Raw genomic sequence first — 56,327 nt, 5'->3', positions numbered from 1 at the left:
TGGTTCACGCCCGGATGATCGGCCGGGTTCTTCATGAACCTGATCCACGCAAAGGCGAGCACGAGGCCGCCCACGCCCATCACGATATACACGTGATGCCAGCCATACGCGTGCGTGAGCCACGCCATGAGCGGCGTGAACACCACGGCCGCGAAATACTGCGCCGAATTGAAGATGGCCGAGGCCGTGCCGCGCTCCTTCGCCGGGAACCAGCTCGCCACCACTTTCGCATTGGCGGGGAAGGCGGGCGCTTCGGCCGCGCCCATCGCGAAGCGCAGGGCGAAGAGGCCTGCGATCGCGGCGCCCGCGCTGCCGAGCAGGCCAATCGAGCTTTGCAGCAGCGTGAAGAGCGACCACAGGAAGATGCTGCCCGCGTACACGCGGCGCGCGCCGAAGCGGTCGAGCACCCAGCCCGCGGGCACCTGCGCGAGCACATACGCCCAGCTGAACGCCGAGAAGATGTAGCCCATGTGGATGGCGTCGAGACCGAACTCGGCGCGCATGGCCGAACCCGTGACCGAGAGCGTGGCGCGGTCAGCGTAGTTGAGCGTGGTGATGATGAAGATCAGCGAGAGGATCAGGTAGCGCACCCTGGTGCGCCTGGCGACATCGGACTGCGTGGCGGTGCGGCTCAACGACATGTGGATCGACCTCTATCGTGCGCGGGACCCGGGCCGCGCAACGTGAGCGAGGCGGCGGCCCGAATCTGCTGTCTCCTGACGGCGCGCCTCATGCGCGCCGCATCTACTTATGCAGGAACGCGCTGAACTTACGTCAAGCGCGTTCCGGGTGCGGACCTGCTCCGCGGCCTGTTCAGCCAGTTGTCAGCAAGTTGTTTGACATGAAGGCTGGTTGTCAGAGCCAATCGTACATTGCCCAGGAAGCCGAGGCAACCGAACTGTGTGCCTCTTCAGTGGGTCTCAGGGTAAACTCGAATTTCAGGATAAGCGCGTGATGATGGGATGATATGCCCAAGTTGTTGGACAACATGGCGGGCACACCCTCAAGACTCCGGCGTTTGAGCCGTAAAGAAGAACACCATGGAAACCGGGGATTGAAGCAACATGCGCAACACGACGGTACGAGCCAGCCTCCTTGCAGTGCTGGTGATCTTTGGCGTGATGATCCTGATCGGCGGCTTCGCGGGCGTGTTTTCGCTGCGGGAGTCGAACGCCAGCGCCCAGCGCCTGCACGAAATCGCGCGCCAGACCATTCTGGTCAACGACGCCTACAAAGACACCACGCGCACGCGCTCGGCGCTCGTGCGCGGCTATAGCGCGCTCAAGGAACGCAACGACACGGCCACGCGCGACTCCGCGCTGACCAGCGCTGCCAAAAGCTTCGAGCTTTCGGTGAGCGAAACGCAGGCCTTCGCCAACGCCCCGGCGTTCGACGGCATGGACGCGGACCTCAAGCGTCAGTTGCTCGACTCCGCCGCACAGCTTTCCAACACGCTCACGCGCGCGACCGCCGCGCTGCGCAACGGCGACACAGCGGCCTATGTGGCGGTCAACGACACCGACATCACCGCAGCGGGCGCGGCCTATTCCGTGAACGTGGAGAAGTTCCAGAAGCTCGCCAACGCGCTTGCCGAGGCAACGCTCGAAGACGGCAACGCGCGTTACGCGTGGATCGTGAGTCTCGTGGGCGTCGGTGTGGCGATCGCGCTGGCGCTCGTCGTCGTGACGCATTTCGCGTTGCAGCGCATCGTGTCGCGCCCGCTCGCCGAAGCGGCGGCGGTGCTCGACCGCATCGCGTCGAACGATCTCACGGTGCGCGTGCCCGAAGCGGGCCGCAACGAAATTGGCCTGCTGTTCGCGGCAATGCGCCGGATGCAGGCAGGGCTTTCGCGCACCGTGGCCGGCGTGCGCGACAGTTGCGACGCGATCCACACGGCCGCGCGTGAAATCGCGGCGGGCAACCTCGATCTGTCGAGCCGCACGGAAGAGCAATCCGCCTCGCTCGAAGAAACGGCTGCGAGCATGGAGGAACTCACCTCCACCGTGAAGCAGAACTCGTCGAACGCATCCGAGGCCAGCACGCTCGCAACGGGCGCGGCCGATCTTGCGCAGCGCGGCGGCGACGTGGTGGGGCGCGCCGTGCAGACCATGCAGGACATCAGCGCCAGTTCGCAGAAGATTGCCGAGATCACCGGGCTGATCGACAGCATCGCGTTCCAGACCAATATTCTCGCGCTCAACGCCGCCGTGGAATCGGCGCGCGCGGGCGAGCAGGGGCGCGGCTTCGCCGTGGTCGCGGGCGAGGTGCGCACGCTCGCGCAACGCAGCGCGGGCGCCGCCCGCGAGATCAAGGAACTGATCGGCGCCTCGATGGAAGACGTGCGCAATGGCAACGCGCTCGTCGCGCAGGCAGGCGAGACGATGAACGAGATCGTGAACTCGGTGCGCAACGTCGCCACCATCATGGCCGAGATCACCACGGCCACCGCCGAGCAGAGCACGGGTATCCAGCAGGTCGGCATGGCGGTGAGCCAGATGGATCAGGTCACGCAGCAAAACGCCGCGCTCGTGGAGCAGGCGGCCGCCGCGGCGAGCGCGCTGGAGCACCAGGCGCAATCGATGAAGGAAGCGGTTTCGGTGTTTCGCGTTGGCGCGCTTGCGTGAAGGCAGGCGAGTGCGAAGCTGATTAATAGAACTAACAAACGGAAAAAGAGTTGATGAAGAAGAACGCAATCTTGCGCGGCGTGGTGGGTGCTGTTTTCGGGCTCGCGGCATCGGTGGCCGTGCACGCGGCTAACTACGTGTACGTGTCGAATGCCGATAGCCAGGACATTTCGGTGTTTCGCCTCAATGCACAAAGCGGCGCGCTGGCCGCGGTCGAAACCGTGCCGGTGGGCGGCACGGTCATGCCGATGGCGTTCTCGCCCGATCATCATCGCCTGTATGCGGCGCTGCGCTCGAAGCCGTATCGCGTGGTGAGCTTCGCGGTGAATCCGCTCGATGGCCGCCTCGTCGAACTCGGCCGCTCGCCGCTCGCGGAGAGCATGGCCTATGTGTCCACCGACGGCACGGGCCGTTATCTGCTTTCCGCTTCGTACGGCGGCAATCTGCTGGCGGTGAACCGCATCGCCGAAAACGGCGTGGCGGGCGACGTGCTGCAAACCGTGAAGACGGGCCCGATGGCGCACATCATTCGCACCTCGCCGGACAACCGTTATGCGTTCGCCTCGGTGCTCGGCGCCGACGCATGGCTGCGCCTGAAGTTCGACGCCGCGACGGGCGCGCTCACCGAAGACGCGCAGCCCGCCTACTCGCTGCCCAAGGATTCCGGCCCGCGCCACTTCCAGTTTTCGCCGGACCAGCGTTTCGTCTATCTGATCGATGAGCTCGACGGCAAACTGCACGTGCTCGCGTTCAACGCGGCGAACAATACGGTCAAGCCGATCCAGACGATCTCGATCCTGCCCGCCGACTTTTCCGGCGACAAGCCGTGGGGCGCCGACGTGCACCTCACGCCCGACGGCCGCCACCTGTATATCTCGGAGCGCACGTCGAGCACGCTGGGCGCGTATCGCGTGAACAAGGAAACGGGCAAGCTCACGCGCATTGGCACGTATGCCACGGAAAAGCAGCCGCGCGGCTTCAATATCGATCCTTCGGGCCAATACCTCTTTGCCGTGGGCCAGCTCTCGCCCACGCTGAGCGCTTACCGTATCGATGCGAAGAGCGGCGCGCTGCACGAGCTTGGCAAGTACCCGGTGGGCAAGGGCGCGAACTGGGTCGAAGTGGTGGACTTCGACGGTTCGAACGAGTAAGGCATAAGGGGCGGCTTCGGCCGCCTTATTGTTGATGGTTCTCAGTCGCGAAGGTCATTGCCTTCGCTTCGCGCGTGTCTGCGTGCGCTGCGTCGAGACCTTCGATCGAGCGCAGCCGCGCGGGCGCGGAGAACGCGATGATCGCGAGTTGCATGGCGAATCCGCACGCCGCGCCCACGAGGCAACTGGCCATGCCAAGCCGCGTGCTCAGGAACGCGCCGAGCAGGGCGCCAAGCGGGCGCGCGCCGAATGTCGCCGTCATGATGACCGACGAGACGCGCGCGATCAGATCGCGCGGCGTGACGACTTGGCGCAACGCCGTCGTCGAGATGGTCCAGACGATCGGCCCGAAGCCAAACAGAAAGAAAGCCAGAAACACGGTGGCGCGCGAATGCGTGAGCGCGGTGCTTGCCATGAGCAGCGAGGCAAGCGCGGCGCTCAGCGGGCCGAGCAGAATTTGCCGTCCGAAGACGAGACGCTTTGCGATGAGCTTGTAGAGAAACGCGCCGCCCACCATGCCGAAGCCGTACACGCCAAGCGCAACACCCACGGCCGATGGCGCGAACGCGAGCCGGTGTATCGCGTACCAGGCGAACACGGCGAGCAACAGATACCACGACGTATTGAAGACGAAGGCCGTCGCCACGATCGGCCGCAGATGCGTGCTGCGCGCGATGAACCGCACGCCGTCGAATAACTCGTGTGTGAGCGCGCGTCGCGAACGCGGGCGCGGCGCCTCGGTGGGCAGGCGCACGAGAAACCATGCGCTGGCGAGCGACAGCGCGAACGCCGCGAGAAACGCGAACACGCCCGACGCCCAGCCCGCAAAGATACCGCCCACGGCTGGCCCCGCCGTATAGGCGATGCTGCGCGCGATCTCGAGCCGCCGGTTGGCGGTGAGCAGGTCGCCCGTTTCGACCATGGCTGCGACGAGCGAGGGCGCGCTCACGCTGAACACGACGGTGCCCGTCGCGATGGCGAAGCCCAGTGTGCCGAGCGTGTAGAGCGAAAGCACGCGCGCATGGAACAACGCGAACAGCACGAAAAGGGCGGCGGCGCGCAGCAGTTCGCTTGCGATCATGAGCGGCTTGCGCCGGCTGCGATCGGCAACGAGGCCGGCGGGCAGCGAGAGCAGCAGGAACGGCAGCGTATTGATGGCCTGCAGCGAGGCGCTTTGCTGTGCGGAAGCGCCTAGCGCCACCACGGCGACGATGGGGATGACCGCAATGGCCATCTGCTCGCTGAATTGCGCTGCGAGACTCGCATGCGAAAGATTGACGACGACGTGCTGTGAGGTGGCGTTTTCCGGCGTGCTGCCCATCGTAGATGTCCCGAAGATCGATCCGTTATCGGCTGGATGCGGTGGTTTGAACTTCGGGATCGAGTCTACGTAGGGCGGTTGGCTGGGGATATCCGGATCTTGTGCTGAAATTCGATGCGCGCAGGTCACTCCGCCTCAATGCGGTCCGCGTCACGCGCATTGCTGTTCATCTGCGCATGCTTTGCAGATTCGCCGCGCGACATATCCACATCGCGAACCGCACGGCTGCCCGCAAAGCACACCGCGAGCGTAGCGAGCACCAGCACGCCAAGCGCTAGCTGCAACCCGACGAGCCCCGCGCCAAAGCCGATGATCGGCGGCCCCACGAGAAAGCCCGCGTACCCGGCGGTGGCCGCCATCGAAACACCGGTAACGGGCGGATCGGTGGTGCGCCCGGCGGCGCTGAAAATCACCGGCACCACATTGGCGAGCCCAATGCCGACGCAGATGAACCCCACAACCGCCGTAGCGAGCGCAGGCGCGGCGAGCACAGCCGCGAGTCCCGCAGCCGAGAGCAGGCCGCCCAGCGCGACCACGCGCACCGCGCCGAGGCGCCGCACGAACGCGTCGCCCACCATGCGGCAGGCCGCCATGGCGAACGCGAACGCTGTATAGCCAATGCCCGCGCTATCGGCATGAGCGGGCAAGGCAGAACGCAGGTACACGGCGCTCCAGTCGGCGATAGCGCCCTCGGTCACCATGCAAAGGAACGCCAGCGCGGCGAGCTTCACGACGCTCCCCTGCGGCAGCGCGAAGCCGCTGCCGGACGCAGCCTTGGGGCGCGTGCCCACGTCGCGCAGCGAGAACAGCGCCGCGCCGACGATCAGCACGGCGATGGGAATAGCGGGCAGCGCGAGACCGCTTAGGACGCCGAAGCCTGCCTTCTGCAGCACCGTGCCCACTGCCGCGCCCGCCAGACCGCCCGCGCTCCACGCAGCATGGAACGACGACATGATCGGTGCGCTCCACACTTTTTCGATAGCGCTGGCGTGGCCGTTCATGGAAACGTCGAGTGCGCCATTGAGCGCGCCGAGCAGCAGCAACGCGGCGCACAGCAGCGGCGCATTGGGCGCGAGCGCGGGTAGCGGGAACGCGGCGACGAACAGCACGCCGAGCAGGGCGGTCGCGCGGCCGCTGCCGAACTTCGGCGCGAGCCGCCCCGCAAGCGGCATGGCGACGATCGCGCCCAGCGCGAACGCGAAGAGCGCGACGCCGAGCAGCGAGTCGCCAAGGAACAACTTGTCCTTCACGCGCGGCACCTCGACGGCCCACGCGCCAATGCCGAAGCCGTTCGCCAAAAAGACGGCGGTGGTGGCGTAACGTTCGCGCAGCGGTCTCATCGCGCCACCGTCACGTCGCCGCATGCGGCTTTTAGCTGCTTCAGATGGAGTTTCGGCACATCGGCATCGACGACCAGATAGTCGAGCGAAGCACAGGGCGCGATGACGAACGGCGCCGACGTCATCAGCTTTTCGGTGGTGACCGCCGCCGCGATCTGGCCGCTTGCCGCGACCATGGCGCGCTTCATTTCGGCATCCTCTGCATCGAATGCGGCGACGCCTTCCTGAGGGTCGAGCGCGCATGCGCCGAGAAAGCAGAGATCGGCCTTGATTCTCTGAACTTGCACGAGGGCCGCCGCTCCCAGCGCGCCCGCGGCCTGCGCGCTCACGCGCCCGCCGATCAGGATGACCTCGATGCCCGGGCGCTCGAGCAGGCGCACGCAGGCCTGCGGCGAAGTCGTGATGACCGTGAGGCCGGCATTTTCGGGCAGCGCCGCCGCGATCTCGACGTTGGTCGAGCCTGCGTCGAGCAGAATCACCTGGTTGGGCTTGACGAGCGCGGCGGCGGCGCGCGCAAGGCGCGCCTTGGCCGGCAACTGCTCGCGCATGCGCATGAAGGCGGGCTTGTTGGAGGGTGAGGTGAGCAGCGCCCCGCCGTACACGCGCTTGCAGTGTCCCGCCTCGGCCAGATCGCGCAAATGGCGCCGGATCGTGTGCTCAGAGGTGTCGAGTTGCGCGGCGAGTTCGGCGGCCAGCACGCGGCCCTCGGCGCGCAGTTTTTCGAGGATCAGGCGCTCGCGCTCGTCGGGGAGCAGGCTTTCAATGGCCGCCTGGCGAGTTCGTTGCATAGGGTTCGGCTCCCGTTTGTGTGTCGGCTTGCTCGCTTTTGCCCTTTTTAATCGAGCAAAAACGAGCATAAAATATCGTAAACGGACAAGACGTGCAACAGGCGGCGCAGTGTGCGCGGTGCGGCTGTTTCAGGGGAGCGAATAGCGCGAATACGTTTCGATTGGCACGAGCGCCTGCGCAGGGGGCGTGCCGCCCGCCACCGCCTGGCGCATCTGTTCGACGGCTGTGCGCAGCAGCAAACGCAAATCTTGCGAGAGCAGATAGTCGATCACGTCTGCGCGCAACAGCGGCTCCGTCACGGCGTTCACCTCATGCGTGACATAGAGCGTGCGGCCCGCAAGTCCGCGCTCGCGCAGCGCCGCCGCGAGTCCTTCGTTGCCGCCCGCCACGTTATAGATGCCGTCGAGCGCGCCGTGCATTTCCATGCAGCGCCGCGTGGCGTCGTAGGTCGCCGCGCCCGAGTCGGCGCCCTTGATCACTTCGACGACATTCACGTGGGGAAAGCGCTGGCGCAACAGCGAGCGAAAGCCGATCTCGCGGTCTTCGTGACAGGTGTACGAGAACGTCGCGACCACAACGGCCACGGAAGGCGAGGGCCGCCCTTCCAGGTGGCGGCCAACGAGGAACGCAGCCGACTGGCCCGCGGCGCGGTTGTTCACGCCCACGTAGGTGTGGCGCGCGTCGGCATCCACGTCGGTGATGAGCGTCACCACGCCAAGGCCCCGCGCCATACATGCGCGCAACGCCGACGTAATGGGCGGCGTGTTCGTGCAGATGATGCCGATGGCGTCCGCCCCTTGCCCGGCTTCACGCACACGCAGCGCGACGTCCTCGTCGCTGGCGCCTACGCAGTTGACCACGTCGAGCGTGACACCCGCAGCGGCGAACTCGGCTTCGAGGCTCGCGGCCGTGCGCGTGAGCTCTGCGGTGAACGCGTCGCCGGCCTGCAGGAGCAGGCGCACGCGCAGCGCGTCGGGCCCTGCACGCGAGGCCACGGGCAACGCCCGATCGTCACCCGCGCCCAGTTGCCTGAGTGCCGCTTCCACAGCGCTGCGCGTACGCGGGTGCACGCCGGGCCGGTCGTTGAGCGCCCGGTCGATGGTCGCGCGGCTCAGTTGCGTGAGTTCCATCAACTGCTTCAGCGTGGGGCGGGTTTTCATCGGATCTCGGCGGCGGGTGAGCATGACCGCATTTTGCCTCAAAATGAGTCATTAGATGCGATATTTTAATTATATCTCCACGTGGAGAACGTTTTCACGCGCTGGCGTTTTAGGTGAATACCCTTTAATGCTCAAAATGAGTCATTTTAACCTTTGACGATGGCTCATTTAGAGCCTGTAATTCGCCTCAGCGATGACCGAATTCAAAGCGGCTCATCAGCGTTCAACGTCATGCACGGGAGTTCGATTCATGTCCGCACAGCAAGGCTCGCCACAGGTCATCACGATGGACGACTGGTACCGTTGTCCGCTGGACCGCAAGGTACTCAAGGAGGTCACGCGGCGCAACGACAGGGTTGCCCTGATGTATTTCGGCGGCTTCATGGCGCTCGTGCTCGCCACCGGCGCGCTCGCCTGGTTTTCCTTGGGTACGCTCTGGTGCATTCCGGCCTTGCTGCTTTACGGCACGTTCTACGCGTTCGCCGAGGCGATGGAACACGAGTTGCGTCATCGCACGCCGTTCAGGAGCGAGTGGCTCAACGAGAGTGTGCACTGGGTCATCTGCTTCATGACGTGGCGCGAGCAGATCTATAGCCGCTGGTCGCATGCGCAGCATCACACCTATACGCACCTCACGGCCACGGTGCCCGCCGACGCTGAAATTGCCGTCAAGCGCCCGCCCAATTACCTCAAGCTCGCCACCGATTTCCTGCGTATTTCGCACGGCATCCATCATCTCGGCAACATCGTGTTGCACAGCCTCGGCATCGTCACGAGGAGCGCGAAGGCCGTGGTGCCCGTGGTCGAATATCGGGCGATGCGCCGCAATTCGCGGGTCATGCTCGCGCTCTACGTGGGCGTTGGCGTGTGGGCTTTTGTTGCGCATAGCGGGCTGCCGGTGGTGTTCCTGCTTTTGCCTCGCGCATACGGCGCCTGGTTGCACGAACTGCTGGCCATTACGCAGCACACCGGGCTGCGCGAGAACGAACTCGATCACCGCTTTTCCACCCGCACGCTGCGGCTGAACCCCGTGCTGCAGTTCCTCTACTGGAACATGAACTATCACGTCGAACACCATATGTTCCCCAACGTGCCGTTTCATGCGCTGCCTAAATTGCGCAAGGCGATCGAGGCTGACTTGCCGCCCGCCTATGACGGTGTGTTCGATGCTTGGGCCGAGATCCTGCACGTATTGCGCATGCAGCGCCACGATCCGGACTACATGATCACGCCGCAGGTGCCCGGCAAGACGGCGGGCGTGATGCGTGAGGACGCGGTTTCAAAGGCTTTTGCCGCCGATACGCAATGACGCTTCGGTTACCCGCTAACAGATGGTGGAGACGACGATGAACATTCTTCAATGGCACGAAGTGTGCGCGAGCGACGAACTCGAAGAAGAGGACGTGATGGAGTTCGAGCACGAAGGCGAGCTTTACGCGATCTATCACACGCCCACGGGTTACTACGCTTCCGCAGGGGTCTGCACGCACGAAACGGCGCGTCTCGCGCAAGGTCTCGTGTTCGGCGACATCATCGAATGTCCGATGCATATGGGGCGCTTCCATATTCCCTCGGGCGCGGCCAAGGGAGCGCCGGTCTGCGTGAATCTCGCAACACATCCGGTGAAGGTCGAGGGCGGCACGATTTATCTCGGACTCGCCGCAGAATGATTCGGCATACGAATCGATGATTCAGCACGATAACGACGAAACTTAGGAGACAGCCGTGAATGTTCCTTTCCTGAAGGTGTTGCCGCTGGCGGCTACGTTGTTTGCACTCGCGCTGAGCCCTGCGGCGCACGCGGACCCCGTCGCCCATTTCGACTTCATTTCGCACGCGCCCGATTCGGATGCATGGTGGAACACCGTCAAGAACGGCATCAAGCAGGCCGATGAAGACTTCAATGTTCAGACCGACTACCGTAATCCGCCCAATGGCGATATTGCCGATATGGTGCAGCTCGTGAATCAGGCGGCGGCGCGCAATTACGACGGCGTGGTCACGACCATAGCGGATTTCGATCTGCTCAAGGGCGCCGTGTCGCGCCTGAAGTCGAAGAACATTCCCTTTATCACCGCGAATACGGGCACGGAGCAGCAGAGCGCCGAGCTTGGCGCGCTCATGCACGTGGGCCAGCCCGAATATCTCGCAGGCAAGGAAGCGGGGCTGCGCGCGAAAGCAGACGGCGTGAAGACCTTCCTGTGCGTGAACCACTACGCGACGAACCCGCTCTCGTTCGAACGCTGCCGAGGCTTTGCCGACGCGATCGGCGCAAACATGAAAACTTCGGTGCTCGATGCAGGCACGGACCCCACAGGCATAGAATCGAAGGTGAGCGCGTATCTGCGCAACCACCCGAACACGCAGGCCGTGCTCACGCTCGGCCCGACCTCGGCCGATCCGACGATACGCGCGGTGAAGAGTCTCGGCCTTGCGGGCAAGATCTGGTTTGCGACCTTCGATATCGACACGGACGTCGCAAAGGGCATCAAGGACGGCACGATCAAGTTCTGCACCGATCAGCAGCCGTATTTGCAGGGTTATATCCCGGTTGCGCTGCTGGCGATCATGCACCAGAACCACAGCAACGACGTGCTGCAGGCGCGCACCGTGCTCGAGCAGAACCCGAAATTCCAGCAGCGCCTGAAGGACTATGGGCTCAAGCCCGTGTATGAGGCGCGCAATATCAGCTCCGGGCCGGGCTTCATCACGCCGCAGAATATCCAGCAGGTGTCTGCGCTCGCGGGGCAGTATCGTTGAGCGCGCAAGGAGTCGAGATGAGTGCGGACGATGCCATGGTGGTGATCGGCGGCGGGCAGTGCGGCGCACGTGCCGTGCAAGTTTTGCGCGAAGGCGGCTGGGAAGGCGCGATTACGCTGATCGCCGATGAAGCCGCACAACCGTACGAGCGGCCGCCGCTTTCGAAGGCGGTGCTGGTGGGCGAGCGCACGCCGGAGCAGGGCGCGATACATCGCGAGACGTTTTATCGCGAGCAGCGCGTCGATCTGCGCAGCGGCTGCGCCGCGCGCGCGATCGACTGCGCCGCGCAGACGGTTACGCTCGCGCATGGCGAAACGCTTTCCTACCATCGCCTGCTGATCGCGACCGGCGCGGAGCCTCGCCGCATGAGCGTGCCCGGCGCAGACCTCGCGGGCGTGCATGTGTTGCGCAATGCCGGGGAGGCGCTCGCAATCGCAGCCGAGCTTGGGTCCGGACGGCGCATTGCGGTGATTGGCGCGGGCTTCATCGGACTTGAAGTCGCGGCCTCGGCCAGACAGCGCGGTTGCGAAGTCACCGTGTTTGAAGCGGCGCCGCGCGCGTTGATGCGCGCGGTGCCCGCGGAAGTGGCGCAGTGCCTCGTGGACCTGCATCGCGAACGAGGCGTGGACGTGCGTTTTGACGTGCAGGTGCGGCGCTTCGAGGGCGAAGGGCGCGTCAATGGCGTCGTGCTCGGCGATGGCACGGTCGTGCCTTGCGACGCAGCCGTGGTCGGCATTGGCGTGGCGCCGCGCGTGGCGCTGGCGCAGGAAGCAGGCCTCGCGATCGACAACGGCATTGCCGTCGATCCCATGCTGAGTACGAGCGACCCGCATATCTACGCAGCGGGCGACGTGTGCTCGTTCGTGCATCCGCTGTACGGGCGTCGCATTCGCCTTGAATGCTGGCGCAACGCAGAAGATCAGGCGCGCGTGGCAGCGCTCAACATGCTCGGCCACGACGAGGCATACAGCGCCGTGCCGTGGTTCTGGTCCGATCAATACGACACGACGATCCAGATTGCAGGCTTGCCCGGGTTCGGCTCGACCCGGGCTGTGCGTGAAACGGGGCCGGCATCGAAGGTCTTTTTCGCGTTCGACGACGCGGGCTGGCTGGTGGGCGCGAGCGGCGTAGGGCAAACGGGAGAAATCGCCCGTGACGTGCGCATTGCGCAGGAACTCATTGCACGCCGTGTGCGGATCGACCCCGAGCGTCTTGCCGACAGCACGACCAAACTCAAATCGCTGCTCGCTGCAGTCGTGCACGGAACGACGTAATCGATCTACTCGGCCGGCGGCTCCACCCGCCGGCTTTTTTCCACTGCGGTCCGAGTGGGGCGATAGGGCCTTCACGGCCTATCGCTTTCTTTTATTCTGCGTCGGCGCTGTAGACGCTTAGGCCTTCTATGGGATCCATCGGCGCCTCCCACGGTCTTGCTTCGATCGCGCGCATGGCGGCTTCGTAGCCAGCGCGTCGGCGCGCGGCAATACCGGCCGGCGTGAAGTCGATGTCCTTCAACTGGTCGTCGCCATCGAGCCGCGGCGCCGCGAGCTTGATGAGCCGCATGGTCGTTTCGCAGCCCCAGGCAGCCAACTGCCGAACGTCGGCGGTGTTGCGCTCGGCTTCGGGCACGCGCTTCGCCAGTTCGCGAATCACATGGCGCAAGCGGTGAATCTGCTGCTGGCGCGCGATATGGCTTTCGGTGCGGCTTGCGTACTGAATGTCTTTCTGCCGCTCCGCAATCTGCCAGATGCTTTCCGGTTCCGGGCCCGCCGGATTCCACACTTGCACCGAGAAAATGACCGAGCTGCTGCGCGGCTTGTCGTCGAGCACGACCTCGACCGGCGTGTTCGAATAGATGCCGCCGTCCCAGTACGGCTCGCCGTCGATGCGCACCGCAGGGAACGCGGGCGGCAGCGCGCCCGAACTCATGATGTGTTCGACATTCAGGTGCTGGTCGCGCGAATCGAAATAGTGCATCGCGCCCGTTCGTGCGTTCACCGCGCCGACCGTGAGGCGCGGGTGCCCCGAGTTGAGCCGTTCGAAGTCGACGAGAGAGACGAGCGTGTCGCGCAGCGGTGCGATCTCGTAGTACGACGCGCGATCGACGCCCAGGCGCGCGAGCGGCCCGAACCACGACGCCGGGTTGGGTTGAAAGAACCCGGCAATGCCGCCGCCGATGATCATTAGTTTTGCAAACGTCCTGTCCCAGCCAGGCCCCAAACCGGGCCACGCTGCCACGTCAAGGCGCGTGCGGTCGGTGACGCGTTGCCAGAATTCGTCCAGACGCTCGAAGCGGCGCTCCGGCGCGTTTCCGGCGATCAACGCCGCGTTGATCGCGCCAATGGACGTGCCGATCACCCAGTCCACCTGGATGCCGGCTTTGTGCATCGCCTCATAGACGCCGAGTTGATAGGCGCCCAACGCGCCGCCACCCTGCAACACGAGTACGACTTGCCCGGGCAATGCCAGGCGTGCCGGCCGCTTCGCTGTCATCGATCGCCTCGCTGTTTTGGCGCTGTTCTGCTCTACCGACGCGCGATGTCGTGACCAGCATTCTTCATACGCGTCGCGAGTTTCTCCGCACCATTGTAGTGTGGCGTTAGGAAAAGGCACGCGCTGCGCGGCAACGGCACGAAAGGCACTCGGCCGCCGCGTTTCAACCTGCCGAGGCGATTTGCCCTTCGAATGTCACGCAGTTTCGGCCGCCGCGCTTGGCGGTGTACAGCGCGGAATCCGCGAGTCCGTAAGCGGTGTCGAAATCGGTGCCGGCCGGATTGTCGCTCACGCCGAAACTTGCCGTGATGGGGCGGCACACCGGCGCGGCGAACGCGTGACTCGCAATGGCCGCGCGCATGCGTTCCGCGAGTTGCAGGGCATCAGCAATATCGAAGCCCGGCAGGACGACGGTGAATTCCTCGCCGCCCACGCGGCCGATAATGCCGGTTTCGCCGAGAATGCGCCGCAGGCAGTTCACGATGCCCGAGATCACGCTGTCGCCGGCCGGATGGCCAAAGTCGTCGTTGACCTTCTTGAAGTCGTCGATGTCGAGCAGGATCATCACGGCCCGGTTCGCGCGCAGCGCCTTCACCGTGCGTTCGATCACAGCGCTGCGATTCAATACGCCGGTCAGCGCGTCGTGCGTCGCGCGATATTGCAGTTGCTGCGTGAGCGCCTGCATTTCGCGCTCGGCGCGATCGCTACGCCCGATCAGGCGGCGCGTTTCGCGCATCAGGCGTTCGTAATGCTGGATCAGTTCGACTAGCGCTTCGCGATGACTTTGCGCGGGCGAATCCGCGACCTCGGCAATCGCCCGGGCCCGCTCCAGTGCCTCGCTTTCGCTGCGGAACAGGTCGAGATAATGATCCTTCAATGCGTCCCGCAAGGCAGTCGTTTCCACGCGCGTCGTCCTCAAAGCATTCTCAGGTCGCAACCGGGCAGTCATTGAACTTGATTGCCGTGAAGTCGGTTTGCAGTTCCTCGCCGAATTCGAGGATCGTTTCGTCTTCTTCGTCGCGATACCAGTTCACCTGCACCGCGTTGCCTGCCGCCGCCGCGCGATCCAGCGCATCGAACACGCTGAACAGCATTTTCGTGCTCGAACTGTTGAAGTAGGTGAGCGTCACCTCGACCGTGATCGCGGCGCTTTCGCAACCTTTGAGCCACAGGTTGAGCCGCTCGATGATCGGCGTATAGAACGCGGCCGCGTGCTCGGGATACGACTCGCCCCGCAGTGACAGCACGTTTTCGTCGAAGCGGAAATCGATTTCCGGCGACGTTGCCGTGGCGGCGATAAAAAGGTTATCCATTTTGTACGCGTGCCCTGGTCAGATGATGGTCTTGAGGCAAAACAGTGTGGTGTCCGTATCGTCTTCGCGTGGATGAAACGCGAATTCGAGCGGCGCACTGGCGTCGCGCGCCATCGTCAGAAAACCCAGTCCCGCGCCTTTGCTGTCGGCAGGCGTTTCGGCGCGCAGCGACATCTTGTAGGCCTGCTTGATCTCTTCGATCGACATGTTGCGCAGCGGCTCCAGCTTCTCGCGCAAATCATCCACGGCTGCCGTGGCGATGGGGTTCACGCACACCATGAGGTGGCGCTCGCCTTCAGCGGAAATGCACATCGCGCCTTCGCGAATCGCTCCGCCCTGGCCTCGATCTTCGGAGAGCGCGTCGCACGAGTAGTGCACGATATTGTGCGAAAGCTCGATGAACGACGAAAAGATCCTTCTGCGTGTGGACGTGCTCAGTCCTGCCACTTCCAGTTGCAGCTTCACGACTTCGCTCATCGCCGCGACGATGCTGTGCGAAAAATACCCCTTGTGATAGAAGAGCAAATTGCGCTTCTGTGCGATTTCGAAGAAGCAGCAGTTTTGATCCAGAATTGCAGACATATTGGTGAACTACCTCAGACTCGTGCGAAGAAAAGCGTGACGTCGTCGCGGCGCGCCTGTGAACCTTGCCAATCGGCGAAAGTCTCGAGCAGGCGCGCGCAGATGAAAGAAGAAGCGTGCTCGCGTTCGGCGAGAACCCGGTCGAGCGTCCGGCGTTTTCCGAAGGCGATGTTACGCGGGCCGCCAATCTGGTCGGTCAGGCCATCCGTGGAAACGAACAGCAGGCTGCCGCGCGGCGCGGCAACGGTGTGCTGTGTCCAGGTGTAGTCGGCGAGGCTGTCCACATAGCCCACGCCCATGCGGTCGCCTGCGACGCTTTCAAATTCGGCGGCGTCCGGTCGCAGCACATGCAGCGCGACGCGCGCACCGGCAAAGTGCAGCACCTGGCTGGCGGCGTCGAACCAGAAGAAGGCGGCGTCCAGGCCGTCGTTGGACTGCGGTGCGTCGCCTGCGCCGTTGATTTGCCCGAGCAGTCCCTTCACGTTGCGATTGACGGCCGCGAGCAACGCGCAGGGGTTGCGCGGTCCGATCTGTTCGAGCGCCTGCGAAAGCGAAGCCGAAGCGAGCAAGGTCATGAATGCGCCGGGCACGCCGTGGCCCGTGCAATCGGCCACGGCGCCGAACCAGCCGTCGGCGAACGCCGCGAAATGGTAGAAGTCGCCGCCCACGACATCGCGCGGCTCCCAGAGGAGCGCGGCATCGGGCAGCATGGTTGCGAGCGTTTCGCGCGAGGCGCGCAGCATGGCTTGCTGGATCACGCTCGCATACTCGATGCTCTGCATGATCTGACGATTCTTTTCGGCCTGCATTTCCGCCACGACGGAGAGCAGGCGCAAGCCATTGCCCACGCCAACGAAGCGGCCTTCGCGCGTCACGATGAAACCGTCCACGAGCGCCTTTTCGCCGACTTCAACGGTTTTGAACGTGAGCGCTTCGATGCTCATGCCCACATCGACGATCAAGGGCTCCTTGTCCATGAACGCGATGCAGCTCTTCTTGTCGTATAGCTCGCGATGAAACGGCTTGCTCATTTGCGACAGGAAGATATCGCGGTTGATTAGGCCGACAGGGCGATCGTTTTCGATCACCGCGAGACTCGCCATGTCGCGCCTCGAATAGAAAATCTCCATGACGAGAGAGTTCGAATCCGAAGCGTCGATGGCCGGCACTTCCAGAGCCAGTTCTCCGGCGCTGCGCGGGCCCACGGGAAGTCCCGGACGACGAAATTGCGCGAGCGCGGGGTGCATGACTATCCATTCCGATTAATATGGAGAATCAGCACGCTAATGGCTATTTATGTCATTCTCGTTACATGGGACCGAGTAAGCGCTCAAGTTGGCTTGTTTAATACACCATAATGATCGGCGAGTGGCGCGCTAACGTTTGCGCGGCTTTTATAGCTTGCTTCGCGGAAAGTTTCTCTGCATCACACTTCAATATAAATCCGTCCGCCTTCTACTTTCGCGGGATACGTTGCGAGCTTTTCGCATACCGGTGCGCAAAGCGGCTTGCCGTCGCGCACGTCAAAGCGGCCATTGTGCTTCGGACATTCGATCACATGGCCCATCACGAGGCCGTCGCTCAGGTGGACATGTTCGTGCGTGCAGAGACCGTCGCTCGCGTAGACCTCGTCTTCCACGCGATAGATGGCAAAGGTGCGTCCGCCGTGGTCGAAGCGCATGACGTCTTCGTCTTCGATATCGTCGAGTGCGGCTGCGTCGATCCATTGGGTCATGGGTTGTCTCCGGTCTTTATGAATGGTTGCGCTGGCAACTGGTTGTCAAGCTTCGGCGTGGCCCGGCACCGGGCGCGCCACGTGATATGAGGGATCGCGTGTTTGCCGCACGAGCGCGGGAATGATTTCCGCATAGGCGGCCAGGCTGCTGCGGTAGGGCGGCGGCATATCCATTTTCACGACTTCGTGCAGGCGCGGCAGCGCGTGAAAAGGAATCATCGGAAACATGTGATGCTCGACGTGATAGTTCATGTTCCAGTAGAGAAAGCGGAACACGGGATTCATCATCACCGTGCGGCAATTGCGCCGGTGGTCGAGCACGTTCTCGGGCATGCCCGCGTGCTGCGTGAGGCCGAAGTAGAGATAGAGCCACGCGCCGTAGAGGCTCGGCAGGCCGATATACAGCAGCGGCAGGATCGTGCGAAAGCCGATGCACGCGCCAATCACGATCGCGTACACGAGCAGGCTCAGGCGCGCTTCGCGAATGGCCTTGGGCCATTCTGAGGCGGGCACGAAGCTTTGTTCTTCCGCGCCCAGGCGCCCGAAAGCGGCGCGGATCATGCGCGGCAGTTCGCGCGATACGTGCTTGAGCGCGAAGATGTTCAGCGCGAGCGAAAGCCAGTCGGTGGGGCGTGGCGCGGCGATCTCGGGATCGCGGCCCACGACGAGCGTGTCGGTGTGATGGCGCGCGTGGCTCCATCGCCAGATCGTCGCGCAGCGAAACACCTGGAATGACGCGATCTGATAGAGCACGTCGTTCATCCAGCGCGTTTTGAAGGCGGTGCCGTGACCCGACTCGTGCCAGCGCGAATCGGCCGGGCTGCAATAGAGCGTGCCGTACAGCAGGAACGCGGGCAGGGCCCACCATGAATGCGCGTGCCAGAGGAAACCGGCGAGCACGCCGCTCGCGACGATGGCCGCGTACCAGATCGCGGTGTCGCGGATGGCGCGTGCGTCGCTGCGCTGCATCAGCTGCTTCATCACGGGGCGCGGCACGGCGCACCGGTACCAGTCCGCGTTGACGAGGCCCGCTGCGCGCGCGCGTTCGCCTGCGCCGCCTATGAGGCGGTAGTCCGCGTGATGCGGCGCGTAGGCTTGAGTCTCCTGGTCGGCCACGAGTGTCTCCTTGATGTGTTGGCCACGCGCGGCGTGCGATGCGCTGCGCGTGTCAACACAAAAATAGGTGACGCAAGGCCGGGGCTCAACCGGAAGTTTGACGAAATTTCGTCAGGAGGCTTTCAGCGCGGTCAGACTCGCGCTCAGGCAGCTACGTACTCGCCTTGTGCTTGTGCGGTGGTGGGTGTCTGCGCGCCATCGGTCACGATCACCGGCACGCGCCGCGCGATCGCGCACATCAGCTCATAGCCGATCGTGCCCGACGCCTCGGCCACTTCGTCCACGCGCACCTGATCGCCCCACAGCTCGACGCTCGAACCGATGCCCGCCTGCGGGCACGGCGTGAGATCGACGGTGAGCATGTCCATCGACACGCGGCCCACTACGCGCGTGCGCACGCCGTCCACAGCGATCGGCGTGCCGGTGGGCGCGTGGCGCGGATAGCCGTCCGCATAGCCGCACGCCACGACGCCAATGCGCATGGGCCGGTCGACCGCGAAGGTGCGGCCATAGCCGATGGTTTCCTGCGGCGCGAGCGTTTGCACGCCGATGATGCGGCTCGTGAGCGTCATGGCCGAGCGCAGGCCGAAGCCTTCCACGTGCCGCGCCACGCCCGTGGGCGACGCGCCATACAGGATCGTGCCCGGGCGCACCCAGTCGCGGTGCGCGCGCGGGTGCCAGAGCACGCCTGCCGAATTCGACACCGACTGCTCGCCGGGAATGTCGCGCACGACAGCGTCGAACGTGTCGAGCTGCCAGTCGACCTGGCCGTCGTCGGCGTTCGCGAAGTGCGTCATGAGGCTAATTGCACCGATCGACGGGATGGCGCGCGCGCGCTCCCACGCCGCCCGATACGCATGCGGGCGAAAGCCCAGGCGGTTCATGCCCGAGTTCATCTTCAGCTGAATGTCGATGGGGCGCTGCGGCTTTGCCGCCGCGAGCAGATCGAGTTGTTCGTCGCAATGCACGGCCACGGTGAGCCGGTGTGCGACGGCTAGCTCCACGTCGGCGGGCTCGAACACGCCTTCGAGCAGCAGCAGCGGTTTGGTCCAGCCCAGTTCGCGCACGCGCACCGCTTCATCGAGGTCGAGCAGCGCGATGCCGTCGGCGCCCGCGAGCGCCGGATAGATCCGCTCGATGCCGTGCCCGTACGCATTGGCCTTGATGACGGCGAAGGCGCGCGAGCCGGCAGCGAGCTGCTTCGCAAGCTGCAGGTTGTGGCGGATGGCGTCGGGGTGAATGCGGGCGGCGATGGGGCGCGGCATAGGCGTTCCTGTGGGTTGGACGGCACGGTCTAGTGATTTGTGCAATCGTATTGATTTTCGTCCAGTTATTTTTAATGTATTTTTCGCCTAATTTGGTTTAATCGACTGTGTTCATGGCTCCGCGTCCGTCTGCTGTTCCTGGGCGCGGGATTCGAGCAGCTGGATCAGCAGACGCGCAGGCTCGCTGAGCGTGCCCGGCGCGCGATGCACGAGGCCGACATCGCGGTGGAACGTGTGCTGCCCGAGATCGATCGCGCGCACTTTGGCGGGCCAGCGCCGCCATGCCGATGTCTGCGGCACCAGCGCAACGCCCACGCCGTTCGCAACGAGCCCGACGATGGCCTCGAGTTCGTCGAGTTCGCTCAGGTCCTGCACGGTGTAGTGCATGCGACGCAGGAAGCGGTCCACCTGACGTCCGCCGAAAGACGCGCGGTCGTAGCGGATGAAGGGTTGCGTAGCCAGCAGTTCGGCCCAGTCATGGCCTTTCACGTGGCGCGGCACGATGAGCCGGAACGGCTCGCGCGCGAGCGTGGTCCAGCGCAAATCGCTTTGCAGTGCGAAGGGTGGCCGGATGATGGCCGCCATGTCGATTTCGCCTGCATCCACGAGATTGTGCAGCTCCATCGAAACGCCCGGAATCACACGCGTGCGGCAGCCGGCACAACGGCGGTGGAATTCGGCCAGCGCCTCGGGCACGAGCGCACGCTGCACAGAAGCGATCGCGCCGAGCGTGACGCGCCCGGTCGCCGCGGGGCCGGCTGCGCTCGAACTCAGGCTTTCATAGAGCCGGATGACCTCCTGCGCCTGGGCAAGAATGTGCTGGCCCATTGCGTTCAGGCGCGCCGCGCGCCCCTCGCGGTCGAACAGCGCGAAGCCCAGCTCCGCCTCGAGGCGCTGGATTTGCGCGCTCACGGCGGCCTGCGTCAAGCCGATCTTTTGTCCCGCGGCGGCGAACGTGCCTTCTCTCGCCACGGCAACGAGGGTTCTGAGTTCGCGTATCATTCATCAATAATATTTGTGAGTCAGAAAATTATATATTGATTTTGTTTTTGCTTCGGTCTGTCTACCATGACAGGATTGCCTTCGAAGACAGTGGAGACACGCATGTCCCTTTCCCCCTTTCACCTCGCCATTCCCGTTTATGACCTTGCAGCCGCGCGCGACTTCTACGGCCGCGTATTCGGTCTTGCGGAGGGGCGCTCCAGCGCGCAATGGGTCGACTTCGACTTCTTCGGCCATCAGCTCGTGATTCACGAGCATCCGAAAACGGCCTCGCAGGATCATGCGCACACGAACCCCGTGGACGGCCACGACGTGCCCGTGCCGCATTTCGGCGTGGTGCTGAGCTGGGGCGACTGGGAGGCGCTGGCCGAGCGCCTCAAGACGTTCGGCGTGAAGTTCGTGATCGAACCTTACGTGCGCTTCAAGGGGCAGGTGGGCGAGCAGGCCACGATGTTCTTGCTCGACCCGTGCGGCAACGCGCTCGAATTCAAGGCGTTCAAGGATATCGGCCAGCTGTTCGCGAAATGAGCGTGGCTGCCCGCGCAGTGATCACTGCGCGGACGCGGGCATGAACTTGAACGAAGGCGTCGCGACGAATTTGCCGGACACCTCGCCTGAATACACCTGGCCGGAATCGATGGTGAGCTTCATCACCGGCGCGCCGGGTTTGAGGTCGAGCTTGCTCAGCGAGATCCAGAAGGTGTCGGGGCGTGTGGCGGAATCGAAGTAATAAACGCGGTTCGTCTGGTCCGCCACGGTGCGCCAGATCGTCGACGAAAGATTCGGCATGTTGGGCGTGGTGATGCCGAGCGGCACGCTCACGGAGCGCATGAGGCTCATCACGCTCGCCACGGCCTGATAAGCGGGGTTTTGCTGCGGCACACCGGCCATATAGGCAGGGTCGGGCTTCTTGGGAATCGCATCGAGCAGAAATGAGGTGCGTACGAAGCGGTCGGCTGCGCGATTCGTGCCGGGCAGAAAGGCGAGGCCGCCTACGCCTTTCCAGTACGTGTCGAGCGCGAGTTGTTCGGGGTAGATCGGCGAGTTCGTCATGACCTTGTACGCCTTGTCGTGCATGATCACGAGCTTGCCGTCGATATATTCGAGAATGGCCGAGTCGCCTTGCGAATCCGAAAGCGAGAGGTGGATCGAGATCGGCTTGCCGTCGGGAAGCGGTGGCGCAATGATCTGGAACGGCTCGCGGCCTAACGCGTCCACGGCCTCTCCAACCGTGGCGAAATTGTCGAGCACGTATTGCGCCCACAGGCTGATGGCAAGCGGCGGGTGCCCCGAGTCGGGCTTGCCGTAATCGGTTTCCGCGAGATAGAGCGCATTGGCCACGAGGCCGCGCTCATTCATGCCGTCCACACTGCCGATGTCGTATCCCGACACCACCACGCTGCCATATTTCGAGCGCCAGTGCGGCGAGCGCGGGCCCGCGTTGCCGTCGCGTTCGATGCCTGCCGGAAAGACCCAAAGGTTCGAGCGCATGTCTTCGGACCAGTCCATCGAACGCCCGGTGATGACGAGACCGCTATCGCCCACATAGAGCGCGCGCGTGCAGGCTTGCGCGGGATCGATGACGAACGGAGCAGCCAGCAGGGCGAGCGAAGCGGCAAGCACGCAGGCTTTCAGGCGCAAATGCGAACGAAGCGGACGGGACATGATGGCGTTCCAGTTGCAGGACGCGCCGATCATGTCACGGAACTCGCGGTGGCCGGTTCGAACGTGGCCAGGGCGCAAGCACACCATCGGGTCTGCTATGCGGCGCGCATTGTGTGCGGGGCGCAGCGCCGCTAGTTCATTCCAGTGGCCGCCAATAATAATCAGGATCGCTGAATATTGTGTGTAGGGCGCCACGGATCGCGTGAACGCTAGGGCTGCTGCCAGTGGAAACGATCGCCGCGCAGGGGGGCGCCTTGATCGTCGAGCTGTTCGTCGCCGGCCGGCAGCGCTTCGAAATACGGCTTGCCTTCTTTCTGCGGCCCCGTGTGCAACGCGGCGCGCGAAATGCCTGGCGGGATAGACGAGGGCGAGGCGGGCGGCCAATACAGCGTGGCAGGCGCCGCACTCTGGGGAGAGGGGAGAACCGTGTTTTCGTTTGCCGAGGCGAGGCCCATGGCCCATGCGGCCGGGACCGAAGCCAGAACGATCAGCACGGGGAACGTAGCGTGTTTCATACGCGGCCACCACGTGAATGGACTGACTGGGCCTGTATTTTATGTCGCGACTTAGCGTATTTCCAGGCGCGGGCATCACGCAGAGCAGCGAGGCGGCCGCGCCCTCGGGTGGCTTGTCCAATCCAGAAAACTCGAGGCGATTATTTCGCCAAACAGACATGATCGGCCTTGTCCGCGTCCGTTTTGAGCAGTATTTCGAAGGAATACGTCAAAACTGACAAATGCCATACGGGTTCTAGGAAAAGTCGTAAGGGTTTGTTAATATCGCCGGCCAGTGATAAATGAGAATGCTTCTCATTGAAGTATCCGCGAGCACTGGCGAGACGACCCTTCCAAAACGACATGAACAACCGAGAACACGCGCGGCGCGCTCGACGCACGCAGCCCCGGCCCCTGCGGCCGTTGCATTTTGCGGCCTGGCTCACTTTCGCGGCGGCTCAGGCCGCCGTTGCCCAGACAGCGACTCCGGCCGCCACTGCGCAGGACGGAGCCGCGGCCACCACCAGCACGGACCAGGCGCTGCCCGCAGTGAAGGTGAGCGCGAGCCAGGTTGCCGATTCGCCGCTGCACCTGAATACGCCGGTGTCGAGCGGCGCGCTCGGCACGCGCTCGCAGCTCGACACGCCGTTCTCGACCACCGTCGTGACGGGCGAGAACCTCGCCGAGCGCCAGGTCTACAAGCTCGGCGACGTGTTCGCCGGCGACGCATCGGTCAGCAACAACAGCAATGCCTATAACGCGTGGGCCACCTACATCACCGTTCGCGGCCTGCCCATCGACTGGCAAAACGGTTATCGCATCGACGGCAATCCGTTCATCTCGTACGGCATCACCATGCCTTACGAGCAACTGGAGCGCGTGGAGTTGCTCAAGGGCCTGGGCGGCTTCATGTACGGGTTTGCGCAGCCGGGCGGCCTCGTCAACTACGTGACGAAGCGGCCGGACAAGGACCCGGTCACGAGCCTCGACGTGGGCTATCGCATGGACGGCGTGCTGAGCACGCACGTGGACCTGAGCCGCCGCTTCGGCCCGGACGACATGTTCGGCGCGCGCCTGAACTACACGAAGGAAGCGGGCAAGACCTATAACGCGGGCGATATCAACCGCAACTCGGTTTCGCTCGCGCTCGACGGCCAGCTCACGCGCGACCTGCAGGTCTGGTTCAACGCGCTTTACCAGACCGTTCGTTCGAGCGGCCAAACGCCCGCGATCTACACGGGCAGCTACACGGCCTCGAGCCTGCCGGCGGTGATCAGCGGCGGCACGAACTTGCTTGGTGGCACCGACCAGCACATCAACACGAACCTGCAGCTCTACACGGCGGGCGTGCGCTACCAGATCACGCCCGACTGGTCGTTCACCACCTCGGGTAGCTACAGCAAGTCGGCGCGCGATCGCAACGAGAGCACGCTCACGCTGCTCAACCAGGAAGGCGACTACACCGACGCGCGCTGGAACGGCGATGAAGGCCATCAGGACATCTACTGGCAGGGCATGTTCGAGGGCAAGGTGAAGACCGGGCCGTTCACGCATCAACTCGTGATTGGCGGTTCGTACCAGCATCAGACCAACAACTACGCGTCGAACTCGATCTACACGGTGCTCGGCGACGGTAATCTGTATCAGCCCAATCCGTGGCGCTACTATTCGGGCTCCGGGCTCGAAACGTATCGCGCGAGCGATATCACGCAGGCTTCGGCGTTCGTGAGCGACACCATGCAGATCACGAGCCGCTGGTCCGTGCTCGCGGGCCTGCGGTACACGAACTATAGTCAGAACAACTACGCAACCACGGGCGAAAAGACCTCCCAGTACAGCCAGAACGGCGTACTCACGCCGACTTTCGCGCTCATGTACAAGCTCGAGCCGAATACGACGCTGTACGCGAGCTACGTCGAGGCGCTGGAGCAGGGCGCGATCGTCGACAGCATTTATGCGAATGGCGGCGCGATGCTGCGTCCGCTGCGCTCGCGTCAGTATGAGATCGGCGTCAAGAGCGAGCACGAGCGCTGGAGCGCGACGGCGGCGCTGTTCCGCATCGAGCGCGGCGCGGCGTACGCGAACAGCGACAACGTCTATGTGCAGGACGGCAATTCGATCTTCGAAGGGATCGAGGCGGCGGGCAGCGTGCGGCTTGGCCGCAGCTGGCAGGTGGCCGGCAGCGTCACGCTGCTCGATACGTGGTACGCGAAGGGCCAGTCGTACAACGGCAATCGCGTAGCCGGTGCGCCGACGTTCGTGGCCGCGGGCCGCGTGACTTACGACGTGCCTTATGTGCAAGGCCTGCAACTGGCGGCGGATGCGAAGTTCACGGGCAGCACGCAGGTGCGTCCGGCAAACAATCTGGAAACCGGCGGCTACATGCTCGTGAACGTGGGCGCGAACTACTTCACCCGCATTGGCGGCCACGACGTGACGCTGCGAGCCGCGATCGACAACATCACGAATCGCCGCTACTGGATGTTCCAGTACTCCGATTACATCGCGCCGGGCGACCCGCGCACGGTCAGCCTCAACGCGAAGATCGACTTCTAGGCGGTCGATCGTCTAACGAGCGGGCGCATGCCGGGGAGCCGGGATGCGCCCGTTTGCCGTTGAGCGCCTACGAAATCGGCTCTGAATTCGGCATCGGGTTGCCGAGATCGTCGGTCGGCACGTATTGCTGATCGAACGCCGCAACATACAAGGCCCATTCGGGGTCGCCGAGATCCACGAGCAGCGCGCCGTCCTGCCAGATGTCGTTGTGGTCGTTCGCGTCGTTGCCAGCCGTGTGGATGAACTCGCCCTTCGAGCCCTGGTTCATGTGGACGTCGTGAATGCCGTCGCCTTCGCTGTAGAAGCGGCCGAACACGTACACGTCGAGCGAAGATTGTTGCGCCCGCAACAGAAGACGCTTCAGCGAAGCGACCGGTTCGACCTGGTCGGAGCCATCCATCACGTCGCTGTCGCGCCACGCGCCCGTATTGGCGAGAAAGTCGCTGCGCTCGAAGTCGATGGCGGGCAGCGCTTCGGTGCCCGCGAGATCGGTCTTCCCTTCGGCGGCGCCTTCGAGCGTGGTGAGCACGTTGTGATTGAAGTCGAATACGAGTTTGTACTTGAGCAGGTCGTCGGCATCGGTGGTGCCCACGTTGACGGCGATGTCCCAGCGCGCGCCGTCGACCGTCACACCGAAGTGCAGGTGGTATTGAACTTCGTGAGGCCGCCGCGTGGGCTTCAACTGCGGCGCGGAAGCCATCTTCGCCTTGACGTAGCCGTAAGGAAGGGCCATCGCGCGCTCCTCTGAGTTCGGGTGGGTTCGCCATTGTGCCGCGCGAACGTGAACTTGCGCTGACAGCGTGCGCGTGAGAAGCGCCTTCGCTTTACGGATTGGCAATCGTGGCTGTCGGCGCGCTTTCATGCCAGCGCCGGCAGCCCGATCCCGCGCTTAACCCAGCGCCACCACCGCGATCTCCACGAGCAATTGCGGCGACGCCAATTGCGACTGCACGGTAGCCCGCGTGGGCGCGCAACCTTCGGGCACCCAGGCGTCCCACACTTCGTTCATGCCCGCGAAGTCGCGCGCGATATCCGCAAGCCACACTTGCGCGGAGACGAGCCGCGTCTTGTCGATACCGGCTTTGGCGAGAAAGCCGTCGATCTTCGCGAGCACCGCGGCGGTCTGGACTTTCACGTCCGGCGACGGATCGGCTGACGTCTGCCCACCCACGAACACGAGCCCGGCGGCCTTCACGACGCGGCTCATGCGCTGATTGGTTTCGATACGAACGATATCGTTCATGTGTCTGCAAGCTCCTTCGCCATCTTGGCGATACAGGGTGAGAGAATCAATGCGCAGCAACGCCGGCCATTGGCGCGTGCGCCGCGGCACGCTCGAAGCGGTCGATCGCGAACGCATCGAGCGAAAGCGAAGGCTCACCGTCGAGCACGAGTTCGGAAACGAGCCGCCCGCAAGCGGGCCCGAGTTGAAAGCCGCTGCCGCAATAGCCGAACGAGTAGTAGAGGTTCGAGGCGCGCCGGCTTGCCGATATGACGGGCAGCGAGTCGGCCGTGAACGCTTCCACACCGGCCCATGCGCGGTTCACGCCGAGATGGCGCAGATGCGGAAACAGATCGACTACAGTCTGTGCGCTTTTCACGAGCCGCATGAAATCGACTTCGCCGTGGCGCCCAGGCAAATCCGCGATGCCGATCAGCTTGCCGCCAATCACCACCGTGCCGTTGTCGAACTGCTTGAACGAAAGCGGGCGGCCCGTCGCGCCGAGCGTCGCGCGGCAGAACGGCGCCACGCGATGCGTGACCATCAGCATGAGCCCTTCGGGGTGAACAGGCACGCTCTCGCCAGCCTGGCGCGCCAGTTCGCCCGACCACGCGCCCGCCGTGACGAGCAGCTTGCGCGCGGCAAAGGTGCCGCGCGGCGTTTGGGCGATCCAGCGCTCGCCGCGCGGCTCGATGCGCGTGACCGGCGTGCCTTCAAAAAAGCGCGCACCATGCTTTTGCGCGGCGAGGCGAAACGCCGTGGTGGTGCGAAAGGGCAGCGCGTAGCCGTCGCGCTCGACCCAGATGCCGCCCGTCACGTGCCTGGCCAACGCCGGTTCGAGTTCGAGCACCGTCTCACGGTCGATCAGCTTTTCGTGCGTGAAGCCGTGCGATTCGAGCAAGGCGACGCGTTCGCGGCATTCGTCCAGTTCGGCCTCGGTTTCGGCAATCTTCAGTTGTCCGGAGGGAACGAAGCCGCCGTCGTCGCCGATGGTTTCGGGCAGCGCGTGCCAGATTTCGCGCGACATGAGCGCGAGCGGAATCTCGGGAAGCGGGCGTCCGAGCGTGCGCACGCCACCGGCGTTGACGCCCGACGAATGGCGGCCCACGTAGTCGGCTTCGAGCACGGTCACGCTCACGCCGCGCCGCGCCATGTGAAAGGCGCTGCTCGAACCGTGCAGGCCGCCGCCGATCACGAGCACGTCCGCTTCCTGTACGGCGCTCGCGGAGAGAGTTCGGGCGTCATTCACCGGCGAGTTCTCCGAGCGTGAGCGGCTTGATGGGCGGGCGAATGCGGTAGTAGCCGACCTCGGCTGGCGGCACGTTGCGCGCATCGGCGATCACTTCGGTCACGGTGAGTCCGCACATGCGGCCCTGGCACGGCCCCATGCCGCAGCGGCCGAATGACTTCGCCTGGTTCGGGCCGACGCAGCCGAGGCCGACGAACCCGCGCAACTCGCCCGCGGTTACTTCCTCGCAGCGGCAGACGATGGTGCTGTCGGCGGGAATACGGTTCGCGTCGCGCGGGCGGTAAAGGCTGTCGAGGAAAGGACGGATGCGCATCACGCGCTCCAGTTCCGCGCGATGCGGGGCGGCCTCGCGGTCGCGCGAGGCCAGGTCGATGGTGCCCAGTTGCGCCGCAGCGGCGAGCGCCGCGAGCGTGCCTTGTTGCGCGGCGGCCTGCGCGCCGCCGATGCCCGCGCCGTCGCCGGCCACGAAGATGCCGGGCACGTCGAGTTCGCCCCATGCGTCCGTTTGCGGCTTGAAGCAAAGCTGTCCGTTGTCCCAGCGATGTGTGGCGCGCAGCGCCTGCGTGAACTGCGTATTGGGCACCACGCCCTGGTGCAGCAGGATCACATCGGCCTCGATACGTTGCGCACGGCCTTGCGACGTGAACGTGAGCGCGGCTGCGCGCTGCACGCCGTCGCTGTCCTGGCGGCCTTCGACGGCAAGGTCGTCGGCGGCTTCGAAAATCGGCACCTTGGCCTCGCGCAGCGTGCGGATCAACTGCAGGCCTTTGCTCAAGAACGGCCACGAGCGCAGCGCGGCCAGCAGGTGGCGTTTCGCACGCCAGCGGTCTTCGTGGCGCGTGGTGTCGACGAGCGCGCGAATCGGCACGCCCGCCCGCACGTATTGCCAGCCGAGCAGATAGAGCAGCGGCCCGCAGCCCGCGAGCACGGGTGGCGAGGCGGGCACTTCGCCCGCGCTTTTCAGCAGGATTTGCGCCGCGCCCGCCGTGAGCACGCCGGGCAGCGTCCAGCCGGGAATGGGAAAGGGCCGCTCCAGCGCGCCGCTCGCGAGAATCACGCGCTTGGCCTGCAAGCTGCCCACCTTGCCGTCCTTGAGGTAGTGAACCGCATGCTCGCGCGTGACCTGCCACACGGACGCATGCGCTACGTGGCGCGCGCCTGAGCGTGAGAACGCCTGGGCGATGGCGTCGCCCGCCGCGTAGTCGGGGCCGAGTATCTCCTTGCGGCGCGCGTCGGCGCGGCCTATCGCGCGGTAGATCTGGCCGCCTACGGCGTCCTGCTCGTCGATCAGGACCACTGAGAGTCCGGCGCGCGCCGAACGCGTCGCCGCGCTCATGCCTGCGGGACCGGCGCCGACCACGACGACATCGATGGCTTCTGCGTGGAAATCGGCTTTGGCGTCGCCTTGATAATCACCGGGCATGAGCGTTCTCCTCGAGCGTGTCGGCATTCGTGGCCGCTCCGGGCGGCAGGTCGCGCGCGCCTTCCTGCGAGCGGATATGCATGCCCCCGTGCACGGGCACCATGCAGCTCTGGCGGCTCGGCACGCCGTCTATTTCCACGAGACATTCGAAGCACGCGCCCATCATGCAGAATGGTGCGCGTGGCGCTCCCGAAACGGGCGTCGCGCGAAACCGCGATATGCCCGCGGCGAGCAACGCAGCGGCGACGGAGCGATCGCCAGGCACGGAGAGCGGTTGGCCGTTGAACCAGATATCGACGCGCTTTTCGGCGTCGGTGAGCGTCTTGAACAGCGGCGCGGGCGCTTGGGTAGAGTGGGCTGTCATGGCAGGGTCAGTGAGCAAGGATCGGTTCGGCAGCCGCATCGGTTGCGAAGCGGTTTGCGGAGAAGGCGGGGAGTTCGGCGGGCATTGGCGCGCCCAGAATCCACGGGGCGATCCGCAGCGCGTGGGCCGCAGCGAGCGTCACGCCGCTATGGCAAGTGACGACGAAGGCCCCCGGATGCGCCTCCGACTGGTCGTAGATCGGAAAGCCATCGGGGCTGTACACGCGCAGCGCGGCCCACATGCGCACGAGCCGCACATGGGCCAGCATGGGAAACGCGCGCACGCCGCGCGCCGCAATCTGGCGCAGGATCGGCGTAGTGGTGAAGTCGTTGAAGCCGGCCTCTTCCATCGAGTCGCCGAACTGCACCGTGCCTTCGTCGGTCTGCCGCACGTTGATGGTCGGGTAGCGCAGAAACGGTTCGACGCGCTCGCTCACGAGCACCTGGCCGCGATTGGGCGCAACGGGCGCATTCAGGCCCACGTGCGGCGCGAGCGTGCGATTGCCGAGCCCCGCTGCGAGCACGACGCGCGCCGCGTGGTACACGCCGCGCCGGCCCTGCACGCTGAAGCCGCTGGTTCCGGCTACAACGCGCTCGGCGCGCTCGCCGGAGACGAGCCGCACGCCGCGCCGTTGCATCGCGACATGCAATGCACGCAGCAGCTTGAGCGGGTTGACGTGGCCATCCATCGGCGTATAGCTTGCGCCCGCGACCTCGGGGCCGATGCCCGGAAGCCGCTCGCGCAGCTCTCGATTATTTAGCAGTTCGAACGGATAATCGCCGATCTCGGCCTGCAAGGTGGAGAGCCGTTTAAGGCGTTCGGCGAGTTCTTCGTCCGAGAAGCAGATATGAAAGCCGCCGGGCTGTCGCAGCGCGACGTCCACGCGCGCTTCGTCGGCGAGGCTTTGCGCGAGAAGTGGCCAGCGCTGCGCCGAACTGCGCGACCAGCGCGCGTACGGCGAAAGGCCGTAACCTTTGCCCTGAATCCAGACGAGGCCGAAATTGCCGCGCGAGGCGCGAAAGCCGCCGTCGTCCTCGTCAAGCACGGTCACGCGCGCGCCTTCACGAGCGAGGCCGTAGGCCACGGCGGAGCCGACGAGGCCGCCGCCGATCACGAGCACGTCGGGGCTCGTGGAGGAGTGTTGTGTCATCGGGCTTCTCCGATCAGGATGCGGTCCAGCCCGACCATGCGGTCGAGCAGCAGCATCAGCAGGATCGTGCCGACGATCAGCACCGCCGACACCGAAGTGACGAGCGGATCGATCGTTTGCGCGATCTGGTTGTACATGGCGACGGGCAGTGTGGTGGTGCCGGGCGTCGCGACGAAAATCGTCATGGTCAGTTCATCGAAGCTCTGGATGAACGACAGCACCCAGCCGCCCGCTACGCCCGTGCGGATCATCGGCAGCACGACGCGGCGGAACGCCGTGAAGCGACTCGCCCCGCACGAAAGGGCGGCACGCTCGGCGTCGCGATCGAGGCCGACCGCCGAAGAAAGCGCGAGGCGCAGCGCATACGGCAGCACGATCACCACGTGCGCGGCGACGAGTGCCCAGAAGGAACCGTTCAGGTTGAGCAGTGAAAGAAAGCGCAGGAACGCAATGCCGAGCACCACGGCGGGGATCATCATCGGCGAGAGGAAGAAGCTCACCAGCGCGCCGCGGCCTGCAAAGCGGTAGCGCGCGATGGCGAGCGCGGCGGGCACCGCGAGCGCCACGCCGATGGTGGCCGCCGCGAACGCGAGGCGCACCGAAAGCCAGAACGCGGCGACAATGTCGCCGTTCTGCAGGATCGCGCGAAACCAGCGCAGCGAGGCACCGTCGAACGGCATCGAGATATAGCCCTTGTCCGTGAAGGCCACGAGCAGCACCACGACGATCGGCGCGAGCATGAAGGCGAGAAAGAGCGCGTTGAACGCGAGCCCGAGGAATCCGTTGCGTTTCATGTCGAGCCCCGTTAGTCGAAGATGTGCTTGAAGCGGCGCTCGGCGAGACGGCTGCAGCCCATCACGATTGCCACGTTGGCGATCAGCAGCAGCACGGCAATGCTCGCGCCCAGTGGCCAGTTCAGCGTACCGAGGAACTCGTCGTAAGCAGCCGTGGCGACGACCTTCAGCCGCCGCCCGCCGATCAGCGCAGGCGTAGCGAACGCGGAGGCCGAGAGCGCGAACACGATGATCGAACCCGAGAGCACGCCCGGCATGATCTGCGGCAGGATCACGCGGCGGAACACGCGCAGCGGCGAGGCGCCGAGCGAGCGGCCGGCCCATTCCACCTGCGGATCGAGCTTTTGCAGCGTCGCCCAGACCGACATCACCATGAACGGCACGAGCACGTGCGTGAGCGCGATGATCGTGCCGGTCATGGTGAAGACGAGGCGAATGGGCTCGTCGGTGATGTGCAGCGCCTGGAGTGCGTTGTTGAGCACGCCGTTATTGCCCAGCAGGATTTGCCAGCCGAGCGTGCGCACGACCACGGAAATCAACAGCGGGCCGAGCACGATCAACAGACAAACGGATTGCCATGGACGCCGCATGCGCGCGAGCACCAGCGTTTCCGGCACGCCGAGCACGATGGAAAGCAGTGTGACGGCGAACGCCAGGCCCGCAGTGCGCAGGAAGATTTCACCGTAGTACGGATCGCTCAGGACCTCCAGGTAATTCGTAACGGTCCAGCCGCGTTGCACGCCCGCAAGATCGCTGAACACATGAAACGAGAGCACGAAGGTGAGCAGCAGCGGCACCAGCAGCAGCGCGAGAAACAGCAGCAGCGCGGGCGCGGAGAGCAGCCAAGGCGCGGCGCCCGCGCGCGAGTCGTCAAGCGTTGCCATGGGCGCCCTCCCGCGTGAGCACGCGCAGATCGTCGTCGGTCCACGCGAGTCCGACTTCGTGGCCCTCATCGGGCGGCGGCGCACCGTGATTGGGTTGCGCGATATGCAGCTTGCCAAGCTCGGTCTCGACGGCGAGCAGCCACTGATTGCCGACGAACACGCGCGTGCTCACGCGGCCTGTGAGGCGCGCGTCGCCATTGGCGAGACGCACTTTTTCGGGGCGGATATAGACGTTCACGGCGCCCGCGACCTCGCGGCCTTCGTGGGGCACGTGCAGCATCGTGCCGCCTACCTCGACCTCGGCGCAGCGCAGGTTGCGGCGCAGGACTTCGCCTTCCAGCGTATTGGTGCGGCCAAGGAAGGTCGAAGCGAACGGCGTGGCCGGGCGCTCGTACGCGTCGAACGGTGTGCTCAACTGCGCGATCGTGCCGCGATGCATGACCGCAATGCGGTCGCTCATCGTCATCGCTTCCACCTGGTCGTGGGTCACGAGAATAGTCGTGATGCCAAGGCGCTTCTGGATCGCGCGCAACTCGATATGCATCTCTTCTCGCAGCTTGGCGTCGAGATTCGACATCGGCTCGTCGAGCAGCAGCAGTTCGGGCTGCATGGCCAGTGCGCGAGCAATCGCCACACGTTGGCGCTGGCCGCCCGAAAGCTCTTTCGGGTAGCGCGCGTCGAGCCCGCGCAGGCGCACGAGGTCCAGCGCCTCGGCAATGCGCTCGGCGCGTTGCGCGCGCTTCATCTTCTGCATCTCCAGACCGAAGCCCACGTTGCCGGCCACGGTCATGTGCGGAAAGAGCGCATAGCTTTGAAACACCACGCCGATGCCGCGTTTTTCGGGCCGCTCGTGCGTGATGTCGCGGCCGTCTAGCGTGATGCGGCCCGTGCTCGGCGTGACGAAGCCCGCGATCATCTGCAGTGTCGTCGTCTTGCCGCAGCCCGAGGGACCGAGCAGCGAGAGAAACTCGCCGCGCGCGACCGTGAGGTCGAGCTGCTCGATCGCCGTGAAGTCGCCATAGCGCTTCGAGATGCCTTGCAGGGTGAGGAAGCTCATGAGCGTGGGTCCTCGCTGATCACGTGCGGTGGGTGCGGGGCAGGGAGCGCGCGCATCAGCGCTCGACCGAACGGTTCCAGCGCTCGGTCCACTCGGTGCGATGCTCGTTGATGGTGCTCCAGTCCATGGCCGTGAGCTTTGAGATCTGGTCAGGACCATAGGGCACGCGCGCGGCCACTTCCGACGTGAGCTTGACGGTCTTGTTGACGGGGCCAAGGCCGATGTCCGCTGCCTGCTGCGCCTGCACTTCCGGGCTCAGCAGGAACTGGATGAACTGTTGCGAGAGCTGCGGCTGCGCGTTCTGCGCAATGGAGCACGCGGCCACCTGCAGCGCCACGCCGCCTTCCTTCGGGTAGATGAACTTGAGCGGGAAACCCGTGTTCTGCAGCGCCACCGCGCGGCCGCTGCCGTAGGGGGCGATGATCACGTCGCCCGACTGCATGAGGCCGTCCATTTCGCCGGGCGTGGGCGCCCACGAAAGCACATTGGGCGCGACCTGTTTCGTCATCGCCTTGAAGCCGGGGTCGATGTCCTTTTCGCCGCCGCCGTTCAGGCGCGCGAGCATGACGAGCGTGTGCAGGCCGTAGGTGTTGGTGATCGGCGGCACGCCGAGCTTGCCTTTCACGCGCGCGTCTTCGAGCGACTTCCACGAGTCCGGCGCGGGCAGGCCGAGCTTTTTGAACGCCTGTTCGTTATAGCCGATGCCGGTCGCCACCATCCCCACGCCCACGGCGGTCGGGCCAATGTGTGCGAGCGGGTAGAGGTCCTTCATGACGGGCGCGTCGTCGAGCTTGCCGCACAGGCCGAGTTGCATTGCCTGGTACATCGGGCCGTCGTCCATCACGGCGACGTTGATCTGCTCGTGGCCCTTTTGCGCCTGGAGTTTCGCGAGCGTGTCGCTCGAATTGCCCGCCACATAGACGATCTTGACGTCATGCGCCTTTTCGAACGCCGGGATGATCTTCTGACGATAAAGCTGCTCGTTGGAGCCGCCGACGTTGGCGACGTACAGCGTGGTTTCGGCCTGGGCTAGCGAGGCCGCCGCGAGCGCGAGGGCGGCGAGCGCGGTTTTAGGCAGGAAGGTTGAACGACGGCGCATCGCGGCTTTCATGACGACGATCTCCATTCGATTGTGGGGAGCGGCGAACCGGACAGTGCGCCGATGCATCGCAGTCTGTGCCGGGCTGGCCATATCGTCCAATACGAATAAAATGCCAACCTATACGGTAATGATATGGACCAGGGTTAGGCCCTGGCGTGTGAATCAGGGTTAAGCCCAGGAGATCTGCCTTGAATCTGAAGCACGTCGAGGCGTTTCGCGCGGTGATGGTGTCGGGCTCGATGACGGCCGCCGCGAAAGCGCTTTACACCTCGCAGCCCAACGTGAGCCGCCTGATCGGGCAACTGGAGCGCGAGACCGGGCTCACGCTGTTTCAGCGCGTGGGCATCCGCCTCATTCCCACGAGCGAGGGCAACGCGTTTTTTCGCGAAGTCGAGCGGGCGTATGTGGGCCTGCAAGGACTCAGCAATGCCGCCGCGCAAATCCGCAATCTCGGCAGCGGACGCCTGCGTATCGCCGCGATGCCTTCTGCGGGGCTCACGCTCGTGCCGCACGCCATCGACAAGTTTCGCCGCCTGTTTCCGGGCGTGACGGTCTCGCTGCACGTGAACACCTCGGGCACGGTGAACCACTGGACCGGTTCGCAGTTTTGCGATCTGGGTGTGGCCGTGTACATCAGCGAGGCGTCGAATTGCGAGGTGGAATTGCTCTCGAAGGTCGCGGCCGTTTGCGTGATGCCGGCTTCACATTCGCTCGCGAAAAAGGCCATGATCCGGCCCGCCGATCTGGAGGGCGAGTCGTTCATCTCGCTGTGTCACGGCGACGGCACGCGCACGCAAATGGACGAAATATTCCAGCGTGCCGGGGTCGAGCGCGTCCTTGCCATCGAGGCGCAGTACACGGCAATTTGCTGCGAGATGGTCCGCTGCGGCATGGGCGTGACGCTCGCGCATCCCATCGTCGCGCGCGATTTCGCAGGGCCGGACATTGCCATCCGGCCGTTCTCGCCGGCGGTGATGTTCCCCACGTACCTGCTATTTCCGCCGAACCGGCCGCGCGAGCGTCTGGTGGCGGAGTTCGTCGAAGTACTGCGCGCGCATCACGATGGGTTGATTGCGCAGATGAAAGCGCCCGAGCGCGCGAGCGGGCGCAAGCGCACGAAGAAAGAGGCGGCTTGAGGCGGGCGCTCAGGCCGTGCGCTTCGCACCGCGTTTCTTCTGAGCCGCCCGCTCCACGAGATGCTCGACCATGCGCTGCGCCGCGGGCTGCAGCGCGTCGAACGCGCGAAAGCAGACGATGAAACGCCGCCGCGCCCAGGCATCGGTCAAGGCAATGGTGTGCACGTCCATGATGCGCCGGTAGGTGTGGCTCACCTCCTCGGGCACGACGCTGATGCCGAGATTGGCGGCCACTACGCGAAACGCCGCGTCGAGTGTCGACACCACCGCGCGATAGGCGACCGTGCGCCCGCTGCGCGCCGCCGACTGCCGCAGCATCGTATGCACGGCGGTGGAGGGCGGCAGGCCCACGTGCTCGTAATCGAGCGTCTCCTCGAAGGCGATGGTGCGGCGTTTCGCAAGCGGGTGCTCGGGATGCACGGCGAGCACGAGGCGGTCTTCACGCCAGGGGCGCGATTGCAGGCCCCCGAGTTCGACGTTGTCCCAGCACACGCCTAGCGAGGCCGCGCCGTCGCGCACACGTTGCACGAGTTCGTGCGACGTGCGCTCCTCCACGTTCACGCGAATGTTCTTGTACGCGGGCAGGCGCATGAACGACGCGAGGTCGTCGAGCAGCGCTTCGGCGATTGCGGAGGCCGAGGCGCACACGCTTACGCTGCCCGAGAGGCCGCTGCCGAGCGCGGCGACGTCGCTGGCCGCGCGCTCGAGCGTGAAGATCACGCTGCGCGCATGTTCGAGCAGCGCGAGGCCCGCCGCGGTGGGCTGCACGCCGCGGCGCGAGCGCGTGAGCAGCGGCACGCCGAATTCGCTTTCGAGCTGGGCAATGCGCTTGCTGATGGCGGAGGGCTCGATATGCTCCTCGCGCGCCGCACGTCCCATGTTGCCGTGCTCGCACACGCTCACGAGAAGGCGCAGGGTCTTGAGGTCGATGTCGTGCACGATGTCTCCTTACGGCATTTTGTGTGTTTCCAGATTGGAATCTTGAAGCTTCCAAAATACCGCTTTATGTATTTTGCGGAATGCCTAAAGTTAGCACATCGCTGGAGACAAAAACGGAGACACCTTCATGCCCCCATTACCACGGCGCGGCGTAATACGCGAGGTCGGCCTGCGCGACGGCCTGCAGAGCATCCAGACCGTGCTGCCTACCGAGCACAAGATCGCGTGGATACGCGCGGCATACGAAGCCGGTCAGCGCGAGATCGAAGTGGGCTCGTTCGTGCCCGCGCGCCTCTTGCCGCAACTCGCCGATACGGCGGAACTCGTCGCTTACGCGAAAACGCTGCCGGACCTCTTCGTCTCGGTGCTCGTGCCGAACTTGAAGGGCGCCGAGCGAGCGCTGGAAGCGCAAGCGGACCTCATGCTCGTGCCGCTTTCGGCGAGCGAAGCGCATAGCCTTGCGAACCTGCGCAAAACGCCCGGTGAAGTGGTGGCCGAGGTGGCGCGCATGCGCGCCGCGCGCGACGCCAGCGGCGCGAAGACGCTGATCGAAGGCGGCATCGGCACGGCCTTCGGCTGCACGCTGCAGGGGCGCGTCGAGCCTGCCGAGGTGCTGCGCTGCATGCAGGCGCTGCTCGACGCGGGCGCGGACCGCGTGAGCCTCGCCGACACCGTGGGCTACGCCAACCCCGCCGCTGTGCGAGCACTCTTCGAGGCCGCGCGCGAAATCGCGGGCGAGCGTATGTGCTGCGCGCATTTTCACGACACGCGCGGCCTCGCGCTCGCCAACGTCTATGCCGCGCTGCAGGCGGGCGTGACGCGCTTCGACGCCACGCTTGGCGGCATCGGCGGCTGCCCGCATGCGCCGGGCGCAAGCGGCAACGCGTCGAGCGAAGACCTCGCGTTCATGCTCGCGGACATGGGCATCGAAACGGGCATCGACATCGAACGGTTGCTCGCGCTGCGCGCGCGCGTGGCCGCGTGGCTGGAGGGCGAAACGCTGCACGGCACGCTCTGGCGCGCCGGCCTGCCGAAGACTTTTGGCGCAACCGCGCATCACGCCTGATTGATTGGAATTCCTTATGAATACGCAAACCCGGTTGCCACTCGAAGGCGTGCGTGTGGTCGAATTCACGCACATGGTCATGGGCCCCACCTGCGGGATGATCCTCGCGGACCTCGGCGCCGAAGTCATCAAGATCGAACCGCCAGGCGGCGACAAGACGCGCAACCTGCCGGGCCTCGGCATCGGCTTTTTCCGCTCGTTCAACCGCAACAAGAAGAGTGTGGTGCTCGACATCAACACCGAAGCGGGGCGCTCGGCGGCCGTGGAGTTGATCGGCGAGTGCGACGTGATGCTCGAAAACTTCCGGCCCGGCCTCATGGAAAAGCTCGGCCTGGATTACGCGACGCTCTCGCAGCGTTACCCGCGCCTCATCTATGTCTCGCACAAGGGCTTCTTGCCGGGCCCCTATGAAAAGCGTCTCGCGCTTGACGAAGTCGTGCAGATGATGGGCGGCCTCTCCTATATGACCGGGCCCGCGGGGCGGCCGCTGCGCGCGGGCACCTCGGTGAACGACATCATGGGTGGCATGTTCGGCGCGATTGGCGTGCTGGCCGCGCTGCGCGAGCGCGACACCACCGGCCGTGGCCAGGAGGTGCAAAGCGCGTTGTTCGAGAACTGTGTGTTCCTGAGCGCGCAGCACATGCAGCAATACGCCATGACGCACGAAGCGCCGCCGCCCATGCCGTCGCGCGTGTCGGCCTGGAGCGTGTACGACGTGTTCACGCTCGCTGAGGGCGAGCAGCTTTTCATCGGCGCGGTAAGCGACAAGCAGTTCGTGACGTTGTGCGACGTAATCGGCTGCCCGCAGCTTGCCGACGAGCCTCGCTTCGCGAACAACGCCCTGCGCGTGGCCGTGCGGCCTGAACTGCTCGAACGCCTGGGCGCAGTGTTGGCCACGCAGCAGGTCGCCGAACTCATGCCGCGCCTCGAAGCGGCAGGCATTCCCTACGCGCCGATCGTGCGCCCCGATCAGTTGCTCGACGATCCGCACCTCAAGGCGAGCGGCGGACTCGTGCCGATGCAGACCGACGACGGCGGCACGACCGAAGTCGTGCTGCTGCCGCTCATGATGGGCGGCCGCCGTCCCGGCGTGCGTCAGCCGCTCGCGAAGGTGGGCGAGCACACCGAGGAGGTGCTGGCAGGACTGAAGTCACGCGCGGCGACCTGAGCAAGCAGGCCCGGCATTCACAAGAAAGACGCCCAGCGAGGCGTCGTCACGGAGACAAGCATGCAACGAATCCTCGGGGCGGACGATCCGCTCGACGCCGTCACGGCCCCACCCGTGGGCAATCGCGCGGCGGCCGCGCTTTCCGCCAGGCTCGACCGCCTGCCCGCCACGCGCCAGCTCTGGATGCTGGTGATGCTGATATCGCTGGGTGGCTTCTTCGAGGTCTACGATCTCATCTTCACAGGGTATATCGCACCGGGCATGGCCAAAAGCGGCATGCTGCAAACCACCACGCACGCGTTTTTCGGCTTCAACGGCATAGGCGCGTTCGTGGCCGCGACGTTTGCGGGTCTTTTCGTCGGCACGTTCTGTTTCGGCTGGCTACCGGATAAATTTGGACGACGAAGCGTATTCACATTTTCGCTGCTGTGGTATTCGGCGGGCTCGGTGGCGATGGCATTCCAGCATACGTCGCAGGGGCTGATCCTGTGGCGCTTCATCACGGGCATCGGCGTGGGCATCGAGATCGTCACCATCGACAGCTACGTCACGGAGATGGTCCCGCAGCAAATGCGCGGGCGTGCGATGGCCTTGAATCAGGCGATCATGTTCTCAGCCGCGCCCATTTCAGCGCTGCTTTCGTGGTGGCTAGTGCCGCTGGCGCCGTTCGGTCTGGATGGCTGGCGCTGGGTCGTGCTTGCCGGTTCGCTCGGTGCGGCGATTGTGTGGTTCGTGCGCCGCGCCGTGCCGGAAAGCCCGCGCTGGCTCGTTACGCACGGTCAAACGGAGGCGGCCGAACGCGTGATCGCGCAGATGGAGCAGCGCGCCGTGCGCGAGAGCGGCCAGGCGTTGCCCGAGCCTTCTCCCACGCTCGTGCTGCCCGCGCATCGGCGCACTTCGCTTGCGGAGCTGTGGAAACCGCCGTACCGCGCGCGCCTCATCATGCTGATCGCGTTCAATCTGTGCCAGGCGGTGGGCTACTACGGATTCGCCAACTGGGTGCCCACGCTCCTGATCGGGCAAGGCGTGACCGTCACGAAGAGCCTGCTGTATGCGGTCGTGATCGCCATTGCGCTGCCGTGCGGGCCGTTGCTCGCGATGCTCGTGGCCGATCGCATCGAGCGCAAGTGGCTCATCGTCGGCTCGGCTTTCGCGGTGGTCGTGTTCGGGTTGCTGTTCGCGCAGGCACGCGGGCCGCTTGCGCTCATTTCGCTCGGTGTCCTGATCAGTCTCGCGGGGCAAACCATTTCCGTGTGCTATCACGCGTACCAGGCCGAGCTTTTTCCCACGGCCGTGCGTTGCAGCGCCAATGGCATCGTTTATTCCGCAAGCCGCGTGGGCGCCATGATGTCGGGTTTTATCATCGCCGCGTTGCTGCGCGATTTTGGCGTGAGCGGTGTGTTCGCCGGCATCACCGTGTGCATGCTCGCGGTGATGATTTCCATCGGCGGATTTGGGCCGCGCACGAATGGCGTGCGGCTCGAAGAGCTTTCGGCGTGAGGCAGAAGGGGATGAGGCGTGCCGGCCGGCACGCCTCGTAAGGCAACGCTCAGGCTGCGGCGATCACGTCGATGCGCAGCGCCGGGCCGCCCGCTGCGATTTCCAGCAGACGATCGACGTTCGGGTGCGCGCCCGGACGGTTGCGCGCGTCGGCGGTGTGCTCTGCGAACACGGCGAGGCCATGCTCGGCGGCGTTGGCGTCGAGCGTGCCGAAGGCTTCGCGCAGGTAGTGGTAGACCGCGAGCGAGCCCTGCTTGCCGGGCTTGTTCTCGATGCTAGCGGCGACAACGCCCTGAGCGTCCACGAGATCGATGCGCTCGATGCCGTCGATGCCCGGCAGCAGTGCGAGATTGTCCTTGAAGACGGCGCCCGGTTGAATTGCCTGAATCACTGAAAACACTCCGTTGGTTCGATAGATGGCGTATGCGGAGCCGTATCTTAGCCGATCGGAGTGAGACGCATCAGGCCCCGTTCACGCTCCGCAGCACGCTTTCGATCGCGGCGGCCACGCTCAGCACGTGCGCGTCGCTGTCGGCGAGTCCCGCCACGCTCAAGCCCACGGGCGCCTCGCCGCGCGGCGCGCACGGCAGCGACACGGCGCAGCCATCGAGGAAGTTCACCAACGAAGGATTGCGCAGCACGAGCGCGTTCGTGGCCGCGAAGTGCGCCGGGTCGGCTTCGAGCGCCGCGATTGTCGGCGGCACGATGGGCACGGTCGGCATGAGGAAGGCGTCGAAACCCGCGAGCGCGGCGCGCGCCTGTGCGATTGCGGCGGCGCGCGCGGCAAGCAGGTCGAGGTAGTCGGCGGCGCTCGCCGTTTCGCCCAGACGGATGCGCGCGAGCACGCGTGGGTCGTAGCGCTGCGCGTGTGCAGGCAGACGGCTGCGGTGCGTGGCAAAGGCCTCGATCGGCGAGAAGCCGAAGCGGTTGATGGCGGGCAGCGTCTCCAGCAGCGGCAGGGTCAGCGGCGTGATCTGCATGCCAGCACGCGAGAGGCGCGTGAGCGTGGCTTCCCACGTGCGCGCGACATGCGCGTCCATGCCTTCGGTCACGTAGTTCGCAAGGACCGCAAGGCGCAGGCCCTTGGGCTCGGCGGTGCGTACGTCCGCGGCGTTTGCGTCCGTTGCCAGGCCCGCGAGCACACGGTCCACCAGCGCGCAGCACGCCACGCTCGGGGCGATGGCGCCGATTGAGTCGAGCGTGGTCGAAAGCGGGAACACGCCGGCCGTCGGCACGCGCCGGGCCGTGGGCTTGAAGCCGGTGAGGCCGCAGAACGCGGCGGGAATGCGCAACGAGCCGCCCGTGTCGCTGCCAAGTCCGGCCGCGGCCATGCCACCCGCCACCGAGGCCGCCGCGCCCGACGACGAGCCGCCCGCCACGCGTGCCCCGTCGCCGTCACGCCACGGCGAGCGCGGCGTGCCGCGCCACGGGTTGAGGCCGAGCCCAGAGAACGCGAATTCGCTCATGTTGGTGCGCCCGAGCGGGACGGCCCCGGCGCGGCGCAGACGCGCCACGGCGGGCGCGTCGAAGGTGGCGGGTGGGGCGTCGTCGAGCACGCGCGAACCCGCGCGCGTGGGCTCGCCCGCCACGTCGAACAGGTCTTTGATGGACACCGGCAGGCCCGCGAGCGGTGAAAGCCGCACGCCCGCGCGGCGCAGCGCGTCCTGGGCGTCGGCCTCGCGCCGCGTGCGTTCGGCGTCGAGGGCGATGAACGCGTGGCCGCCGTTGCCGCCTTCGGCGGCAATGCGCTCCAGCGCGGTTTCCACGAGCGCGCGGCTCGTCGTGCGGGCCGCGTCGAGATCGGCGGCGAGTTGGGAGAGGCGCGTGGCAGGATTGTATGACATGGGTTTCGTTGCGCGTGTACGAGGAAAAGGATGAGTGCTCAGACCACCGCTCAGGCGACCGCTTATGCCACAACCGGCAGCGCGCGAACCGCGTAACGCGCGCGCAGGCTGCGTTCGAGCACCGGGTCGTGCAGTTCCAGCTCGAACGCGTCGCCCGACTCCATCGCCGCCATCTCGCCGTTCACGGCGAGCGTGCCGCTGTACATCGCGCTGCCGGGCGGCAATGCGCCCGTTTCCGTATAGCGGCGCCACAGGTCGGCGGGCGGCAGCAGGCCGTCCACGGCGCCGCTCTGGTAGGCGCGCGTTTCGCCGGTCGCGGCAACGAGCGTGGCGCGCATCGTCAGGCGGTCCCAGTGGCCCGCCACGTCTTCGTAGCGCCACGCCTCGCGGCCCAGCGGCTTCGGGCACACCTGCTTGGATACCGCCACGCTGTAGGCCTCCGCTTTGCGGTCGGTGTGATCGGAGCCGATCGTCACAAGCGTGCCGAGCGGGCTCGCCACGAGCACGCACTCGATCTCGCCGCTCGTGTGCGTGCCGAGCACGTCCACGGTTTCGGCCTGGTTCAGTTGCTCCGCACCCACGCGGTAGAAGAGCGGCGTGCTCGAAGGCGGCGCCACGCCGAGCGCGGCGAGTTCGTCGATGTGATGCTGGATCGCGTGAGCGTCGCGGCCGGCCCAGCCGGCGATCACCAGCGTGTCGATATCGATCGAAAGCGGCGTGGCTGCGCCGCCGGCCGGAAGGACGGTGAAGGAAAGCGTGGTCATGATGGCAGTTCGAAAGGGGGAGGACGCACCCGGCGCACTGGCTGCGCGCGCCGGGAGGAAAAGCGGAGATCAGTCCTGCAGCGGGCGATGCGCGGTTTCGCGGGCGGCGATCAGCGCGATGCCGGTGACGATGAGCGCGCCGCTCACATAGAGCGAGACGGCTGCCGTGCTGTGCCAGGTGCGAAACAGCGCGACGATGATGAGCGGTGCGAAGCCGCCGCCGAGAATCCCGGCGAGCGTATAGGCGAGCGAGGAGCCGGCATAACGCACGCGGGTCGGGAACTGCTCGGTGACGAAGGCGGCTTGCGGGCCGTACATCACCGCGTGAATCACGAGGCCGATCATCACGGCGAGCACGATCAGCGCGGGCTGCGAGGTGTTCATCAGCATGAAGAAGCCGAATGCCCAGACCATGGCTGCGATCACGCCGCCGAGGTACACGGGACGCCGCCCGAAACGGTCGGAGAGCGCGCCGAAGAACGGCACGGCAAGGGCGTTGCAGGCGGTGCCCGCGAGCACGGCGGTGAGCGCGAGGGAGCGCGAGAGGTTGAGCACCGTGGTCACATAGGTGAGCGTGAACACGACGAGCAGCGCGTACAGCACGTCGGAGCCGATACGCGCGCCGCCCGCCACGATGAGGCGCCGCCAGTGCTGCGAGAACACTTCGAGCACGGGCACTTCCGCGGTGGCGTGCGCTTCGTTCAGCTTTTCGAATTGCGGCGTTTCGCCAACGCTGCTGCGCACCCAGATGCCGAACAGCACGAGCAGCAGGCTCGCGAGGAACGGCACGCGCCAGCCCCACGAGAGGAACGCATCGGACGACACGGAAATCGTGATGAACGCGATGAAGCCCGTGCCGAGCAGCGTGCCGAACGAGGGCCCGACTTGTGCCCACGAAGCGTTCAGGCCGCGCTTTTTCTGGTCGCCGTGCTCAACCGCGAGCAGCACCGCGCCCGCCCATTCGCCGCCTAGCGCGATGCCCTGCACGAAGCGCAGCGCGACGAGCAGCATGGGGCTCAGGATGCCGGCCGTGGCGTAGGTGGGCAGCACGCCCATCAGCGCGGTGGTGATGCCCATGAGCACGAGCGTGAGCATGAGCACGGCGCGCCTGCCCATGCGGTCGCCGAGATTACCGAAGATGAAGCCGCCGAGCGGCCGCGACACGTAGCCCACGGCATAGGTCGAGAACGCGAGCAGCGTGCCCGCGAGCGGGTCGACCGAAGGGAAGAACAGATGATTGAAAACCAGCGCGGCAAGCGTGTTGTAGACGGTGAAGTCATACCATTCGAGCGACGTGCCGATCATGCTGGCGCTCGCAAGGCGGCCGCGTCCGGTGCGGGTGCGGCCGATCGCCGGGGCTTGAGCGAGAGAGTTCATCGGATTCTCCATAGTCGTTGGGCGTGAAGCGCCTGGGGCTACTGCTGTGTCACGCCGCGAGGCGCCAGAGCATGTCGAAGCTGCGCACCGTCTCGCGCGCCACGCCCGCGGCTTGCGCGAGCTGTTCGGCGGCGGCGCGCGCTGCAGCGTTCGAACTGCCTTCCACGAACACGACCGCGTCTTCTTGCACGGCGCGCGCCGTGCCCGCAGCGCCGCCGGTCGCAAGCGGCGAGGAAAGCGTGCCCTCGGTGCGGAACACGCGCACCGCGTGAACGCCGGGCGCGTGCGTGGCGGCGTCGGCCGCATCGCGCCAGGTTGCGGCGGCGAGCGCTTGCGGCGCGGCCACGAAGATCGCGACGTGCGCGCCTTCGCCTTCACCCGCTTCGAATGCAAGCTCGCCCACGCGGCGCTGCGTATCGTTCATGCGCGCGAAGTTGCGCAGCGACCAGTCGGTCTGCACGGTGAAGGCCTGGCGGTAGGCGTCGCTGCGGAACACATCGAGCGATTCCGTCACGTAGAGCGCGAGATAGCGGCGCGCGTGGCCGTCGTTGGCGAGGAAGCGGCGCGCATGGCGAAAGCCGCGAATGCCGACGCGTTCCTGCATGTGCTCGCGATCGTACCAGGCGTTGAAGTCGGCTTCGGCGTGCGGGTCGGTGTCGGTCCAGATGCAAAGCTGGCCGGGCTGGGCGTTCTGTGTCGTGCTCATCGGTTCTTCCTGCGCATACGTTGTATCGGATAGACGCAGTTTGGCGAGCACGGGCCGCTTCGGTCCAACAAGAAAAAAAATACGCAGTGAACAGGTTTTTTTATCGCTTGTTTTTGTCACTGGCGGCGCGGGCCGGTTTTGCCGGGCGCTGGCGCGCGGTTTTCGCCGCGGGTTTGGCAACCCCTGCCGCGCGGGCCGGGGCTTTCGGGCGGCGCGCGGTGCTGGCGGATACAGCCGGCGTTGCGCCATCCAGCTCCGGCCCCAAAGCGAGCACGAACGCTTGCGCCTGTTCGGCCGCGAGTTCGGCGATACGCGCGGGCAGCGGCTGGCTCTGCAGACGGTAGCTCGCCACGAGCGGCAGCGGCACGAAGCCGCTTTCCACGTCGAGCACTTCGAGCGCGCCTTCGCGCAGCTCGCGCTGGATGATGGCGGGCGGCAGCACCGCCACGCCGAAGGCGTCTGCCACGAGGCGGATCATCGCCGCCACGGAACTAATGCAGTTGATGCGCACCGGGCGCTCGACCGCGCGTGCGAACTCGCGTTCGAGCGCGATATGCGGTCCCGAATTGCGCGAGAAGCTGAGGATGGGAAATTCGGCGAGCCGCGCAAGATCGACGCGTTGGCCCGAAAGCCCGAGCGTGGGGCTGGCCACCCAGCGCATGGGGAACTCGCACAGCGGCACGTCGGCGAATTCGCGGTCGCCCAGCGCGTGCGTTTGCAGGATCAGATCGACGGCGTCGGCGCGCAGCAATTGTGTGAGGTGAATCGTGGTGTCGCTCGTGACCTCGATCTCCAGATGTGGAAAGCGCTCGCGCACGCGCGCCATCACCGCGGGAAACCAGCTATGCACGATCGACTCGACCACGCCGATGCGAATGAGGCCGCCGCCGCCGCTCGCGTCCTCGACTTCGCGGCGCATCTCCTCGCCGAGATTCACGATGCGCTCGGCGTACGCGAGCATCTTGCGGCCCGCGGGCGTGAGCGTGGCCGAGCGCGAATTGCGGTCGAACAGGCGCACCTCGAAGCTCTCCTCCAGCGCCGCGATACGGCTCGACACCGCCGCCTGCGTGGTGTGGAGCTTTTCCGCGGTGAGGCGGAAATTTTGCAGGCGCGCTAGCCAGATAAATGTTTCGAGAAACCGGATATTCATGATTCGAAGGAGGGCGGACGGCGAGGACGCATGATAGCGCGCCGTATTTCCGTTGCCGGCCGAATCGGTGCCAACGGTTGATCGACTCACTCCTCTCCCACCGCCGAAAGCGGCGCGGCCACATGCTCGAGCGACTTGCGCTCCGCGTCCACGCCCCAGACCGCAGCGACGAGCGCCGCGCCGAGCATGAGCGCCGATCCCACCACGTAGCCCGTGAACACTTCGCTGCGCTGATGCGTATCGATCAGTCGTCCGAAGAATGCCGGGCCGATGATGCCGCCCAACGCCGTGCCGAACGCATAGAACACGGCGATCGCAAGGGCCCGAATCTCCAGCGGAAACGATTCGCTCACGGTGAGATAGGCGGAACTGGCGGCGGCCGAGGCGAAAAAGAAAATCACCATCCACGCGACGGTTTGCATCGTCGCCGTGAGCATGCCCTGCTCGAAGAGCCACCCGCTCACCGTGAGCAGCACGCCCGAGAGCGCATAGGTCGCGGCGATCATCGTGCGCCGTCCGATCACGTCGAACAAACGCCCCAGCACGAGCGGACCGAGGAAGTTGCCGAGCGCGAACGGCAGCAGATAGAGGCCCACGTCGCCGCCCGGCACGTGATAGAACTCCGTGAGCACGAGCGCGTAAGTAAAGAAAATGGCGTTGTAGAAGAAGGCCTGGGCCGTCATGAGCGAAAGACCCACCAGCGCGCGGCGGCGGTGCCGCACGAAGATGGCGTGGAACACCGCGCGTAGCGGCGTGTGACTGCGCGCATGCAAACGCAGCGGGGCGTCGGGTGGATCTTTCAGCGTATGGCCCGCGTCGCGAAAGCGCGTTTCGATGGTCTTCACGATCCGCTTTGCTTCGTCGTGCTCGCCATGCGTGAGGAGCCAGCGCGGGCTTTCGGGAATCCAGCGGCGCATGGGCAAGATGATGAGCGCGAGCACCGCGCCAATCAAGAAACACACGCGCCAGCCCCAGTCGGCGGGCAGCAGGTGCGGGTCGAGCAGCACGAGCGAGCCCGCCGCGCCAATGGCCGCGCCGACCCAGAACGTGCCATTGATGCTGAGGTCGGTCCAGCCGCGCACGCGCGCGGGCGTGAACTCCTGAATCGTCGAATTGATGGCCGCGTACTCGCCGCCGATGCCCGCGCCCGTGATGGCGCGAAAAGCCACGAAGCTCGCGAAGCTCCACGAGAACGCAGTCGCGGCGGTGGCGAGCAGATACACCGCGAGCGTGATGAAGAAGAGTTTGCGGCGCCCCAGCCGGTCCGTGAGCCAGCCGAAGCCGAGCGCGCCGCACACCGCGCCCGCGATATACGCGCTGCCCGCGAGTCCCACCTGCGCGTTGTCCAGATGCAGCACCGGGCTCGTTTTTAGCGCACTCGCTACGGCGCCGGCCAGCGTGACTTCGAGACCGTCGAGCAGCCAGGTGACGCCCAGCGCCACGACGATGAGCACGTGAAAGCGCCCCCACGGCAAGCGGTCGAGGCGCGCGGGCAACGTGGTTTCGATGATGGCGGGTTTATCGGTCGTCCCGGTTGTATCTGGAGGATTCATCGGGCAAGGCGAGGTTCGGCACGCGATGCCTTGCAGCATGCGCCGTTCCTGAAATGTGCACGTTGAGCCTATTATTGATGCGATTAACGATTCATCCGGCGTTGGGATGATTATGCCGTTTTAAGCGACTTTCCCAATTCGCCGGATCATTTCAATACGCGCGTTCAGAAGCCGCGCCGAACCGTAACCGTTGCGCCCGTGCTATGCGAATGAAGAATGGCGACGCGCGCGGTGGCGGAAAACACCCACTCGTCCATGGTCAGCGAGAGCCTGCGTTGAGGTTGCGCGCCAATGTTCAGCGTGCCGTCGGGCACTTGAAGAATTGAAATCTGGGGCGCCGTAGAAGGGCCCATCTGCAGATAATCGGAACTCGGCCGCGCAGCTTGCTGCACGCCGTCACTGCTCCCGGGCGCGGACTTTACGAAGTCGTAATGGTATTTCTCCGGTACCACCGGCGCGCTATAAAAACTTTCGACTTGCGCGTAAAACGGCTTGGGCTGATTCGCCTGGTATTCCATTTCGTACCGGTGCAGATACGCCTGGGGTTCCGGTGGCAGTGCTGGAATCACTTCCATAGGCATTGACGGGATATTGGCGACCGTCATGGTTTCGGGAGCGTTCAAGCCGGTGCTCTGAGCGAACGCATAACCGCTCAGCATAAAAAAGGCTGCACCGACAATCTTTTCGTTCAGGCACGTCATGAGCATGCCTCCAATGACGAACTCGAAACATCAAAACTGCCGAACGTTCCTGCTCAACTGACCGCCATTGCATCGACTGCACCCATGCATTCTAGTACCTGAATGGCTTCATGCCAGCCGAATGTGCGCGAACGCCCCGCAGATGGATGTGAAGTCCACCAGCTAGCAGATGGCGTGCAATGTCGTTGCCTAACATCGCAGACGATATGACCGATTCAGGCGGCAGCAAGACCACCCGCAGCGGCAGAAATTGCGGATGGTCGTGCGGATAATCGACGGGCTCACGCCAGAGGCGAGCCCACCGGCGCTAGCGCATTGGGGGAAATGCGAGTGCGGGTTAGATCGTGCCGAAGAGCGCGCGCGGCCGGTCCTGCAGCGTGCGCGCGAGGACCTTCAGTGCGCGCGCGAGTTGCTCCCGCGAGGTTGCACACGCGAGGTTGATACGTACGCCGTGCTCGAGCGTCGAGCGGTCCACGGCGAACGCCGAGGCGGGCATGGTGTTCACGCCGCGCGCCAGCGCGTTGGCGGCGAAGTCGTCGGAACGCCACGGGGCCGGCACGCGCAACCAGACGAACATGCACGCCGGGTCGCTATTGAGCAGGTCGCGCGGCAAGATTTCGAGCGCGAGCGCTTGCCGTGCCTGCAGCTCCGCACGCTGCGCTTCGAGTATGAGGTGCGCGGTGCCGTCCTCGATCCAGCGCGTCGTGATGAGCGTGGTGAGCGGCGCGGGCATCCAGGCCGTCGTGCGCACGGCCTCGGCAGCGAGCGCCGCGCCATGCGGCGGCGTGTGCAGATAGCCAATGCGCAGCCCGGGTGCGAGCACCTTCGACGTAGAGGCCACGTGGAAGGTCAGCTCCGGGCACAGGCTCGCGATGGTCGGCAGGCGCTTGCGCAGCAACGGCCCGTACACGTCGTCCTCGATGATCGCCACATGGTGCCGGCGCGCGATCTCCACGAGCGCGAGGCGACGCTCGAGGCTCATCGTCACCACGCTCGGGTTCTGCAGGTTAGGCACAGTGAAGATCGCCTTCACCGGCATGCGGCGGCAGGCGTCTTCGAGCTGATCGGGCAGGAGGCCTTCGGCATCGCTTGGGATACCGACCAGTTCGAACTGGAATACGGGTGCGAGCGCTTTCAGGCCGTAATAGGTCAGCTTGTCGGAGAGGATCACGCCTTCGTGTCCCATCAGGCTGCTCAAGACCGCGTAGAGGCCGTGCTGCGCGCCGCTCGTCACGACGAGATTATCGGGCGAGGGCGTGAAGCCAGGCGCGGCGATCCATTGCGCGCCCGCCGCGCGCGCCCATTCCGCGCCCTGGGGCGGCTGATATTCCTGAGTTTCCGCAAAGCGCGGGTCGCGCGAGATCTGCGCCATCGTGCGGGCGAGTTGCGTGAGGAATTCGCCAGTCGCCGGGCGGTTGACGGTGAGGTCGACCACGCCGCTCGCTTCGGCGCCGTTCGCCTCCGCGCTTCGCTGCGCCGCGGCGCCAACGGCCGGCATGGCGCCGCCGGTGACGATCGAGCCGCGCCGCTTGCTCGCAACGATCAGCCCGCGCGCCTGCAACTCCTTGTAGGCGCGCGAAACAGTGGAAACGTTGATGCCCAGCTCCACGGCCAGATCGCGCTGCGGCGGCAAGCGGCTGCCTGGCGGGTACTGACCGCTGCGCACCTGCTCCTCGAGATTGCGGGAGACCTCCAGATACGTGGCTTGACGACCTTTTGTCTGGATATTCTCATCCGTTTTTGTCTGGTAATCGTCGGCTTTCATGCAAGTAGTAACTCCATACAAAACTCGATCGTCTGCCACATCACCGCGCTGCACTGAGGCACATCACCCGCGCCCCTGCTGCATCTTTAACCCAAAAACACAAGATATGGCAAGTGTTTGGCTGCGCGTGCCCTGAAGCGTTAGATCACTCGCCAGGGAAATTCCTGGTCTCCACACAAAGTCTTTTTAATTGCACACAAAAAATTATTGTGTGAGTATGAATCCAAGGTTTTGTTCGGCCAGCAGCTCGGCGCAACACGCACTGTATTACAGGAGGACAGTCTCGTGGCATCCCGGCAATCCACACCCGCTTCAGGCGCAACATCCACACCCCTCGGCCATTCGCTGCGCAAGCGGCACGTCACGATGATTTCGCTCGGCGGCATCATCGGCGCGGGGCTGTTCGTCGGCAGCAGCGCCACCATCAACGCGATGGGGCCCGCTGCCTGCCTGAGCTACCTGCTGGCGGGCATCGTCGTGCTGTTCGTCATGCGCATGCTCGGCGAGATGGCGCTCGCGCATCCGGGCGTCGGTTCGTTCACGGAGTTCACGCGCATTGGTCTTGGCGACTGGGCCGGTTTCACGAACGGCTGGCTGTACTGGTACTTCTGGGTGATCGTGGTGGCCGTGGAAGCGGTGGCGGGCGCGGGCATCCTGCAGCGCTGGATTCCCGCGCCAGTGTGGGTGATCGGGCTCGTGCTGCTCTCGTTCATGACGGTCGTGAACCTGCTCTCGGTGAAATCATATGGAGAATTCGAGTACTGGTTCGCGTCGATCAAGGTCGCGGCCATCATCGTATTCATCGTGGTGGGCGCGAGCTATCTGTTCGGGTTCAGCTCGTGGCACCAGACCGTGAACAATCTGAGCGGCGACCACGGCTTCATGCCGTTCGGCGCGATGTCGATCTTCGCGGGCGTGCCCACCGTGATCTTCGCTGTGGGCGGCGCGGAGATCGCGACCATTGCCGCGGCCGAATCCGACGACCCGGGCCGCAACGTCGCCTCGATGACCCGTTCGGTCATCCTGCGCGTGATCACCTTCTATGTCGGCTCGCTTTTCGTGATTGCGTGCATCGTGCCGTGGGCGAGCATCAAGGTGGGCTACTCGCCGTTCGTGGCCGCGCTCGAAACCATGCATATTCCGGGCGCTGCGGACATCATGAATGCAATCGTGCTGGTGGCGGTGCTCTCGGCGCTGAACTCCGGGCTCTATGTGTCCTCGCGCATTGTGTTCCGGCTTGCCGAACGCCGCGACGCGCCGCGCGCGCTGCTCACGCTCTCGAAGAGCCGCGTGCCGCGTCTGGCCGTGCTCGCGAGCAGCGTTGTCGGCTACGTGGCCATCGTGGCGGCGATCGTTTCGCCGCAGGGCGTGTTCCTCTATCTCGTCAGCGCATCGGGCGCGGTGATGCTGTTCGTGTATTTCTCCATCGCCGTCTCGCAGATCGTGATTCGCCGGCGCCTCGAGGCAACCGAGCCCGAACGGCTCACGTTCAAGATGTGGCTCTTTCCGTGGCTTTCGTGGGCCGTGGTGGCGGCCATTGCCGGTGTGCTCTGCGCGATGGGCTTCGATCACGCGCTTTCGGGGCAGCTCATGGCGAGCCTCGCGAGCGTGGCGGTGGTGTCGGCGGCCTACATGCTGACGCGCAAACGGACTCACGTGGAAGATTTCCGTGAGCCCGCAACCAACTGGAAGAAGTAATGTCGCAAGTGGCTGTCATTGGCGCGGGGTTCGTGGGGCTGTCGTGCGCTTACTGGCTCATGCGCGACGGGCACAGCGTGACGCTGTACGACGCGCAAGGGCCGGGCGAGGGTGCCTCATATGGCAACGCGGGCACGTTCGCGAACTACGCGTGCATTCCCGTGAACAACCCCGACGTGTTTCGCAACATCCCGCGCTTTCTGTTTTCGTCTACGAGCCCGCTGCGCATTCGCTGGGGCGACGTGCCAACGCTCACGCCGTGGCTCGCACGCTTTCTGCTGAGCGCCACGCCGCGCCGCTACGCGGGCAGTGTGAATGCGCTCGCGCAACTGCTCTCGCGCGCGTTCGACGGCTACCGCGAAATGCTTGCCGTCGACACGCTCGCGGCCTTCGTGCGCGAACGCGAATGCCTCTACCTGTATTCGAGCGCGGCGTCGTTCGAGGCCGCGCAGCCGGCGCTCGAGTTGCGGCGCTCGCTAGGCGTGGCGTTCGACACGCTCGCGCGCAGCGAAATCGCGCAACTGGAGCCGGGCCTCGCGCCGCTCTTCGCGCAAGGCACGCTCTTCAAGGGCAGCTGGTTTTTGAGCGATCCACGCGGCTTTCTTCAGGCCTTGCATGCGATGTTGTCGCTGCGCGGGCTCGTGCACCGGCGCGTGGCGGTCGAGACGCTGGCGCCTGCGGCAAACGCGGTGAAGCTGATCGATTCGGCGGGCGAGACGCATGACGCCGAACACGCCATTGTGTGCGCCGGCGCGTTTTCGGGGCGTCTCGCGCGCCAATGCGGCGACGCGCTGCCGCTAGGTGTGGAGCGCGGCTATCACGTGCGCTTTCCTGGCACCGCTAACCGAATTTCGCGGCCGTGCGGCTGGGCCGAACGCGGTTTCTACATGACGCCGATGGACGGCGGCATTCGCGCAGCGGGCACGGTCGAGCTGGCGGCCAACGGCGCGGGTAAGAACGCGGACCTGCTGCGGCTTTTGACGCGCTCCGCGCAGGAGGCGCTGCCCGGATTGCCGGAGCCGGACAGCGACTGGCTTGGCTTCAGGCCGAGCCTGCCCGACGCGCTGCCCGTGGTGGGCGCGTCGAGCCGCTCGCCGCGCGTGATCTACGCGTTCGGGCATCAGCATCTGGGCGTGACGCTCGGCGGCGTGACGGGCAGCGTGGTTGCCGATCTCGTTGCGCAACGCGCGCCTCCCCTCGATCTCACGCCTTATAGTCCGCGCCGTTTTTAACCGTATTTGCAGGTACTTTCCAGCCATAACCAGGTAACACCCACCGCAACAATCTCCCTGTGAGGATGAGCATCATGAACCGCCGCACTCTCGTACTAACGATGGCCCTCGGGCTGATGGGCTTGCACGGCCCCGCGCAGGCGGCCGACCCCGAGGTGGTGAAGATCGGCTTCGCAGGTCCGCTCACGGGCCCGGTCGCGCGCGTTGGCAAGGACTTGCAGTACGGCGCGCAGCTCGCTATCGACGAGGAGAACGCCAAACACCCCGTGATTGCGGGCAAACCGGTGAAGTACGTGCTCGACGTGCAGGACGACCAGGCCGACCCGCACGTGGCCGTGCAGGTGGCGCAAAAGCTCGTGGACGACGGCGTGGTCGGCGTGATCGGCCACTACAACTCGGGTTGCAGCATTCCCGCTTCAGCCGTTTATCACAACGCGAACGTCGCCATGATCACGCCGGGCTCCACCAACCCGGCGCTGACCCAGCAGGGCTATGCGAACGTGTTTCGCACCATGGGCAACGACGGCATAGGGGGCGTGATTGCGGGCAAGTTCGCGGTGGAGCAGTTGAAGGCGAAGCGGATCGGCATCATCGACGATCGCACGGCCTTCGGCCAGGGGCTCGCCGACGCGTTCGAGAAGGGCGCGAAGGAGGCGAACGGCAATATCGTCGACCGCGAATTCACCAACGACAAAGCCGTGGACTTCCGCGCCATTCTCACGTCGCTGAAGCAGAAGAACGTCGACGTGATCTTCTTTGGCGGCCTCGATGAACAAGGCGCGATGCTTGCCAAGCAGATGCGCACGCTCGGCATGCCGGCGCGGCTCTTCGGTGCGGGCGCGTTGAAGAGCAATGCCTTCCTGCAGATCGCGGGCCCGGCTGGCGAAGGCACGCAGGATCTCGAACCGGGACCGGCGCTCGACAAGCTGCCTTCCGCGCAGGCTTTCGCGAAGCGCTACAAGGCACGATTCAATCAGGATGTCGAACTGTATGCGCCGTTCGCCTATGACGCCGCGCTCGCCATGATCAAGGCGATTCGCGACGCCGACTCGCTCGACCGCGCGAAGATCGTCGCGAGCTTCCCGAAGGTAACGGTGGTGGGCGTGACGGGCAATATTGCGTTCGATCCGCACGGCGACCTCATCAAGCCGCCTTATACGCTCTTCGAGGTGCAGCAGGGGCAGTGGAAGAGCTTGAGGACGCTTGGGGGGAATAACGGGGTGTAACTGATGCCCGGTTCTACGGCCAGATTGGGCTGCGGCGGGAAGCGCACGATTGCGTGCTCGACAGACGGGAAGAGTGCATGCTGGCGAAATTGCCGGTGAAATCATTACCGGAATTTGACGGGGATAAACGCGATCAACGCGACTTCGCGTATGGGTCGGCGCTATGGTCTTCTGAGGCGCTGCAAACGTGGCGCGGTGGATGGGCCGCGTGCTCAAAATCCGACGAGCGGCGCTTCAGCCGACAGTAATGGTGGCTGCGAATTGAAACCTGCCAAGTCGTAGTTCGCATGAGCCGGTCATGCAGCCGCCAGTGCCGGCGGCTGTTCGACGAACGATCCGCAGGCATGATACGGGGAGATCTGTTGCGCGACGAGATTCTCAATCATCGGCTTGAGTGACCTTGATATAAGGCTTCAAACCAGGGTTGGATAAAGCGAGAAGATTGAGCGTTGCGCCACCAAATCGCCACGCGAATTCGTCGTCCAACGTGTCGCTGTAGTTCGCCACCGGTACTTCGAGCGGAAAGAGGCGCGCAGTCGCCGAAAGCACTTTCTCCTCCTCAAGCGTGTACGAAACGAGTGCCTGTTTCTCTTCAAACCACATTACAACAACGCACCGCTTTACAGGATGCTTAGCGATCAATACCCTCTGCACTGTTGATGCTGCATCATTTCCATTCGAATCCTCACTATAGTCGAACGGCTGTGCGTCGCCGAGCTGTGTCGAGTCGGCGCCTGAATTCGCACTGAACAAGTCATTGCCAAACGTACCACCTTTGTTGATTCCCGTATCGCCGGCGTCCGAATCACTATTACCGCCGCCGAGCAATGTGCCTGTTGCCTACTCGACGACCCTTAACGCGTTGCTGCACGCGGACCATTGCAATTTCTCCCAGCGGACAACGCTCGCGCGAGTTGGATTTTTTCCTTTCACTCTGCACCCTCCAGAACCTGCATCGAATCGAACTCGACAGCGATTGCAAAGCCAGCGGTGGGATGTAGATAGACAATATGCTGCGCTGCCCTTTTGCCCGGCAATGAGCGCTTCAACAGATTCCGTGCAAGCGATTCAACTTCCGTGTTTGGCTGTGCCCTCTCCAACGACAGCACGATATTGACGGTCCCACCATTCTCAATTCCCAAACGAGTCATGCCTTGAAAGGTGACCGTAGCTGTTCGCGTACCTAGCTTGAGACTCAGAATCAATGTATCGGGGCAACTGATGTCTAATTGATTTTGTATCGCGATGCGAAAAATGTACCAATCATGAAAGTAGTCATACGCGTGGAGCGTTGCATCAATATCTGTCACAGCTTGCCTCACCAAGGAAGAATTGAAACGGGCCAACCCTGATCACGTGCATTTCCTTCCCAGTTATGCGCATGCGGATTAGGCTGGCCGTGATGCACATCAAAGTCTATATCAACGCTTGCGTTGCCGTTGGAATCAAACATGCGCCATTGTTTCTTCATACCAGGACCGCTTTCGATCCAGGAGTTCGGATCACCGGTCATATCTGGAATGCCCGCCAGGTCGAATGCATCACCCTCGGTGGAAGCAGGCAAATAGGTAAACGACTGCGCATCCCCAAGTGGCGTTGAGCCTTCCGGGGTCGCGTCATCATCGTCCGAAACATCGTCACTGCCTCCGGGCAACGCACCTGCCATCGTTTCCATGAGCCCCAAAAGTCCTGCGCCTCCATCTCCTTCGCTGGCACTCGCGGCACTGCGCACAACTTGTGTCAGTCCCGTTGAGGCTTTGGCTACCTGCGAGGGCGCATCGAATGCCGTAGACAGGACCGATCCTGCTCCAGTCGTTTTTTCCTCCTGTGCGGCCTTGAACGCGACCCATTCATCCCATGTCAATGGACGGTTCGCGTTTCCCCCACCGGC

Annotated in this window: 53 protein-coding genes and 1 pseudogene (1 of these 54 running past the window's edge); 15 read left to right on the top strand and 39 right to left on the bottom strand. The window is 64.8% G+C overall.

The window, feature by feature from the left end; all coding sequences use genetic code 11:
* A protein-coding gene (locus tag U5A52_RS37745; protein ID WP_321939174.1) for an MFS transporter crosses the window boundary here: on the bottom strand, positions 1-641 show its 5' portion. It extends 715 nt beyond the left edge of the window; 641 of the gene's 1,356 nt are visible here — the first part of the coding sequence; the start codon lies at positions 639-641; its stop codon lies off the left edge, out of view.
* Between the two features lie 423 nt (positions 642-1,064).
* Between U5A52_RS37745 and U5A52_RS37740 the strand changes: the two genes are divergently transcribed.
* On the top strand, positions 1,065-2,624 hold the full coding sequence (locus U5A52_RS37740; RefSeq protein WP_321939172.1) for a methyl-accepting chemotaxis protein: 1,560 nt from the start codon (positions 1,065-1,067) through the stop codon (positions 2,622-2,624).
* A 53-nt stretch (positions 2,625-2,677) separates the two neighbouring features.
* Positions 2,678-3,775 (top strand): lactonase family protein, encoded by a 1,098-nt coding sequence (locus U5A52_RS37735; RefSeq protein ID WP_321939170.1) that lies wholly within the window; start codon positions 2,678-2,680, stop codon positions 3,773-3,775.
* 25 nt (positions 3,776-3,800) lie between these two features.
* Here U5A52_RS37735 and U5A52_RS37730 read toward each other — a convergent pair whose 3' ends face one another.
* The 4 genes from U5A52_RS37730 to U5A52_RS37715 all read right to left on the bottom strand — a co-directional run bounded on the left by U5A52_RS37730 (position 3,801) and on the right by U5A52_RS37715 (position 8,385).
* Positions 3,801-5,096: an MFS transporter gene (locus U5A52_RS37730; RefSeq protein WP_321939168.1), complete on the bottom strand. Its 1,296-nt coding sequence runs from the start codon at positions 5,094-5,096 to the stop codon at positions 3,801-3,803.
* A gap of 125 nt (positions 5,097-5,221) precedes the next feature.
* Entirely contained in the window at positions 5,222-6,436 is a 1,215-nt protein-coding gene (locus tag U5A52_RS37725; protein WP_321939166.1) for an MFS transporter, read from the bottom strand.
* Positions 6,433-7,224, bottom strand: coding sequence for a DeoR/GlpR family DNA-binding transcription regulator (locus U5A52_RS37720; RefSeq protein ID WP_321939164.1), 792 nt, complete (start codon positions 7,222-7,224; stop codon positions 6,433-6,435). Before U5A52_RS37720 ends, U5A52_RS37725 begins: the two co-directional genes overlap by 4 nt.
* Positions 7,225-7,353: 129 nt before the next feature.
* Positions 7,354-8,385, bottom strand: a complete 1,032-nt coding sequence (locus U5A52_RS37715) for a LacI family DNA-binding transcriptional regulator (protein WP_321939162.1) — start codon at positions 8,383-8,385, stop codon at positions 7,354-7,356.
* A gap of 250 nt (positions 8,386-8,635) precedes the next feature.
* Between U5A52_RS37715 and U5A52_RS37710 the strand changes: the two genes are divergently transcribed.
* From U5A52_RS37710 to U5A52_RS37695, 4 genes are read left to right on the top strand one after another with little or no spacing between them, the layout of a single operon-like run.
* The gene (locus tag U5A52_RS37710) at positions 8,636-9,694 is read left to right on the top strand and encodes a fatty acid desaturase (RefSeq protein WP_321939160.1); all 1,059 of its coding nucleotides are present in this window, start codon (positions 8,636-8,638) and stop codon (positions 9,692-9,694) included.
* A 37-nt stretch (positions 9,695-9,731) separates the two neighbouring features.
* Positions 9,732-10,055 carry a non-heme iron oxygenase ferredoxin subunit gene (locus U5A52_RS37705; RefSeq protein ID WP_321939159.1) on the top strand — a complete coding sequence of 108 codons (324 nt, stop codon included), beginning with the start codon at positions 9,732-9,734 and terminating at the stop codon, positions 10,053-10,055.
* A 55-nt stretch (positions 10,056-10,110) separates the two neighbouring features.
* Positions 10,111-11,145 carry a sugar ABC transporter substrate-binding protein gene (locus tag U5A52_RS37700; protein WP_415774114.1) on the top strand — a complete coding sequence of 345 codons (1,035 nt, stop codon included), beginning with the start codon at positions 10,111-10,113 and terminating at the stop codon, positions 11,143-11,145.
* A gap of 17 nt (positions 11,146-11,162) precedes the next feature.
* Positions 11,163-12,419 carry an NAD(P)/FAD-dependent oxidoreductase gene (locus U5A52_RS37695; protein WP_321939157.1) on the top strand — a complete coding sequence of 419 codons (1,257 nt, stop codon included), beginning with the start codon at positions 11,163-11,165 and terminating at the stop codon, positions 12,417-12,419.
* Between the two features lie 91 nt (positions 12,420-12,510).
* On the opposite strand, the gene U5A52_RS37690 is transcribed toward U5A52_RS37695, so the two are convergent.
* From U5A52_RS37690 to U5A52_RS37650, 9 genes are all read right to left on the bottom strand, one after another.
* Positions 12,511-13,638 carry a patatin-like phospholipase family protein gene (locus U5A52_RS37690; RefSeq protein WP_321939155.1) on the bottom strand — a complete coding sequence of 376 codons (1,128 nt, stop codon included), beginning with the start codon at positions 13,636-13,638 and terminating at the stop codon, positions 12,511-12,513.
* A gap of 163 nt (positions 13,639-13,801) precedes the next feature.
* Positions 13,802-14,542, bottom strand: a complete 741-nt coding sequence (locus U5A52_RS37685; RefSeq protein WP_321939154.1) for a GGDEF domain-containing protein — start codon at positions 14,540-14,542, stop codon at positions 13,802-13,804.
* 22 nt (positions 14,543-14,564) lie between these two features.
* Complete coding sequence (locus U5A52_RS37680; RefSeq protein WP_321939152.1) at positions 14,565-14,951, bottom strand: DUF1987 domain-containing protein; 387 nt, start codon at positions 14,949-14,951, stop codon at positions 14,565-14,567.
* An 18-nt stretch (positions 14,952-14,969) separates the two neighbouring features.
* Entirely contained in the window at positions 14,970-15,533 is a 564-nt protein-coding gene (locus U5A52_RS37675) for a SiaB family protein kinase (protein WP_321914976.1), read from the bottom strand.
* Positions 15,534-15,547: 14 nt separating this feature from the next.
* Entirely contained in the window at positions 15,548-16,663 is a 1,116-nt protein-coding gene (locus U5A52_RS37670) for a SpoIIE family protein phosphatase (RefSeq protein WP_415774115.1), read from the bottom strand.
* A gap of 296 nt (positions 16,664-16,959) precedes the next feature.
* On the bottom strand, positions 16,960-17,268 hold the full coding sequence (locus tag U5A52_RS37665) for a non-heme iron oxygenase ferredoxin subunit (protein WP_321914973.1): 309 nt from the start codon (positions 17,266-17,268) through the stop codon (positions 16,960-16,962).
* Between the two features lie 45 nt (positions 17,269-17,313).
* Positions 17,314-18,384, bottom strand: a complete 1,071-nt coding sequence (locus U5A52_RS37660) for a fatty acid desaturase family protein (protein ID WP_321939148.1) — start codon at positions 18,382-18,384, stop codon at positions 17,314-17,316.
* Between the two features lie 143 nt (positions 18,385-18,527).
* Positions 18,528-19,649 (bottom strand): alanine racemase, encoded by a 1,122-nt coding sequence (gene alr, locus U5A52_RS37655; RefSeq protein WP_321939146.1) that lies wholly within the window; start codon positions 19,647-19,649, stop codon positions 18,528-18,530.
* 111 nt (positions 19,650-19,760) lie between these two features.
* Entirely contained in the window at positions 19,761-20,651 is an 891-nt protein-coding gene (locus U5A52_RS37650) for a LysR family transcriptional regulator (protein WP_321914970.1), read from the bottom strand.
* A 102-nt stretch (positions 20,652-20,753) separates the two neighbouring features.
* Here U5A52_RS37650 and U5A52_RS37645 point away from each other — a divergent pair, with 102 nt between their 5' ends.
* Positions 20,754-21,179, top strand: coding sequence for a VOC family protein (locus U5A52_RS37645; protein ID WP_233888430.1), 426 nt, complete (start codon positions 20,754-20,756; stop codon positions 21,177-21,179).
* A 21-nt stretch (positions 21,180-21,200) separates the two neighbouring features.
* On the opposite strand, the gene U5A52_RS37640 is transcribed toward U5A52_RS37645, so the two are convergent.
* Together U5A52_RS37640 and U5A52_RS37635 are read right to left on the bottom strand one after the other, a co-directional pair.
* Entirely contained in the window at positions 21,201-22,316 is a 1,116-nt protein-coding gene (locus U5A52_RS37640; protein WP_321939144.1) for a linear amide C-N hydrolase, read from the bottom strand.
* Between the two features lie 209 nt (positions 22,317-22,525).
* Positions 22,526-22,831: a hypothetical protein gene (locus tag U5A52_RS37635; protein ID WP_321939142.1), complete on the bottom strand. Its 306-nt coding sequence runs from the start codon at positions 22,829-22,831 to the stop codon at positions 22,526-22,528.
* A 342-nt stretch (positions 22,832-23,173) separates the two neighbouring features.
* On the opposite strand from U5A52_RS37635, the gene U5A52_RS37630 reads away from it, so the two are divergent.
* On the top strand, positions 23,174-25,366 hold the full coding sequence (locus tag U5A52_RS37630; RefSeq protein WP_321939141.1) for a TonB-dependent receptor: 2,193 nt from the start codon (positions 23,174-23,176) through the stop codon (positions 25,364-25,366).
* A gap of 67 nt (positions 25,367-25,433) precedes the next feature.
* On the opposite strand, the gene U5A52_RS37625 is transcribed toward U5A52_RS37630, so the two are convergent.
* The 10 genes from U5A52_RS37625 to U5A52_RS37580 form a co-directional block, all read right to left on the bottom strand.
* A complete protein-coding gene (locus tag U5A52_RS37625) occupies positions 25,434-26,099 on the bottom strand; it encodes a DUF2278 family protein (RefSeq protein WP_321939139.1) in 666 nt (221 codons plus the stop codon).
* A gap of 156 nt (positions 26,100-26,255) precedes the next feature.
* Positions 26,256-26,609, bottom strand: coding sequence for a RidA family protein (locus tag U5A52_RS37620; RefSeq protein WP_321939137.1), 354 nt, complete (start codon positions 26,607-26,609; stop codon positions 26,256-26,258).
* A 46-nt stretch (positions 26,610-26,655) separates the two neighbouring features.
* Positions 26,656-27,837 (bottom strand): FAD-binding oxidoreductase, encoded by a 1,182-nt coding sequence (locus U5A52_RS37615; RefSeq protein WP_321914964.1) that lies wholly within the window; start codon positions 27,835-27,837, stop codon positions 26,656-26,658.
* A complete protein-coding gene (locus tag U5A52_RS37610) occupies positions 27,830-29,260 on the bottom strand; it encodes an NAD(P)/FAD-dependent oxidoreductase (RefSeq protein WP_321939135.1) in 1,431 nt (476 codons plus the stop codon). The genes U5A52_RS37615 and U5A52_RS37610 overlap by 8 nt, the downstream gene beginning before the upstream one ends.
* A complete protein-coding gene (locus U5A52_RS37605; protein WP_321914962.1) occupies positions 29,250-29,624 on the bottom strand; it encodes a (2Fe-2S)-binding protein in 375 nt (124 codons plus the stop codon). The genes U5A52_RS37610 and U5A52_RS37605 overlap by 11 nt, the downstream gene beginning before the upstream one ends.
* Before the next feature lie 7 nt (positions 29,625-29,631).
* Positions 29,632-30,774, bottom strand: a complete 1,143-nt coding sequence (locus tag U5A52_RS37600) for an FAD-dependent oxidoreductase (protein WP_321939133.1) — start codon at positions 30,772-30,774, stop codon at positions 29,632-29,634.
* Positions 30,771-31,568, bottom strand: coding sequence for an ABC transporter permease (locus U5A52_RS37595; RefSeq protein ID WP_321914960.1), 798 nt, complete (start codon positions 31,566-31,568; stop codon positions 30,771-30,773). The genes U5A52_RS37600 and U5A52_RS37595 overlap by 4 nt, the downstream gene beginning before the upstream one ends.
* An 11-nt stretch (positions 31,569-31,579) precedes the next feature.
* A complete protein-coding gene (locus U5A52_RS37590) occupies positions 31,580-32,452 on the bottom strand; it encodes an ABC transporter permease (RefSeq protein ID WP_321914959.1) in 873 nt (290 codons plus the stop codon).
* Positions 32,439-33,509: an ABC transporter ATP-binding protein gene (locus U5A52_RS37585; RefSeq protein ID WP_321914957.1), complete on the bottom strand. Its 1,071-nt coding sequence runs from the start codon at positions 33,507-33,509 to the stop codon at positions 32,439-32,441. Before U5A52_RS37585 ends, U5A52_RS37590 begins: the two co-directional genes overlap by 14 nt.
* 55 nt (positions 33,510-33,564) lie before the next feature.
* Positions 33,565-34,620 carry an ABC transporter substrate-binding protein gene (locus tag U5A52_RS37580; protein ID WP_321914956.1) on the bottom strand — a complete coding sequence of 352 codons (1,056 nt, stop codon included), beginning with the start codon at positions 34,618-34,620 and terminating at the stop codon, positions 33,565-33,567.
* A 179-nt stretch (positions 34,621-34,799) separates the two neighbouring features.
* Here U5A52_RS37580 and U5A52_RS37575 point away from each other — a divergent pair, with 179 nt between their 5' ends.
* The gene (locus U5A52_RS37575) at positions 34,800-35,747 is read left to right on the top strand and encodes a LysR substrate-binding domain-containing protein (protein WP_321914954.1); all 948 of its coding nucleotides are present in this window, start codon (positions 34,800-34,802) and stop codon (positions 35,745-35,747) included.
* A gap of 9 nt (positions 35,748-35,756) precedes the next feature.
* Here U5A52_RS37575 and U5A52_RS37570 read toward each other — a convergent pair whose 3' ends face one another.
* Positions 35,757-36,686: a LysR family transcriptional regulator gene (locus U5A52_RS37570; RefSeq protein ID WP_321939131.1), complete on the bottom strand. Its 930-nt coding sequence runs from the start codon at positions 36,684-36,686 to the stop codon at positions 35,757-35,759.
* 127 nt (positions 36,687-36,813) lie between these two features.
* Here U5A52_RS37570 and U5A52_RS37565 point away from each other — a divergent pair, with 127 nt between their 5' ends.
* From U5A52_RS37565 to U5A52_RS37555, 3 genes are read left to right on the top strand one after another with little or no spacing between them, the layout of a single operon-like run.
* On the top strand, positions 36,814-37,752 hold the full coding sequence (locus U5A52_RS37565; protein WP_321939129.1) for a hydroxymethylglutaryl-CoA lyase: 939 nt from the start codon (positions 36,814-36,816) through the stop codon (positions 37,750-37,752).
* 16 nt (positions 37,753-37,768) lie between these two features.
* Positions 37,769-38,920, top strand: coding sequence for a CaiB/BaiF CoA-transferase family protein (locus U5A52_RS37560; protein WP_321939127.1), 1,152 nt, complete (start codon positions 37,769-37,771; stop codon positions 38,918-38,920).
* Positions 38,921-38,980: 60 nt separating this feature from the next.
* Complete coding sequence (locus U5A52_RS37555) at positions 38,981-40,420, top strand: MFS transporter (protein WP_321939125.1); 1,440 nt, start codon at positions 38,981-38,983, stop codon at positions 40,418-40,420.
* Between the two features lie 49 nt (positions 40,421-40,469).
* On the opposite strand, the gene U5A52_RS37550 is transcribed toward U5A52_RS37555, so the two are convergent.
* The 9 genes from U5A52_RS37550 to U5A52_RS37510 all read right to left on the bottom strand — a co-directional run bounded on the left by U5A52_RS37550 (position 40,470) and on the right by U5A52_RS37510 (position 50,280).
* Positions 40,470-40,808: a DUF2322 family protein gene (locus U5A52_RS37550; RefSeq protein WP_321915090.1), complete on the bottom strand. Its 339-nt coding sequence runs from the start codon at positions 40,806-40,808 to the stop codon at positions 40,470-40,472.
* 73 nt (positions 40,809-40,881) lie between these two features.
* Complete coding sequence (locus U5A52_RS37545; RefSeq protein WP_321939123.1) at positions 40,882-42,264, bottom strand: amidase; 1,383 nt, start codon at positions 42,262-42,264, stop codon at positions 40,882-40,884.
* Positions 42,265-42,326: 62 nt separating this feature from the next.
* On the bottom strand, positions 42,327-43,028 hold the full coding sequence (locus tag U5A52_RS37540; protein ID WP_321914946.1) for a DUF2848 domain-containing protein: 702 nt from the start codon (positions 43,026-43,028) through the stop codon (positions 42,327-42,329).
* Between the two features lie 69 nt (positions 43,029-43,097).
* A complete protein-coding gene (locus U5A52_RS37535) occupies positions 43,098-44,405 on the bottom strand; it encodes an MFS transporter (RefSeq protein WP_415774113.1) in 1,308 nt (435 codons plus the stop codon).
* A gap of 49 nt (positions 44,406-44,454) precedes the next feature.
* Positions 44,455-45,111, bottom strand: a complete 657-nt coding sequence (locus U5A52_RS37530) for a DUF4286 family protein (RefSeq protein ID WP_321914944.1) — start codon at positions 45,109-45,111, stop codon at positions 44,455-44,457.
* Between the two features lie 100 nt (positions 45,112-45,211).
* Positions 45,212-46,261 (bottom strand): LysR family transcriptional regulator, encoded by a 1,050-nt coding sequence (locus U5A52_RS37525; RefSeq protein ID WP_321939121.1) that lies wholly within the window; start codon positions 46,259-46,261, stop codon positions 45,212-45,214.
* A gap of 86 nt (positions 46,262-46,347) precedes the next feature.
* A complete protein-coding gene (locus U5A52_RS37520) occupies positions 46,348-47,814 on the bottom strand; it encodes an MFS transporter (RefSeq protein ID WP_321915089.1) in 1,467 nt (488 codons plus the stop codon).
* Between the two features lie 164 nt (positions 47,815-47,978).
* Positions 47,979-48,515, bottom strand: coding sequence for a hypothetical protein (locus U5A52_RS37515; protein ID WP_321939119.1), 537 nt, complete (start codon positions 48,513-48,515; stop codon positions 47,979-47,981).
* 337 nt (positions 48,516-48,852) lie between these two features.
* Complete coding sequence (locus U5A52_RS37510) at positions 48,853-50,280, bottom strand: PLP-dependent aminotransferase family protein (protein ID WP_321939117.1); 1,428 nt, start codon at positions 50,278-50,280, stop codon at positions 48,853-48,855.
* 366 nt (positions 50,281-50,646) lie between these two features.
* Here U5A52_RS37510 and U5A52_RS37505 point away from each other — a divergent pair, with 366 nt between their 5' ends.
* The 3 genes from U5A52_RS37505 to U5A52_RS37495 all read left to right on the top strand — a co-directional run bounded on the left by U5A52_RS37505 (position 50,647) and on the right by U5A52_RS37495 (position 54,436).
* A complete protein-coding gene (locus tag U5A52_RS37505) occupies positions 50,647-51,978 on the top strand; it encodes an amino acid permease (RefSeq protein ID WP_321939194.1) in 1,332 nt (443 codons plus the stop codon).
* The gene (locus tag U5A52_RS37500; protein WP_321939116.1) at positions 51,978-53,210 is read left to right on the top strand and encodes an FAD-binding oxidoreductase; all 1,233 of its coding nucleotides are present in this window, start codon (positions 51,978-51,980) and stop codon (positions 53,208-53,210) included. Before U5A52_RS37505 ends, U5A52_RS37500 begins: the two co-directional genes overlap by 1 nt.
* A 74-nt stretch (positions 53,211-53,284) precedes the next feature.
* Positions 53,285-54,436, top strand: coding sequence for a branched-chain amino acid ABC transporter substrate-binding protein (locus tag U5A52_RS37495; RefSeq protein WP_321914939.1), 1,152 nt, complete (start codon positions 53,285-53,287; stop codon positions 54,434-54,436).
* A 378-nt stretch (positions 54,437-54,814) separates the two neighbouring features.
* Here U5A52_RS37495 and U5A52_RS37490 read toward each other — a convergent pair whose 3' ends face one another.
* The 3 genes and pseudogenes from U5A52_RS37490 to U5A52_RS37480 form a co-directional block, all read right to left on the bottom strand.
* Positions 54,815-55,264, bottom strand: a complete 450-nt coding sequence (locus U5A52_RS37490) for a hypothetical protein (RefSeq protein WP_321939115.1) — start codon at positions 55,262-55,264, stop codon at positions 54,815-54,817.
* Between the two features lie 101 nt (positions 55,265-55,365).
* Positions 55,366-55,746 (bottom strand): hypothetical protein, encoded by a 381-nt coding sequence (locus tag U5A52_RS37485; protein ID WP_321939113.1) that lies wholly within the window; start codon positions 55,744-55,746, stop codon positions 55,366-55,368.
* A gap of 8 nt (positions 55,747-55,754) precedes the next feature.
* Positions 55,755-56,327 (bottom strand): annotated as a pseudogene (locus U5A52_RS37480) (hypothetical protein); the annotation flags it as partial.

Origin of the sequence: Paraburkholderia sp. J8-2 (genome assembly GCF_905220195.1) — a bacterium.
Taxonomy (GTDB): Bacteria; Pseudomonadota; Gammaproteobacteria; order Burkholderiales; family Burkholderiaceae; genus Paraburkholderia.
This window is presented reverse-complemented; position numbering and strand designations above follow the sequence as displayed.

What these genes read in the sequence shown, in the direction of transcription:
- U5A52_RS37675 (WP_321914976.1), bottom strand. Translation starts at nt 15,533, where the DNA reads ATGTCTGCAATTCTGGATCAAAACTGCTGCTTCTTCGAAATCGCACAG.
- U5A52_RS37630 (WP_321939141.1), top strand. Translation starts at nt 23,174, where the DNA reads ATGAACAACCGAGAACACGCGCGGCGCGCTCGACGCACGCAGCCCCGG.
- U5A52_RS37705 (WP_321939159.1), top strand. Translation starts at nt 9,732, where the DNA reads ATGAACATTCTTCAATGGCACGAAGTGTGCGCGAGCGACGAACTCGAA.
- U5A52_RS37515 (WP_321939119.1), bottom strand. Translation starts at nt 48,515, where the DNA reads ATGACGTGCCTGAACGAAAAGATTGTCGGTGCAGCCTTTTTTATGCTG.
- U5A52_RS37625 (WP_321939139.1), bottom strand. Translation starts at nt 26,099, where the DNA reads ATGGCCCTTCCTTACGGCTACGTCAAGGCGAAGATGGCTTCCGCGCCG.
- U5A52_RS37645 (WP_233888430.1), top strand. Translation starts at nt 20,754, where the DNA reads ATGTCCCTTTCCCCCTTTCACCTCGCCATTCCCGTTTATGACCTTGCA.
- U5A52_RS37565 (WP_321939129.1), top strand. Translation starts at nt 36,814, where the DNA reads ATGCCCCCATTACCACGGCGCGGCGTAATACGCGAGGTCGGCCTGCGC.
- U5A52_RS37610 (WP_321939135.1), bottom strand. Translation starts at nt 29,260, where the DNA reads ATGCCCGGTGATTATCAAGGCGACGCCAAAGCCGATTTCCACGCAGAA.
- U5A52_RS37560 (WP_321939127.1), top strand. Translation starts at nt 37,769, where the DNA reads ATGAATACGCAAACCCGGTTGCCACTCGAAGGCGTGCGTGTGGTCGAA.
- U5A52_RS37715 (WP_321939162.1), bottom strand. Translation starts at nt 8,385, where the DNA reads ATGAAAACCCGCCCCACGCTGAAGCAGTTGATGGAACTCACGCAACTG.
- U5A52_RS37730 (WP_321939168.1), bottom strand. Translation starts at nt 5,096, where the DNA reads ATGGGCAGCACGCCGGAAAACGCCACCTCACAGCACGTCGTCGTCAAT.
- U5A52_RS37740 (WP_321939172.1), top strand. Translation starts at nt 1,065, where the DNA reads ATGCGCAACACGACGGTACGAGCCAGCCTCCTTGCAGTGCTGGTGATC.
- U5A52_RS37505 (WP_321939194.1), top strand. Translation starts at nt 50,647, where the DNA reads ATGATTTCGCTCGGCGGCATCATCGGCGCGGGGCTGTTCGTCGGCAGC.
- U5A52_RS37545 (WP_321939123.1), bottom strand. Translation starts at nt 42,264, where the DNA reads ATGTCATACAATCCTGCCACGCGCCTCTCCCAACTCGCCGCCGATCTC.
- U5A52_RS37600 (WP_321939133.1), bottom strand. Translation starts at nt 30,774, where the DNA reads ATGACACAACACTCCTCCACGAGCCCCGACGTGCTCGTGATCGGCGGC.
- U5A52_RS37680 (WP_321939152.1), bottom strand. Translation starts at nt 14,951, where the DNA reads ATGGATAACCTTTTTATCGCCGCCACGGCAACGTCGCCGGAAATCGAT.
- U5A52_RS37605 (WP_321914962.1), bottom strand. Translation starts at nt 29,624, where the DNA reads ATGACAGCCCACTCTACCCAAGCGCCCGCGCCGCTGTTCAAGACGCTC.
- U5A52_RS37635 (WP_321939142.1), bottom strand. Translation starts at nt 22,831, where the DNA reads ATGAAACACGCTACGTTCCCCGTGCTGATCGTTCTGGCTTCGGTCCCG.
- U5A52_RS37620 (WP_321939137.1), bottom strand. Translation starts at nt 26,609, where the DNA reads ATGAACGATATCGTTCGTATCGAAACCAATCAGCGCATGAGCCGCGTC.
- U5A52_RS37720 (WP_321939164.1), bottom strand. Translation starts at nt 7,224, where the DNA reads ATGCAACGAACTCGCCAGGCGGCCATTGAAAGCCTGCTCCCCGACGAG.
- U5A52_RS37530 (WP_321914944.1), bottom strand. Translation starts at nt 45,111, where the DNA reads ATGAGCACGACACAGAACGCCCAGCCCGGCCAGCTTTGCATCTGGACC.
- U5A52_RS37735 (WP_321939170.1), top strand. Translation starts at nt 2,678, where the DNA reads ATGAAGAAGAACGCAATCTTGCGCGGCGTGGTGGGTGCTGTTTTCGGG.
- U5A52_RS37665 (WP_321914973.1), bottom strand. Translation starts at nt 17,268, where the DNA reads ATGACCCAATGGATCGACGCAGCCGCACTCGACGATATCGAAGACGAA.
- U5A52_RS37555 (WP_321939125.1), top strand. Translation starts at nt 38,981, where the DNA reads ATGCAACGAATCCTCGGGGCGGACGATCCGCTCGACGCCGTCACGGCC.
- U5A52_RS37650 (WP_321914970.1), bottom strand. Translation starts at nt 20,651, where the DNA reads ATGATACGCGAACTCAGAACCCTCGTTGCCGTGGCGAGAGAAGGCACG.
- U5A52_RS37535 (WP_415774113.1), bottom strand. Translation starts at nt 44,405, where the DNA reads ATGAACTCTCTCGCTCAAGCCCCGGCGATCGGCCGCACCCGCACCGGA.
- alr (WP_321939146.1), bottom strand. Translation starts at nt 19,649, where the DNA reads ATGCCGCGCCCCATCGCCGCCCGCATTCACCCCGACGCCATCCGCCAC.
- U5A52_RS37590 (WP_321914959.1), bottom strand. Translation starts at nt 32,452, where the DNA reads ATGGCAACGCTTGACGACTCGCGCGCGGGCGCCGCGCCTTGGCTGCTC.
- U5A52_RS37690 (WP_321939155.1), bottom strand. Translation starts at nt 13,638, where the DNA reads ATGACAGCGAAGCGGCCGGCACGCCTGGCATTGCCCGGGCAAGTCGTA.
- U5A52_RS37510 (WP_321939117.1), bottom strand. Translation starts at nt 50,280, where the DNA reads ATGAAAGCCGACGATTACCAGACAAAAACGGATGAGAATATCCAGACA.
- U5A52_RS37640 (WP_321939144.1), bottom strand. Translation starts at nt 22,316, where the DNA reads ATGTCCCGTCCGCTTCGTTCGCATTTGCGCCTGAAAGCCTGCGTGCTT.
- U5A52_RS37525 (WP_321939121.1), bottom strand. Translation starts at nt 46,261, where the DNA reads ATGAATATCCGGTTTCTCGAAACATTTATCTGGCTAGCGCGCCTGCAA.
- U5A52_RS37595 (WP_321914960.1), bottom strand. Translation starts at nt 31,568, where the DNA reads ATGAAACGCAACGGATTCCTCGGGCTCGCGTTCAACGCGCTCTTTCTC.
- U5A52_RS37500 (WP_321939116.1), top strand. Translation starts at nt 51,978, where the DNA reads ATGTCGCAAGTGGCTGTCATTGGCGCGGGGTTCGTGGGGCTGTCGTGC.
- U5A52_RS37585 (WP_321914957.1), bottom strand. Translation starts at nt 33,509, where the DNA reads ATGAGCTTCCTCACCCTGCAAGGCATCTCGAAGCGCTATGGCGACTTC.
- U5A52_RS37495 (WP_321914939.1), top strand. Translation starts at nt 53,285, where the DNA reads ATGAACCGCCGCACTCTCGTACTAACGATGGCCCTCGGGCTGATGGGC.
- U5A52_RS37670 (WP_415774115.1), bottom strand. Translation starts at nt 16,663, where the DNA reads ATGGAGATTTTCTATTCGAGGCGCGACATGGCGAGTCTCGCGGTGATC.
- U5A52_RS37725 (WP_321939166.1), bottom strand. Translation starts at nt 6,436, where the DNA reads ATGAGACCGCTGCGCGAACGTTACGCCACCACCGCCGTCTTTTTGGCG.
- U5A52_RS37580 (WP_321914956.1), bottom strand. Translation starts at nt 34,620, where the DNA reads ATGAAAGCCGCGATGCGCCGTCGTTCAACCTTCCTGCCTAAAACCGCG.
- U5A52_RS37540 (WP_321914946.1), bottom strand. Translation starts at nt 43,028, where the DNA reads ATGACCACGCTTTCCTTCACCGTCCTTCCGGCCGGCGGCGCAGCCACG.
- U5A52_RS37520 (WP_321915089.1), bottom strand. Translation starts at nt 47,814, where the DNA reads ATGAATCCTCCAGATACAACCGGGACGACCGATAAACCCGCCATCATC.
- U5A52_RS37710 (WP_321939160.1), top strand. Translation starts at nt 8,636, where the DNA reads ATGTCCGCACAGCAAGGCTCGCCACAGGTCATCACGATGGACGACTGG.
- U5A52_RS37695 (WP_321939157.1), top strand. Translation starts at nt 11,163, where the DNA reads ATGAGTGCGGACGATGCCATGGTGGTGATCGGCGGCGGGCAGTGCGGC.